The organism is Roseinatronobacter sp. (assembly GCF_051859525.1).
Lineage (GTDB): Bacteria > Pseudomonadota > Alphaproteobacteria > Rhodobacterales > Rhodobacteraceae > Roseinatronobacter.
The window spans coordinates 1-51,156 of the sequence record NZ_JBHYFM010000019.1 but is presented as its reverse complement, the minus strand read 5'-3'; the positions used below and the strand labels follow the sequence as shown (position 1 = coordinate 51,156).

General features: G+C 59.3%; 45 protein-coding genes and 1 pseudogene. 11 read left to right on the top strand and 35 right to left on the bottom strand.

Features of this window, described 5'->3' with window-relative positions; genetic code table 11:
- A partial coding sequence (locus ACTIE1_RS13000) for a hypothetical protein (protein WP_439563435.1) occupies positions 1–206 on the bottom strand: 206 nt, incomplete at its 3' end.
- 268 nt (positions 207–474) lie between these two features.
- Here ACTIE1_RS13000 and ACTIE1_RS12995 point away from each other — a divergent pair.
- The 3 genes from ACTIE1_RS12995 to ACTIE1_RS12985 are packed head-to-tail and all read left to right on the top strand — an operon-like array spanning position 475 to position 3,393.
- The gene (locus tag ACTIE1_RS12995; protein WP_439561930.1) at positions 475–1,485 is read left to right on the top strand and encodes a Gfo/Idh/MocA family protein; all 1,011 of its coding nucleotides are present in this window, start codon (positions 475–477) and stop codon (positions 1,483–1,485) included.
- A gap of 11 nt (positions 1,486–1,496) precedes the next feature.
- A complete protein-coding gene (locus ACTIE1_RS12990) occupies positions 1,497–2,561 on the top strand; it encodes a Gfo/Idh/MocA family protein (protein WP_439561929.1) in 1,065 nt (354 codons plus the stop codon).
- Positions 2,562–2,619: 58 nt separating this feature from the next.
- A complete protein-coding gene (locus tag ACTIE1_RS12985) occupies positions 2,620–3,393 on the top strand; it encodes a FadR/GntR family transcriptional regulator (protein ID WP_439561928.1) in 774 nt (257 codons plus the stop codon).
- A 418-nt stretch (positions 3,394–3,811) separates the two neighbouring features.
- On the opposite strand, the gene ACTIE1_RS12980 is transcribed toward ACTIE1_RS12985, so the two are convergent.
- The 4 genes from ACTIE1_RS12980 to ACTIE1_RS12965 form a co-directional block, all read right to left on the bottom strand.
- A complete protein-coding gene (locus ACTIE1_RS12980; protein ID WP_439561927.1) occupies positions 3,812–4,795 on the bottom strand; it encodes a threonine ammonia-lyase in 984 nt (327 codons plus the stop codon).
- Between the two features lie 3 nt (positions 4,796–4,798).
- On the bottom strand, positions 4,799–5,794 hold the full coding sequence (locus tag ACTIE1_RS12975; protein WP_439561926.1) for an ornithine cyclodeaminase family protein: 996 nt from the start codon (positions 5,792–5,794) through the stop codon (positions 4,799–4,801).
- Positions 5,795–6,036: 242 nt separating this feature from the next.
- On the bottom strand, positions 6,037–6,990 hold the full coding sequence (locus tag ACTIE1_RS12970; protein ID WP_439561925.1) for an ornithine cyclodeaminase family protein: 954 nt from the start codon (positions 6,988–6,990) through the stop codon (positions 6,037–6,039).
- Positions 6,991–7,000: 10 nt separating this feature from the next.
- On the bottom strand, positions 7,001–8,128 hold the full coding sequence (locus tag ACTIE1_RS12965; RefSeq protein ID WP_439561924.1) for an alanine racemase: 1,128 nt from the start codon (positions 8,126–8,128) through the stop codon (positions 7,001–7,003).
- Between the two features lie 91 nt (positions 8,129–8,219).
- On the opposite strand from ACTIE1_RS12965, the gene ACTIE1_RS12960 reads away from it, so the two are divergent.
- Positions 8,220–9,125 (top strand): LysR family transcriptional regulator, encoded by a 906-nt coding sequence (locus ACTIE1_RS12960; protein WP_439561923.1) that lies wholly within the window; start codon positions 8,220–8,222, stop codon positions 9,123–9,125.
- A gap of 178 nt (positions 9,126–9,303) precedes the next feature.
- On the opposite strand, the gene ACTIE1_RS12955 is transcribed toward ACTIE1_RS12960, so the two are convergent.
- Genes ACTIE1_RS12955 through ACTIE1_RS12945 form a run of 3 tightly spaced genes read right to left on the bottom strand, consistent with a single transcriptional unit; the run spans position 9,304 to position 13,133 of the window.
- Positions 9,304–10,740, bottom strand: a complete 1,437-nt coding sequence (locus tag ACTIE1_RS12955) for an NAD-dependent succinate-semialdehyde dehydrogenase (protein WP_439561922.1) — start codon at positions 10,738–10,740, stop codon at positions 9,304–9,306.
- Positions 10,737–11,789, bottom strand: coding sequence for a tartrate dehydrogenase (locus tag ACTIE1_RS12950; protein WP_439561921.1), 1,053 nt, complete (start codon positions 11,787–11,789; stop codon positions 10,737–10,739). Before ACTIE1_RS12950 ends, ACTIE1_RS12955 begins: the two co-directional genes overlap by 4 nt.
- A gap of 18 nt (positions 11,790–11,807) precedes the next feature.
- Entirely contained in the window at positions 11,808–13,133 is a 1,326-nt protein-coding gene (locus ACTIE1_RS12945) for an NAD(P)/FAD-dependent oxidoreductase (protein ID WP_439561920.1), read from the bottom strand.
- Between the two features lie 176 nt (positions 13,134–13,309).
- Here ACTIE1_RS12945 and ACTIE1_RS12940 point away from each other — a divergent pair, with 176 nt between their 5' ends.
- Positions 13,310–13,804 (top strand): Lrp/AsnC family transcriptional regulator, encoded by a 495-nt coding sequence (locus ACTIE1_RS12940; RefSeq protein WP_439561919.1) that lies wholly within the window; start codon positions 13,310–13,312, stop codon positions 13,802–13,804.
- Between the two features lie 28 nt (positions 13,805–13,832).
- Here the strand turns inward: ACTIE1_RS12940 and ACTIE1_RS12935 are convergent, their stop codons facing one another.
- The 4 genes from ACTIE1_RS12935 to argE form a co-directional block, all read right to left on the bottom strand.
- Positions 13,833–14,741 carry a 2-hydroxyacid dehydrogenase gene (locus ACTIE1_RS12935; protein WP_439561918.1) on the bottom strand — a complete coding sequence of 303 codons (909 nt, stop codon included), beginning with the start codon at positions 14,739–14,741 and terminating at the stop codon, positions 13,833–13,835.
- Positions 14,741–16,129, bottom strand: a complete 1,389-nt coding sequence (locus ACTIE1_RS12930) for an aminotransferase class III-fold pyridoxal phosphate-dependent enzyme (RefSeq protein WP_439561917.1) — start codon at positions 16,127–16,129, stop codon at positions 14,741–14,743. The genes ACTIE1_RS12935 and ACTIE1_RS12930 overlap by 1 nt, the downstream gene beginning before the upstream one ends.
- 15 nt (positions 16,130–16,144) lie before the next feature.
- Positions 16,145–16,966 carry a GNAT family N-acetyltransferase gene (locus ACTIE1_RS12925; RefSeq protein ID WP_439561916.1) on the bottom strand — a complete coding sequence of 274 codons (822 nt, stop codon included), beginning with the start codon at positions 16,964–16,966 and terminating at the stop codon, positions 16,145–16,147.
- A gap of 121 nt (positions 16,967–17,087) precedes the next feature.
- On the bottom strand, positions 17,088–18,212 hold the full coding sequence (argE, locus tag ACTIE1_RS12920) for an acetylornithine deacetylase (protein WP_439561915.1): 1,125 nt from the start codon (positions 18,210–18,212) through the stop codon (positions 17,088–17,090).
- A gap of 204 nt (positions 18,213–18,416) precedes the next feature.
- On the opposite strand from argE, the gene ACTIE1_RS12915 reads away from it, so the two are divergent.
- Together ACTIE1_RS12915 and ACTIE1_RS12910 are read left to right on the top strand one after the other, a co-directional pair.
- The gene (locus ACTIE1_RS12915) at positions 18,417–19,082 is read left to right on the top strand and encodes a haloacid dehalogenase type II (RefSeq protein ID WP_439561914.1); all 666 of its coding nucleotides are present in this window, start codon (positions 18,417–18,419) and stop codon (positions 19,080–19,082) included.
- A 3-nt stretch (positions 19,083–19,085) separates the two neighbouring features.
- Positions 19,086–20,375 (top strand): NAD(P)/FAD-dependent oxidoreductase, encoded by a 1,290-nt coding sequence (locus ACTIE1_RS12910; RefSeq protein WP_439561913.1) that lies wholly within the window; start codon positions 19,086–19,088, stop codon positions 20,373–20,375.
- A gap of 92 nt (positions 20,376–20,467) precedes the next feature.
- Here the strand turns inward: ACTIE1_RS12910 and ACTIE1_RS12905 are convergent, their stop codons facing one another.
- The 17 genes from ACTIE1_RS12905 to ACTIE1_RS12825 all read right to left on the bottom strand — a co-directional run bounded on the left by ACTIE1_RS12905 (position 20,468) and on the right by ACTIE1_RS12825 (position 40,383).
- On the bottom strand, positions 20,468–21,415 hold the full coding sequence (locus ACTIE1_RS12905; protein ID WP_439561912.1) for an N-acetyltransferase: 948 nt from the start codon (positions 21,413–21,415) through the stop codon (positions 20,468–20,470).
- 183 nt (positions 21,416–21,598) lie between these two features.
- Positions 21,599–22,912, bottom strand: coding sequence for an NAD(P)/FAD-dependent oxidoreductase (locus ACTIE1_RS12900; protein ID WP_439561911.1), 1,314 nt, complete (start codon positions 22,910–22,912; stop codon positions 21,599–21,601).
- 10 nt (positions 22,913–22,922) lie between these two features.
- Positions 22,923–23,804, bottom strand: a complete 882-nt coding sequence (locus ACTIE1_RS12895) for an ABC transporter permease (protein ID WP_439561910.1) — start codon at positions 23,802–23,804, stop codon at positions 22,923–22,925.
- A gap of 31 nt (positions 23,805–23,835) precedes the next feature.
- Complete coding sequence (locus ACTIE1_RS12890) at positions 23,836–24,786, bottom strand: ABC transporter permease (protein WP_439561909.1); 951 nt, start codon at positions 24,784–24,786, stop codon at positions 23,836–23,838.
- 79 nt (positions 24,787–24,865) lie between these two features.
- Positions 24,866–26,530 (bottom strand): peptide ABC transporter substrate-binding protein, encoded by a 1,665-nt coding sequence (locus tag ACTIE1_RS12885; RefSeq protein ID WP_439563434.1) that lies wholly within the window; start codon positions 26,528–26,530, stop codon positions 24,866–24,868.
- 38 nt (positions 26,531–26,568) lie between these two features.
- Entirely contained in the window at positions 26,569–28,251 is a 1,683-nt protein-coding gene (locus ACTIE1_RS12880; protein WP_439561907.1) for an ABC transporter ATP-binding protein, read from the bottom strand.
- 231 nt (positions 28,252–28,482) lie between these two features.
- Positions 28,483–28,839 carry a cupin domain-containing protein gene (locus ACTIE1_RS12875; RefSeq protein ID WP_439561906.1) on the bottom strand — a complete coding sequence of 119 codons (357 nt, stop codon included), beginning with the start codon at positions 28,837–28,839 and terminating at the stop codon, positions 28,483–28,485.
- A 173-nt stretch (positions 28,840–29,012) separates the two neighbouring features.
- Positions 29,013–30,476, bottom strand: a complete 1,464-nt coding sequence (locus ACTIE1_RS12870; RefSeq protein ID WP_439561905.1) for an aldehyde dehydrogenase family protein — start codon at positions 30,474–30,476, stop codon at positions 29,013–29,015.
- Positions 30,477–30,564: 88 nt separating this feature from the next.
- Positions 30,565–32,745, bottom strand: coding sequence for an FAD-dependent oxidoreductase (locus ACTIE1_RS12865; protein ID WP_439561904.1), 2,181 nt, complete (start codon positions 32,743–32,745; stop codon positions 30,565–30,567).
- A gap of 544 nt (positions 32,746–33,289) precedes the next feature.
- Positions 33,290–34,303, bottom strand: a complete 1,014-nt coding sequence (locus ACTIE1_RS12860) for a zinc-dependent alcohol dehydrogenase (RefSeq protein WP_439561903.1) — start codon at positions 34,301–34,303, stop codon at positions 33,290–33,292.
- Entirely contained in the window at positions 34,300–35,304 is a 1,005-nt protein-coding gene (locus ACTIE1_RS12855; RefSeq protein WP_439561902.1) for a branched-chain amino acid ABC transporter permease, read from the bottom strand. The genes ACTIE1_RS12860 and ACTIE1_RS12855 overlap by 4 nt, the downstream gene beginning before the upstream one ends.
- Before the next feature lie 8 nt (positions 35,305–35,312).
- Complete coding sequence (locus ACTIE1_RS12850) at positions 35,313–36,173, bottom strand: branched-chain amino acid ABC transporter permease (RefSeq protein WP_439561901.1); 861 nt, start codon at positions 36,171–36,173, stop codon at positions 35,313–35,315.
- On the bottom strand, positions 36,160–36,885 hold the full coding sequence (locus ACTIE1_RS12845; protein ID WP_439561900.1) for an ABC transporter ATP-binding protein: 726 nt from the start codon (positions 36,883–36,885) through the stop codon (positions 36,160–36,162). Before ACTIE1_RS12845 ends, ACTIE1_RS12850 begins: the two co-directional genes overlap by 14 nt.
- Positions 36,882–37,619, bottom strand: coding sequence for an ABC transporter ATP-binding protein (locus ACTIE1_RS12840; RefSeq protein WP_439561899.1), 738 nt, complete (start codon positions 37,617–37,619; stop codon positions 36,882–36,884). The genes ACTIE1_RS12845 and ACTIE1_RS12840 overlap by 4 nt, the downstream gene beginning before the upstream one ends.
- Positions 37,620–37,631: 12 nt before the next feature.
- Complete coding sequence (locus ACTIE1_RS12835; RefSeq protein WP_439561898.1) at positions 37,632–38,924, bottom strand: ABC transporter substrate-binding protein; 1,293 nt, start codon at positions 38,922–38,924, stop codon at positions 37,632–37,634.
- Between the two features lie 84 nt (positions 38,925–39,008).
- Complete coding sequence (locus tag ACTIE1_RS12830; protein ID WP_439561897.1) at positions 39,009–39,827, bottom strand: SDR family NAD(P)-dependent oxidoreductase; 819 nt, start codon at positions 39,825–39,827, stop codon at positions 39,009–39,011.
- Positions 39,828–39,867: 40 nt separating this feature from the next.
- Positions 39,868–40,383, bottom strand: a complete 516-nt coding sequence (locus ACTIE1_RS12825) for a 2,4'-dihydroxyacetophenone dioxygenase family protein (RefSeq protein ID WP_439561896.1) — start codon at positions 40,381–40,383, stop codon at positions 39,868–39,870.
- Between the two features lie 249 nt (positions 40,384–40,632).
- Between ACTIE1_RS12825 and ACTIE1_RS12820 the strand changes: the two genes are divergently transcribed.
- Positions 40,633–42,213, top strand: coding sequence for a XylR N-terminal domain-containing protein (locus ACTIE1_RS12820; RefSeq protein WP_439561895.1), 1,581 nt, complete (start codon positions 40,633–40,635; stop codon positions 42,211–42,213).
- A gap of 122 nt (positions 42,214–42,335) precedes the next feature.
- On the opposite strand, the gene ACTIE1_RS12815 is transcribed toward ACTIE1_RS12820, so the two are convergent.
- The 4 genes from ACTIE1_RS12815 to ACTIE1_RS12800 are packed head-to-tail and all read right to left on the bottom strand — an operon-like array spanning position 42,336 to position 46,895.
- Positions 42,336–42,665, bottom strand: a complete 330-nt coding sequence (locus ACTIE1_RS12815) for an AtuA-related protein (protein WP_439561894.1) — start codon at positions 42,663–42,665, stop codon at positions 42,336–42,338.
- Position 42,666: 1 nt separating this feature from the next.
- Complete coding sequence (locus tag ACTIE1_RS12810) at positions 42,667–44,007, bottom strand: acyclic terpene utilization AtuA family protein (RefSeq protein WP_439561893.1); 1,341 nt, start codon at positions 44,005–44,007, stop codon at positions 42,667–42,669.
- Positions 44,008–44,011: 4 nt separating this feature from the next.
- Entirely contained in the window at positions 44,012–45,889 is a 1,878-nt protein-coding gene (locus ACTIE1_RS12805; protein ID WP_439561892.1) for a TRAP transporter permease, read from the bottom strand.
- 34 nt (positions 45,890–45,923) lie between these two features.
- A complete protein-coding gene (locus ACTIE1_RS12800; protein ID WP_439561891.1) occupies positions 45,924–46,895 on the bottom strand; it encodes a TAXI family TRAP transporter solute-binding subunit in 972 nt (323 codons plus the stop codon).
- A 231-nt stretch (positions 46,896–47,126) separates the two neighbouring features.
- Between ACTIE1_RS12800 and ACTIE1_RS12795 the strand changes: the two genes are divergently transcribed.
- Positions 47,127–48,059, top strand: a complete 933-nt coding sequence (locus ACTIE1_RS12795) for a LysR family transcriptional regulator (protein WP_439561890.1) — start codon at positions 47,127–47,129, stop codon at positions 48,057–48,059.
- A gap of 55 nt (positions 48,060–48,114) precedes the next feature.
- Here the strand turns inward: ACTIE1_RS12795 and ACTIE1_RS12790 are convergent.
- Together ACTIE1_RS12790 and ACTIE1_RS12785 are read right to left on the bottom strand one after the other, a co-directional pair.
- Positions 48,115–48,370, bottom strand: a pseudogene (locus tag ACTIE1_RS12790) (transposase); the annotation flags it as partial.
- A 34-nt stretch (positions 48,371–48,404) separates the two neighbouring features.
- The gene (locus ACTIE1_RS12785) at positions 48,405–49,595 is read right to left on the bottom strand and encodes an FAD-dependent oxidoreductase (RefSeq protein ID WP_439563433.1); all 1,191 of its coding nucleotides are present in this window, start codon (positions 49,593–49,595) and stop codon (positions 48,405–48,407) included.
- Between the two features lie 328 nt (positions 49,596–49,923).
- Here ACTIE1_RS12785 and ACTIE1_RS12780 point away from each other — a divergent pair, with 328 nt between their 5' ends.
- Complete coding sequence (locus ACTIE1_RS12780; RefSeq protein WP_439563432.1) at positions 49,924–50,475, top strand: helix-turn-helix domain-containing protein; 552 nt, start codon at positions 49,924–49,926, stop codon at positions 50,473–50,475.
- Positions 50,472–51,005 carry a GNAT family N-acetyltransferase gene (locus ACTIE1_RS12775; RefSeq protein WP_439563431.1) on the top strand — a complete coding sequence of 178 codons (534 nt, stop codon included), beginning with the start codon at positions 50,472–50,474 and terminating at the stop codon, positions 51,003–51,005. The genes ACTIE1_RS12780 and ACTIE1_RS12775 overlap by 4 nt, the downstream gene beginning before the upstream one ends.
- Positions 51,006–51,156: the final 151 nt, after the last annotated feature.

The window sequence follows — 51,156 nt, the reverse complement described above, 5'->3', positions numbered from 1 at the left end:
AGCATTATCTGATAAGCAACCTGTTCCAGAACCACGGTCGTATCGGGGTTCGCGGCATTGTAGCGCTCGACGACCGGCGCCAGCGTCGGGCAGCTGTAACCGTTATCGAGGCACCAGATGACCACTTGCTGCGCACCGGCAGTCCCCGCAGTGACAGCGAATACCAGGCCTGCAGCACTGGACATCCACATTTTCGAAATACCCATGTCTTCCTCCCTTTTCTTCCCCCTAGACACCCGTCGATGGCAGCCTGATGATAGCGCTATCGATCGCGAACACACTGCATCTGGTCTTACCAGATTGTCAACGATAATTTTCTTCCTTAAAAATAGTTATTAATATGCAGTATGTTAGATGATATTTTTATTCCTCTGCAGGTCCACCACCGTTGACAGGGCTTAAATTATCAGTAACTGGTCTTACCAGACATTGCCTGCAAGATCACTTACACCGTCACCGGAGGAACCATATCAAATGCCAAAATTTGCAGTCATCGGCATCGATCACGGCCATATCTTCGATCATGTAAAAGGATTGCTCGCCGAGGGGTGGGAGCTGGCTGGACACTGCCCCGAAACCTCTGTGCCAGCGCTTCTGAAAACCTTCGAGAATGCCTATCCCGACTCCCCGCGCACAGCCCGCAGCGCATTGTTCGAAGACGAGTCGATTGCCGTGATTTGCACGGCCGCCATCCCTTGCGACCGCGCGGGAATCGCCATGACCGCCATGCGGCACGGCAAGGATGTCATTTCCGACAAGCCTGGTGTCACGACTTTCGCGCAGCTTGCAGAGATCGAGAAAACGATTTCCGAGACTGGCCGGATATTCTCGGTGTGCTTTACCGAACGCTTTTCCGTCAGATCAGCCGAGAAGGCGGGCAAGCTGGTGTCGGAAGGCGCAATCGGTCAGGTAATCCAGACGCTGGGAACCGGCCCACATCGTCTTGGAACCGGACGACCCGACTGGTTTTTCAAGCATGACGCGTTCGGCGGCATCCTCGTCGATATCGGCTCGCACCAGATCGACCAGTTCCTGTTCTATACCGGATCCGAGACCGCAGAGGTTGCAACCAGTTCAGTCGGCAACTTTGCCAACCGCGCCACACCCGAATTCGAGGATTTCGGTGATCTGGTTCTGCGCAGCGAAAAGGCCACAGGCTATATACGGGTTGATTGGTTCACGCCCGACGGCTTGCCGACATGGGGTGACGGCCGTCTCCTGATTTTGGGGACAGAAGGGTATATCGAGCTGCGCAAATATGTCGATATCGCAGGGCGTGACGGCAAGGATCATCTGTTCCTCGTGAACAAGACGGGCGTCGAGTACATTGATTGCTCGACCGAGCCCAAAAGCTATTTCCATAATTTCGCTAACGATGTGCGCGACCGCACCGAAACCGCGATGACCCAACGACATGTATTGGAAGTTTGCCGCCTTTCGCTGGAGGCCCAGAGTAAGGCTGCAACGCTGGCCAGGAAAGATTGAGGAGGAAGAGAATGACTGAAAGACTACGCGTCGCGGTGATCGGTGCCGGCATAGCTGAGCGCCACCTGAGCGGTTACCAGTGGAACAAGAACAAATTCGACGTAAAGGTGTTATGCGCACTGGACGACGACCGAGCACGGCCACTGGCCGAACGGTTCGGAATTGCGGAATACACCCGTGACTTCGACGCGGTTATTAAGCGCGACGACATCGATGTGGTGGATATCTGCACCCCTCCCGACCTGCATTTCGAAATGTGCAAAAAGGCCATCGAAGCAGGCAAGCATGTGATCTGCGAGAAGCCGCTTTTCGGCTCCCTCGCAGAGGTCGACGAGATGATCCGCATCGTGGGGCGCACGGATTGCAAGCTGATGCCTATCTTTCAGTATCGCTATGGCACTGGCCTGCAAAAACTCAAGCGTCTGGTCGAGGCGGGCCTGACCGGCAAACCCTTCATGACCACCATCGAGACACATTGGTGGCGCGGCCCTGATTACTACGACGTGCCCTGGCGCGGGAAATGGGCCACGGAACTGGGTGGCGGGCTGCTGGGACATGCCATTCATGCGCATGACATGCTCCATTATATCCACGGCGATTGCCAGAACGTCTTTGCCTTTGGCGACACACTGGTCAACGAAATCGAGGTCGAGGACACCATGGCCCTGGCGGTGCGGATGCAGAACGGCTCCCTCGCAACGCTTTCCATGACCCTCGGCTCTCGCAAGGAAATTTCCCGCTTGCGCTTCTGCTATCATGATCTTGTGGCGGAATCGATCACGGAGCCGTACACTATGGGGCGTGATCCATGGGTTTTCACTGCAGGTACAGCCGAACACCAGAAGCGGATTGACGACTTTCTCGCCGAACTTCCGCAGGCAGAGGACGGCTATACCCGCCAGTTCGACCTGTTCCATGATGCAATCATACACGGGGAAGAGTTGCCGGTAACATTGCACGATGCGCGCAATTCTCTTGAACTGGTGACCGCCGGCTATTATTCCCAGCGCACGGGTCGGTGCGTGGCGTTGCCGATCTCCGAAGAACATCCGCTCTACAGATCCTGGCTTCCCTAGGCTTCGGAATCGGTGGTCGGCTGCAGGCCCCGGCAACACTCGCTACGAAAGGTTCCAGATGCCAAAGTCGTCCCACCCGGTGACTCAAGGCGACAACCCTCGCCTGTATCAGACAATTGCACGGCAACTGGCCACAAAAATCGAGGAACACGCCGCCGATCCGAATTGGCGTGTTCCGTCCGAGCGCGAGCTGGCGGAGGAACTCGGCGTCAGCCGGCCCGTCGTGCGTGAAGCTGTCATCGCGCTGGAAATGAAGGGCATAGTCGAGGTGCGCGGTCGCGCGGGAATTACGATTCTGCGCCGCAAGTCTATTCGTTCGGCGCTTGAAACAGCACTGGATCTTTCCGAAATAGATGCTGGCCCCGGCCCGTTCGAGCTGCTTGAAGCACGCATGGCCATCGAGTCCAGCGCGGCGGGTCTGGCTGCCGAAAGGGCCACGCGCTATGACGAGCTAGAACTCGAGGACTGCATCGCCCAGATGGAGCAGGAGACTGACGTGCTCCTGCTCCACGAGCAGGGCGACCGGAATTTTCACATGACCATCGCCCGGATGACAGGCAATTCGGTGATCGTCTCGATGGTCGAGGCACTGTGGCAACAACGCGACCAATCACCGATGTGGCGCAAACTTCACGAGCACATCTATCCCGCCAGCGTCCGCCCACTCTGGGTGGGCGATCATCATGCGATCCTGGCGGCCATCCGCATGCGCAACCGCGAGGCCGCGTATAACGCAATGTCGCGCCACCTGCGAAATGTGATTAACGAACTGCTCGAAGCGGATGAGCGCGGCCGTCTCTATACTGGTGAAACAGACCGGAAGGTTCGATAGGCTGTCGCAGAGTTCTGTCGCAAATTCAGCTGGGTTGAGTGTAACCTTGCGCTGGCCGTAACTATGCTGCGCGTTAAGTAAACCGCTGCACTGCGGTCATGCCATTGGCGTAAAATAGGCCCTTGCGAATCACGTCGGCTGTCTCCATGCCCTCCATTATCATGGATCGCGCGTCGTCAACCACAGTCGTTGCAATTCCGGCCAGCGCTTCATGATCTGTTCTTGCTGGATAGCGTCCTGCAATCGCCTTAGCAATTGCTTTGCCTGATCGAGAAGCAAACGAAGGTTCGCGTGGCCCGACGTAAGCATTCGCCGAGGGCCGTCTGGCGGTTTGTTGTTGTGATTGTCTATCGAGTGTCCTTATGGACGTACACGAGCACACCCGCCGTCTGAAACCAATGCTGCGCGGCGACGGCATTCATAATGCGCCTGACAGGTTCCGGGCGTAAACCTCGGCCAGATCGGCCAGATCCCAGTTGCCGCCGGTGAGCAGCACACAGACCTTTTCATCGGGCCGGACATTGACCGCGCTGGCGATAAGCGCACCAATGCCGATGCTGGCCGCAGGTTCCGCGATCAGCTTCGCGTCGCGTGCAAGGATGTGCATGCCAGCTACGATGTGTTCATCCTCGACCAGCACGATTTCATCGACATGACGTTCGATGATCGGCCAGGGGTTCTGCGCTGGAACGCTGATGCGTAACCCGTCAGCGATGGTGTTGCCCAACGGCAGGGAGACGCGCCGCCCTTCGATCCGGCTTCTATAATATTTCGGCGTCAGCGCCGGTTCGGCCGCCACCACCCGCACATTCGGGTTCAAGCCTTTGATCGCTGTCGCAACGCCGGAAATCAACCCGCCGCCACCCAAAGGCACGATCACAGTGTCCACGTCGGGCAGATCGGCAAGGATTTCGCAGCCTATGGTGCCCTGCCCTGCCATCACACGCGGGTCCTCAAAACCGTGGATCGTTTCCAGCCCGCGTTCATCAGCGATGCGATAGGCCTGTTCCCAACGCGCGGCGGTGTCACCATCGTAGAGGATAACCTCGGCCCCCAGCGATTTGGTGTTGGCGATTTTGAGTGGCGGCGTATTTGTTGGCAAAACCAGCGTCACACTGGTGCCCAGCATCCGTGCGGCCCAAGATAAACCCTGTGCATGGTTCCCCGAGGATGAGGCGATGAACCCGCGCGCCACCCGCTCGGGTGGCAGTTGCAGCGTGGCATTCAGTGCACCACGGATCTTGAAGGCCCCGGTGACCTGCAGGACTTCAGGCTTCAGCCATATCTGACAGCCCGCCGCGAGGTCGATCTTCTCCGTGCGCAGAAGCGGGGTGTGGCGGATATGCTGCTTTATGCGCTCGTGCGCGTCAAGGATGTCCTGAAGGGACGGAGCTTGTGTCATCTGTCACGTCTCTGATGCGAGGAAATCAAATGTGGTGCCAATCCCGCTCTTTTGCGCAAGGCGCAGGATCAGGGCGGCGGTGGTGGTGTCCTGAATGGCCATGCCGGTGGAATCGAAGATGGTGATCTGATCGCGGGTTTCGCGGCCCGGTTCGCGGCCCAGAAGCACCTCGCCCATCTCGGCATGCACATCCGCGACCAGCCCCGCGCGGATCGCGTGCTGCACCTCGCCTTTGTCACGGCATTGAGCGCGGCTGTCGGCGATGATGCGCGCGGTGCGTAAGATATCGGGGGCAAGCTCCTGCTTGCCTTTCTGGTCTGTTCCAATGGCCACCACATGCGTGCCCGGCTGCAGCCATCCTGCCTGCAGGACAACAGCACTGGCGCGGGTCGTGGTCACGACGATATCGGCCACAGCCACGGCCTGCTGGGCGCTGGCGGCAGGAATGACCGGCAGGTCGAATTCGGCCTCGATGTCTGTCTTGAACGCGGCCAGCCCTGCGGGCGACCGGCCCCAGGCGTGGATGCAGTCGATTTCGATCACCTCGCGGATGGCGCGAACCTGCATGCGCGCCTGATTGCCCGTTCCGATCATCGCCAGCACGCGCGCATCCTCGCGCGCCATGGCCCGGACCGACACCGCCCCTGCCGCGCCGGTACGAAACCCTGTCAGCAGGCTACCATCCATCGCGCAGAGAAGCGCGCCGCTTGAGCCGTCGAATAACAGCACCGTGCCCATGCCATTGGGAAGACCATAGCGGCCCGAATTATCGCGGTACCCGCCCGAGGATGCCTTGAGCGAAACCCGCTCGGTTTCCGCATGGTAGCAGGCTTTGAAGTCAATCTCGGCCCCTGGTTCCGACATGTGCAGGCCCATATAGGGCGGCTGCACGACCTCTCCGCCGGAGAAGGCACGAAACGCGTCCTCGACTGCTGTGATGACGTCAGGCATGCGGATCAGACCACGAACCTGTTCTTTGGTCAGAAGGAGTGTTGCCATTTCTTCCTCCTATCGCCGGCCGAAATTTGGGACAGGGTCGAGGGCGACAAAATCAGGCATGAAACTTCCTGTTGTGGTGATGGCCTTGGTGAGGGTGCTTTCCACAAATAATCTAACCTTGTCTGACCGGAGTTGCGTGCCGATTCGACGCGGCAGGCAGCGAAAGATGACGTTGAAGGTCCGCGTCGCAATAGATTCTGCCGTTCAAGGCGCTAAAGGTCGCTTGTTCGTTTGCGGTGGGCCTAAGCAATATCCCCACGCCGCCTATCCGCTGGCGGGGCTGCAGTTTTCCGATCAAGGATGGCCTTCGCTATATACAGATCCTGAAGTGAGATGCCCGAGCTGTCGAATATCGTGACCTCCCTTTCATTGCGACGGCCCTCCGAATTGCCAGACAAAACCGCTCCGATGGCAGTCGGGGGTGCTTTGGGGTCCGCGTGCTGGAATTCACCGATGCGTAGTGACTGTTCCGGAAGATCACAGAACAGACGGGCGCGCGGGAAAAGATCGTCGGGAAGTTCCTGTTTACCCTTGGAGTCCGACCCCATGGAAGAAATATGCGTTCCCGGACGGACCCATTCGGCCTCAAAAAGCGGCTTGGTGGCTGTTGTTACAGTGACAATGATATCTGCGGCACGGACAGCCGCTTCCGCCGTCGCGGCCTCGGCCGGTAAGGCTGCGCTGCGCAACCGTTCGACAAAGGCATCGGTGCGAGAGGGATCTCTGCCGACCACCAGCAGACGGGACAGCTTTCGGATGCGCGCGACAGACCGCGCCTCGTAGGCGGCCTGATGGCCGGTTCCGAACAGGGTCAAAACTTCGGCATCCGGACGCGCCAGAGCATCGGTTGCCACCGCATCCGCTGCGGCGGTGCGGTAGCAATTGACGGCAGACCCCTCAATGACAGCGCCGATGCGTCCAGTGTTCTGGTCGATCAGCAGAACGGTCGAGGCATGGCGCGGTAGACCATGTGCATCATTTGTTGGAAAATAGGCCCCGACCTTCAGTCCGGCCAGTTCTGCACCCGACGCCGATTTGATGGTGAAACGGTTCTGCGGGTCGCTTGCATGAGCGATCACCACCGGAAAACTTGTAGCATCCGGCGCGATGGCGGCGATGAACGCATCGCGCACCGCCTTGAAGGCAAGTTCCAGCGTAACGATGGCAGAAGACTGCGCTTCGGTTATGATGATCATTACTTTCCCCTTACCAGCCGCCGAAACGTGGCCATATCTGCATTGGCCCGCCGTCCTGCGGCAACACATTGTAGCGGTCATGCTGCGCAGCGGTCGCGCAGGCGTGGTTGGGCAGGATCCTCAGGCGGGTACCGACGGGCATATATGGCATCGCACCATCCACACCGGAACGATGCGATATGATTCCGTGCTCCTGATTGGCGCTACTTACAATAAGGTCGGGCAAAACATTGCCGTTCACATCGCAGATCAGACCATAGCCCTGATCCACATCCTGCGCCGCCGTGCCGCGATCGCGCGACAGGGCCATCCAGCCCGCGTCAATCATCGTCCAGCCCTTTGCCGGCTGATGTCCGATGACGGTCGTGAGCACACTGATTGCAATGTCGTCCACGGCGCAGACGTCTATCCCCGCCATCACGAGGTCGAAGAACATGTAGACCCCAGCCCGCAGCTCCGTCACGCCAATCAGATCGCGCGCGGCGTGGGCGGTCGGGGTTGATCCGACACTTACGACCGGGCACGGCAGCCCCGCGTCATGCAGCGCCCCGACGGCCGAGACGGCGGCTTTGCGTTCCAGTTCTGCAAAGTCGGCATGGGCAGCCACGCCGCGAACAGTGTAGCTTTCGCCCGCATGGGTTATCACACCGCGCAGGCAGCCGGCGTCGTGCAGGGTGCGACCGATCCGGACAAGCGAGGGATCATCCGGTCGAAGCCCGCCGCGATGACCGTCACTATCAATTTCTATCAGGGCGGGAACATCCGACTGCACCACGGCCTGCGCCTGCGCGTCGCAGTCCAGGATCACCACGAGATCGCAGCCACGTGCACGCAGCGCCTGCACGCGTTCCAGCTTCTGCGGCGCGATTCCGACTGCGTAGAGAATATCATAGTGCCCTGCGTCGAAGAACACTTCTGCTTCGGCCAGGGTCGACACCGTAATCGGGCCGGACGCACCACCAGTCAATCGGCGTGCGACATCGACGGATTTCGCTGTTTTCACATGAGGGCGTAGCGAAACACCCAATCTTTCCGCGCGCCTGGCCAGCCGCGCGATATTCTGCATCATTCGCTTCTCGTCCAATAGCAGCGCTGGTGTGGGCATAGCAAAAGGGCTGGACAGGTCCGGTGTCATCATCGGCAAATCCTCTATCAGTTCCCGATGATTAGCATCCCAAGCATTAATGTCATATTCACCCTGACTTAATCTTATGTTAAGTTGTAACTTAATGCTTGATATGTCCGATCTCCGTTTTCTTACCGCACTCTCCGCCGAACCGAGCCTCGCGGCAGCGGCGCGTAGTCTGAACGTGACCCCACCCGCGGTTTCGCAGCGATTGGCGGCGCTAGAAGACCGGCTACGACTACGGCTCATCGAACGCGGGCGCGGGCCGCTCAGGCTGACTGCAGAAGGAGATTATCTCGTCGATCGGGCGAAGATAATTCTGGACGATGTCGAAAGACTGTCAGAGAAAATGTCTGCCCGGGCGGGCCGCATCGAGGGTCCGCTTCATGTCATCGCGCCCTTCGGTTTCGGGCGTTTGCGTGTGGCGCCGGTTCTTGCACGCTTCGGGAACGAAAACCCGGACCTGCGGTCGACGCTCAGCCTTCGCGAAGATCCTGTCGGCGCAATGGGTGAAGGGCTTTGGGATGTCCTGATCCATGTCGGGCGGTTGCCAAACCTAAGGATCACGCAGCGCAAACTTGCCTCGAACCGCCGCTTCCTTGTCACGTCGCCCGAGTATGCCAGACGCTTCGGCCTTCCGGAGCGCCCTGAGAACGTGTCCGCCCACAGAGTCGGCGTCGTTCGCGAGAACCGGGCCGACACCACGCTTTGGCCACTGACAGGTCCGGACGGCGTTGAGACAAGCCTGCGCGTGCAGCCAGTCTTTGGCTGCAACGATGGCGAGGTGCTGCGTGGCTGGGCTCTGGATGGCTACGGTATCGTCGAACGCTCTGAATGGAGCGTTTCCGACGATCTGAGTGCCGGCAAATTGGTGCGCGTGCTGCCGGACTGGTCGCTTCCGGACGCCGACATCCTCGCTTTGCTGAACCCACGCGCCGTACGCTCGCTTCGTATAGACAAGTTCGTTGACCGGCTAACGACGGAAATCGGCGCAGTGCAAACGATCTGACCGGCGCGCGCCTTCAGGCCAGAAAATCCTGGTCTACATAAACAAGGCGAGCCGTCGTGGCTGCAGAAAAACGATCCGCAGTCCTTTTTCGCAAACCCAGGGTTTGCCAGCGCCGCCCTTTTACAAAGCAGCAACTCCTACAGATTAGGATGTTTCCTTGTGTTGGGAATGATCAAAATCACAGCCCGCCGAAATGCAATGCTTTGGTTTCAAGGTACTCCTCAATCCCCTCTTGCGCGCCCTCGCGCCCTAGACCGGAGGCTTTGACCCCGCCAAACGGGGCAACCTCATTGCTAAGGGTACCGGTGTTCAGCCCGACCATGCCGAATTCCAGCGCCTCGCCAAAGCGAAAGGCGCGGGCCATGTCGCGCGTGTAGAAATACGCCGCAAGGCCAAACGGTGTGCCGTTTGCCAACGCCAGCGCCTCGGCTTCGGTGTCAAACCGAAAGACCGGCGCGACCGGGCCGAATGTCTCCTCGGACGCCAGACGCATTGCTGTGGTCGCACCCGACAATACCACGGGATCGGCATATTGCGGGGGCAGATTGCGCGCACGGGTCACCCGGGCTGCCCCATGCGACAGCGCGTCAGTGATATGGGCGGTGATCTTCTCGATTGCCGCGGTATTGATCATGGGGCCAATGTCCACATCCGCCCCGGTGCCCGCCCCAACCTGCAACGCATCCACTCGCGCGCCGAGTGCTGCGACAAACGCATCATGGATGCCTGATTGCACAATGATACGGTTGGCACAGACGCAGGTTTGCCCGCCGTTGCGGAATTTGGACTGCATCGCACCCTCGACCGCTGCATCCAGATCGGCGTCATCGAACACCACAAATGGCGCATTGCCGCCCAGTTCAAGGCTAAGGCGTTTCAATGTCGGCGCGCATTGTTCCGCCAGCATTGCACCCACGCGGGTTGATCCCGTAAAGGACAGTTTGCGCACCACAGGGCTTTCGGTCAGCGCTTTTCCGATTGCCTCGGGTTTGCCGGTCAGGATGTTCAGAACACCTGCCGGAATGCCAGCACGTTCCGCCAGAACTGCAAGCGCCAATGCCGAATAAGGCGTGAAATCTGATGGCTTCACGACCATCGTGCACCCCGCCGCCAGCCCCGGTGCGACCTTGCGGGTAATCATTGCAATGGGAAAGTTCCACGGAGTGATGATCGCGCAAACCCCGACGGGTTCTTTCATTGCAAAGATCTTCTTCCCTGCGACGGGTGAGGGGATGATCTTGCCGTTGATACGCCGCGCTTCTTCGGCGAACCAGCGCACAAAACTGGCGCCATAGGTCACTTCGGTCCGGGCCTCGGACAAGGGTTTGCCTTGTTCGGCGGTCAGGATCTGCGCCAGATCCTCGCTGTGTTCCAGCATCAATGCGTACCAGCGCATCAACAGATCGGCGCGCGCGGCATGGGTGCGGGCGCGCCAGTCGAGCATGGCGTGTTCTGCGGCGGCGATGGCGTCACGGGTCTCATCGGCGGTGCAGTCCGGCAACTGTCCCAGAACGCTGCCAGTGGCGGGGTCAGTGACGTCCATTTCCGGACGTGTCAACCAATGGCCGTCGATCAAGGCCGCGTTACGGAACAGGTCGGGGTCTTGCAGTTTCATGCGTTTGCCTCCAGCGCGGTCAGAATAGCCGCTGTGATTGTTTCGGTGGAATGGCTGCCCGGCGCAGTGCCGATACCCTGTGCGGTCGCTGCCTCTATTGCGGTCATGATCGCATCGGCGGCGCGGCCTTCGCCCAGATGGGACAGCATCATCGACGCTGACCAGATGGCTGCGATGGGGTTGGCGATGTTCTGGCCCGCGATATCTGGGGCCGACCCGTGGACGGGTTCAAACATCGACGGACCGGTGCCGTCGGGGCAAATATTGGCCGATGCAGCAAAGCCAAGACCGCCCTGAATCGCCGCCCCCAGATCGGTCAGGATGTCGCCAAAGAGGTTAGATGCCACCACAACATCAAGGCTTTCCGGGGCCATAACCATCCGTGCGGCCATTGCGTCAATATGCATATGGCTGACCGTTACATCCGGATAGTCAGCAGCAACTTCGCGCGTGACTTCATCCCAAAATACCATCGAGTATTTCTGTGCGTTCGATTTCGTGACCGAGGTGACGTGGCCGCGCCGCGCCTGCGCCTGCTCAAAGGCAAAGCGCAGAATACGCTCCACACCTGCGCGCGTGAAGATCGCGGTTTCCACCGCCACTTCGTTCCCCATGCCCTGATGCACGCGCCCGCCTGCGCCGGAGTATTCGCCTTCGGTGTTTTCACGGATGCACAAAATGTCGAAACCGTCCGAGCGCAGCGGGCCTTCGACACCCGGCAACAGGCGATGCGGGCGGATATTGGCATATTGGTTGAAAGCCTTGCGGATCGGCAATAGCAGTCCATGCAATGACACCGAATCCGGCACGGTTCTGGGCCAGCCCACCGCGCCAAGGAAAATCGCGTCAAACCTGCGCAATGTCTCAATGCCATCATCGGGCATCATCGCGCCGGTTTGCAGATAGTGGGCGCAGGACCAGTCAAAGGGTGTCGTCTGAATGGTGAAGCCATGGCGGCGCGCGGCGTCCTGCACCACGGCCAGCGCGGCGGCGGTCACATCTGCCCCTATTCCGTCGCCGGGGATCAACGCCACTTTGTAATTGTTCATCGTCGTTTCCGTTCTGTTTTAAAAGTCGCTTACTTTGCCCCATTGGCTGCGGGAAAAGCGCGAAAGCCGGTATTGCCGGGTTTCTGTGATGGGTTCACGGCCCAGAACCATATCGGCCACCAGATGGCCCACGCCCGGACCAATGCCGAAGCCGTGACCGGAAAGCCCAGCAGCCAGCACAAGTCCCGGAATGCCTATGTCAGCGTCAATCACCGGAACGCCGTCGGGTGTACTGTCGATATAGCCGGCCCATATGGCAGTAACCGGCACATCGCGCAACGCAGGCAACAGGGCACGCGCGCGTGTCAGGGTCAGGTTGATCTGCCGTCCAGAAGGGTGCGGATCCAGAATACGGACCCGTTCCATCGGCGTAGGCTGGTCCATCGCCCAGCGGCGGCGCGTTTCAAATCCCGCAGACCATGCCTGCAACCCACCGGGCCGCAGGACGCGCCAGCGGCGCGCGAACATCGGCAGGAAATGCCGCATCCCCAGTAACGCACCTGGGGTAGGGTCCACATGGGCCATGCCGGAAACTGCCAATCCGTAACCGCCGTCCGCGCGCCGAGTGACGCTAACGGGCGCGGTATGCAGGGCATCGGGCAGGCCCGCCGCACCGGGGCCAACAGACAACATGGAGCTGCGCGCTGCCGCCTGCGGAAAGGCGATATTGACCTGATGCAGGAAGCTTGCCGCCCATGCGCCGCCTGCCATGACTACGGATTTCGTGCGGACCACGCCCTTCTCGGTGATGACACCCGCAACTTTGCCTGCTGCCAGTTCCAGCCCCCGCGCCGCACAGTTCTGTACTACATGGCCGCCATGTTTCATAACTGCCTTGGCGATCAGGGGGGCGGCGCGGGCCGGGTCGGCAATCCCGTCAGTGGGCGACCAGACACCACCTTTCCAGCGCTGACCGGTTGCCGCGCCGCGCGCGGCGGCCTCGGTCGTGCCAAGCATACGGGTATCCACCCCAACGCCGCGTGCAAAACGGCCCCATTTTGCCCAGCCTTCAATTTCTGCCTCGTCATTCGAGAGATACAGGAGGCCGCAGCGCGAAAAACCCAGCGAGTCGCCTATATCCGCGCCCATTTCTTCCCACAGCTTAAGGCTGTGCGTCGACAGGGGCAGTTCACGGGCGTCGCGGTTTTGCTGACGGCACCAGCCCCAGTTCCGGCTGGACTGTTCCGCCCCCACCGCGCCCTTTTCCAACAAGACAACTTTTTGGCCTGCGCGCGCCAGCCAATAAGCCGCCGACACCCCGACAATCCCCGCACCGATGACCACACAATCAGCCGCTACGGGGGGGGATTCAGGCGTGGATATTGAAAGTCGGGGTGCTGTCATCGGAGGGCCCTTTTTATCGTTGCGCCGATCCTAAAGGCACCAATTCAGCGGGTTGTTCCGCAATCGAAGGCAAAACAGCATTTTCTGTTGAAAGAGGCTGGTAAATGAAGTGCTATAAGATCGTGGACCTCAGGGCCAAGAATGTGAAAAGCAGTGCTTCGGTGCAAGGATTGACGATGACAGCTGCCTATAAACTTGACCGGATCGACATAAAGATCCTTGCTGTCCTTCAACGCAATGGCCGCATTACGAATGTCGAACTGGCAGAAGAGGTCAATCTTTCCCCCTCGCCTTGCCTGATGCGCGTCAAGAAACTGCAAAACGCGGGATACATCACCGGGTATTCTGCGCAGATTGACCTTGCCCGCCTTGGTCCGACACTGACGGTATTCACCGAATTCACGCTGAAGAACCATCGCCAGATTGATTTTGCCCGTTTTCAGGAAGCGTTGGAAAAGATTGAAAGCTGCGTGGAATGTCACCTTGTTTCAGGCGGGTATGACTATCTGGCCAAATTTGTCACCGCCGGAATCGATAGCTATCAGTTGATTATGGAAGGCTTGATTGACCGTGATCTGGGCATCGACAAGTATTTCAGCTTTGTGGTCTTGAAATCGCCCTTTACGAAGCAGCACATCCCCCTGTCACGGCTTTTCGACGACGGGGACTAAGCGCGGGCACAGTGCTGAGGATGTCTGCTCAGTACCCTTTCGCCTGATCCACCAGCCCGGGCAGGGGCGTGTCGCGGTTTAAAGCACGCATGACAGCAAGCGCGTGGCGCGCGCCTTCGGTAGCGTCGGTCTGCGCGGCGATATGGGGCGTCAGGATCACGCGCGGATCGTCCCACAACCAGTGATCCTGCGGCAGGGGTTCGGGTTCCGTCACATCCAGCATTGCACTGCCAAGCTGCCCGCTGTCCAGCGCCGTGCGTAACGCCTGCAGGTCCAGATGCGCGCCACGCCCTGCATGGATCAACCGGGCGCCTCGCGGCAGCGCCGCAAAGGTGCGCGCGCCCAGGATACCGCGCGTTTCCGCAGTCAGTGGCAACAAGCAGACCAACAGGTCGCTTCGTTCAAGGAACGCATCCATCGAAGCCGCAGTAAAGGTCTGTATGTCGGTCCCCTGACCGGAACGCGACAGGCCCGCCACGTCAAAGCCAAGCGCCGACAGGCTTTGCGCGACAAGCGCACCGATCCGGCCCATCCCCATGATACCCACACGCCGCGCCGATGCCAGTTGAACCGGATGCGACTGCCACAACCGCGCACGCCCCTGTTCCAGGTATTGCGGCATATCGCGGTGCAGCATCAGCGTGGCCATGACTACCCAATCGCGCACCATTGCCTCGATCCCGGGTGCCAGCGTCCGCGCCAGCGCCACGCCGGGTGGCATGGGCGGCAGATGGTCCACCCCTGCCCCGACCGATAGGACAACGCGCAAATTCGGATAGCGTGATAAATCCGCCGGCGGGGTCCAGCATGCAATGGCCGTGACTTGCGCAGGGTCGGACACGGCATCCTCGCCCGCGATCAGCGTTTCACCTGCTGCGTCGAACATCGGTTTCCAGACAGGCAGGCGGGCGGGGGTGGACAGAAACAACATGGCCATCAGCGCAGCACCTCGCGGATTTCGGGATCTTCCAGCGTCAGATCCAGCACTTTGCGGGTGCGCGCGACAATCGCATCAATCTCATCGGCTGTGCAGCACAGCGGCGGCGCATAGCCCAACACGCCTTGCGCAAACGACCGCACCACCAGCCCTTGTTCCCACGCACGGTCAAAAAGCCGGGTCGCCGCGTTCAGTGCGGCGGGCAGTGGGGTTCTGGCTGTCTTGTCTGTGACCAGTTCCACAGCAGCCAGCATCCCCCGGCCGCGCACATCACCTACCAGCGGATGATCGGCCAGGGTGCGCAGTCCCGCCTGCAAGCGCTCGCCCATTTCGCGGCCATTCTCCAGAAGCCCCCCCTCATAAAGCGACAGCACTTCCAGCGCCACGGCGGCTGACACAGGGTGCGCGGAGTAGGTGAAGCCATGCCCGACAGCCTTTGCCCCAGCCCCTTCTGCAATGACGTTATAGACATGGTCGGATATCAGGACGGCGCCCATGGGCAGATACCCCGATGTCAGGCCCTTCGCCACGGTCATCAGGTCCGGCACAATACCCTCATCCTCGCAGGCAAACAGCGGGCCGGTTCGGCCAAAGCCGGTGATAACCTCATCCGCGACGAACAGGATGCCGAATTCGCGGCAGACTGCGTGCATGGCCTTGATCCACCCGTCCGGCGGCACCAGCACGCCGCCCGACCCCTGTATGGGTTCAACATAGAATGCTGCGACCCGTTCGGCACCGATTTCAGCGATTTTTGCACGCAACTCTGCCACAGACGCCGCGATCACCGCTTGCGGGTCCGCCGCCAGCGGGTTGCGGTACAGATCATGCGAGGCGATCTTGTGCTGCCAGCTATGCGGCACGCCAAATCCGTCATGGAACAGCGGCAGCGCCGTTAGCCCCGCGCCCATGCTGGTTGATCCGTGATAGCCCGATGCGACCGAGATAAACTGATCACGGTCCGGCTGGCCCAAAGCATGCCAGTAATAGCGGATAAAGCGGATTGTGCTGTCCACCGCATCCGACCCACCAAGCGTGAAATAAACGTGGTTCAGCTCGCCCGGCGCGCGCTCGGCCAGTGCGGCGGCAAGGCGGATCGGCGCTTCTGCCCCAAGGTCGAAATAGCCCGTGGCATAGGGCAACTCGCGCATTTGCTGCATGGCCGCCTGCACCACGCTTTCCTGCCCGTAGCCTGCGTTCACGCACCACAAGCCTGCAAAACCGTCGATCAGCTGGCGGCCCTCAGCATCCGTGACAGTCGCGCCTTTGGCCGATGTCAGGACACGCACGCCGCGCGCTTCATGGCCCTGGAAGGACGACACCGGATGGACAAGGTGCCGGCGGTCCAGTTCGACCAGTGAATTGGACAGGGGGGGGTGGGTCAACATGGGATACTCCGATGATCAGCCCAAAGCCTGCGAGACAAGGGCGTAGGTTTGATAGGCTGACGCATTGCGCGCGCGGGGAGAATGGACCATAGCAGTACCGCCCCCCACCGCGCTGAGGCCCAGCGTTTCGACAAAGGGAGCAAGGCCATGTGATGCGGACACGTCAATGCGCAAGAATTGACCCGCCATCTGCGTGGCGCCAGCGGCCATCAAGGACCGCGCTGCGGCTGCATTGCGCGCGACGACCGGTCCCAGAACATGACCACGTCCGAATTCGCGCAGCAGGGCGAAACCGCCCTCTGTCCGCAAGGTCACGCCATCAGCAGCGATGCGCGCCAGCAATGCTGCGCGTTCCAGCCCGCTGGCGGCGGTGTCCATCCGCGCCAGTACCGCCGGATCATAGGGACCGGTCTGAACCGGACACTCAAGCACGGCCGGCCGCGCGATTCCCTGCAGCTGCACGATCTGCCCGCAATCTTCAAAGCCCAGCTTGCGATATAGTGGTCGTCCTTCATCAGTTGCGACAAGGCGCATTTCGCGCGTTTCGGCCAAGGCGATGATACGCTGCATCAGTTGCTTGCCCAGACCGCGCCCGCGCATCGCTTCATCCACGATAATCATGTTCAGCGTCGCCACCGGCCCATGCATTGAACACAGCGCCGTACCGACAACCCGCCCGCCCGACACGGCCACCACGCCCTGTGACACCGAGAAAGTCAGCGCCCAATCTTCGGGCCGGTGGGGCCAGTTCTGCGCGCGCGACAGCGCCAGCGCACCGGGCAGATGCCGCGCTGTGAAGGGCAGGATTTCGGTGGTTATCAGATCAGGTCGGGTCATTGCAGGCATCTCATTGGCGTTTCCAGAAATCTAGCCTGCGCGATGCAGCATCTTCCGCTTGATCGCGCGTTTCGGCGGCAGCTTGCATCAGCGCCCAAGGCACGCGCCGCAGAAAATGTTGTCATGCGCACAGGCTTTGACCAAGCCGCCGCATCAGGGCGCAAGTGGCGTGCAACTCATCGCAGGTCAGATATTCCTCGGGTTTGTGGGCACGGTCGATGTCACCCGGCCCGCAGATGATCGCGGCTATTCCGGCAGACTGAAACAGTCCGGCCTCCGTCCCATAGCTGACCGCCCCTTGTGGGGTTTTCCCCGTCAGTTGCGCCATCAGATCTGCCAGCGGATGGCCACGATCAAGCGCAAGTGCCGGATATGTCGCCAGAAACGACGCCTCGATGCCGGCGCCTTCTGCGGCGGCCACCACCGGTGCAAGCAGGTCTGACGGATCAACGCCTGCAATAGCGCGCGCCTCAATCTCGGCGGTGGCGGCTTCGGGGATGATATTCAGTGCCTGACCGCCGGAAACCGTGCCGATTTGCAGGCTGGACCACGGCGGCAGAAACCGCGCGTCTTTCGGGCCGGACTGCAACGCCTTTGCCTGCGCCACCGCCGCGCTCAGCGCGGGGATCAGTGCGTGAATGGCATTCGCCCCCAGATCGGGGCGCGAGGAATGTCCGGCCACGCCTTTCGCCGTAAGCCGGATCGCGGATTTGCCTTTATGGGCCAGCACCGGCGTCAAGCCGGAAGGTTCGCCAATGATTGCGCCCGCAGGCGGCGCGCACAACCCCGGCAGGGCCGACAGAAGGTGCGGGACGCCACGACACCCGGCCTCCTCATCATAAGACAGCGCCAGATGGACCGGCACCTTCAGGTTCATTGCCAGCAGCTCCGGCACAATGGAAAGGGCGGCCGCGACAAAGCCCTTCATGTCGCAGGCCCCGCGACCGATCAGCCGTCCGGCATCTTCGCGCAGTACAAATGGATCGCCCAGCCAGCCCGGCTCTTTGGCAGGGACGACGTCCAGATGGCCGGACAGCACATATCCCGGTCTGTCTGCCGGACCGATGCTGGCAAAAAGGTTCGAGCGGTCGCCCTCGGGGCCGGGCAGGACATGGGCGTCCACACCGAATCCCGACAACCACGCGCGGACAAATTCCACGATCGGGGCATTCGGTCGTCCGACAACACTGTCAAAACCAACCAGCTTTTCTAGCATCCCCTCAGGGGTCGGGTTTTGTGGTGTCATGCGGCGCGTCCCCTTGGCGATTTTCATATGCACAAGACTGCCTGACGCAGGCGCATGGATATCACCGTGTTTTGGCATCTTCCGGCAGGCTGTGCCGCCACCTGCCGTAGAATCGCAATTTCCTGCGTTTCCTCTGCCGAACGCAGCAAGCACTGTCGCACCTAGGCGTCGATGATGGGACATAACCATGAACCGGAGACACCAATGACCTTCCGCCCCAAATTCATCAGCTTCGATTGCCACGGCACCATGATCCATTTCGACATGGCAGGTGCTGCGCGCGACCATTATGGCGCACAGCTTTCCCCGGAAAAGATGGAGCAGTTCATCCGCGACTTTTCCGCCTACCGTCTGGACGAAGTGCTGCACGACTGGAAGCCCTATGCCGAAATCGTGCACAACGCGCTGGAACGTACCTGTAAACGCAACGGCCTAACCTTCACGCCCGAAGTGGCGGAGGACATCTATAACCGTGTCCCGACATGGGGTCCGCACCCGGATGTGCCCGCCGGCCTTGCCAAAGTGGCGAAGGAATTTCCGTTAGTCGCGCTGACCAATTCGATGAACGCGCAGATCCCGCATAACATCGCCAAGCTTGGCGCCCCCATCACCCATGTGCTTACCGCCGAAAGCGCGGGTGCTTACAAGCCACATATGCGCGCGTTCGAGTATATGTTTGATACGCTGGGCTGCGGACCAGAGGATTTTTTGCATGTCTCATCCTCTTTCCGCTATGACCTGATGACCGCGCATGATCTGGGCATCACCAATAAGGTGTGGGTCAACCGCAGCCATGAACCCGCGAACCCATATTACGGCTATACCGAAGTTGCGGACGTTTCGGGCCTGCCTGCCGTGCTGGGCCTCTAGGAAATGAGATACCTTTCATACTGGCATGATACGGCCCCCGCTTTTAGCGGGGGGCAAACTTGTCCGGTTGATGGCCAGTTTGATGTGGCCGTGATCGGCGCAGGTTTTACCGGTCTGAATGCCGCGCGAAAACTGGCGCGGCAAGGTGTCAGGGTGGCCGTGCTTGACGCCGCGCATGTGGGCGCAGGGGGGTCAGGCCGCAACGGCGGGCATCTGAACAACGGTATTGCGCATAGCTACAGTGATGCAAAGGCGCATCTGGGCATGGAACGCGCGCGCGCGCTGTACCGCGCCTTCGACCGCTCCATCGACATGATTGAGGATGTGATCGCAGAAGAACAGATCGCCTGCGATTTCCGGCGTGCGGGCAAGCTGAAACTTGCGTCAAAGCCGTCGCATATCGCGGGACTAAGGGCCAATCAGGAACTTATCGCGCAGGAGGTTGACGCCGCCACCCGCTGGATCGACCGCGCGGATCTGAACAAGGAGATCGGATCAGAGGCGTTTCACGGTGCCGCTTTGTTTGAAAAGTCCGCTATGATGCATATGGGACGCTATGTGACCGGGCTTGCCGATGCGTCCTGTAATCATGGCGCAGTGATCTGGGAAAACGCCCCGGTTACAGGACGCACCAAGACGCGGGACGGCTGGATCATAGCCACCCCATGCGGACAGTTGCACGCGCAGACGGTGATTGCGGCAACGGGCGCCTATTCGGCGCAGGTGCCGCAAGCGCCGCTGGGATATTTCCGACAACGTATTATCCCGGTGGCATCATTTGTGATCGCCACGCGGCCCCTGACCGATACCGAAGTTGCCGCAACCATGCCCGGCAACCGGACCTGCGTGAATTCCCTCAACATCGGCAACTATTTCCGGCTGTCACCTGACAACCGGCTGATCTTTGGCGGACGGGCGCGGTTTTCGGCAGTGTCCGATCAAAATTCGGACGAAAAGTCGCGCCATATCCTGCGGGCTGCAATGATCGAAATCTTCCCTCATCTTGCCAGTGTAGAGATTGACTATTGCTGGGGTGGGCTGGTCGGTATGACACGCGATCGCTTCCCCCGTGCAGGTCAGGCGGATGGCATGATCTACGGTATGGGATATTCAGGCCATGGCGCACAGTTATCCACGCTTCTGGGACAGGTGCTGGCCGATCTGGCGATGGGGCGCAAGGACACCAACCCGCTTGATGGCCTTGACTGGCCTGCAGTTCCGGCGCTGAATGGCAAGCCGTGGTTTTTACCGCTGGCCGGCATGTGGTTCAGGTTAAAGGACCGGTTGTCATGAACGCAGCCCCTCGCCGACTGGCGGGGGCAGATATGGCGAGTTGGATTCATCGGCCCGCCATCGGAATTTGCGGGCGCTTCGTGCCGGACGCCTTAACCCACAGAATGCGCGGCCAGCCCGAAGGTTACCAAGCCTTCGCTGGCGCGGCGATGCGGGCCAATCCGCATTTCGGTTACCGTATCAAACAACGTCATGCCCGCGGCATTAAGGAATCCGGGCAACGCCTGCCCCTGGCACGGGGTATCAATACGCAGGAACTTTCCCTGACATTTCGTGATGAGCGGGGCGGCGATCTGTACTGCCATTTCCTCGGACTCCGCCACCAGCGGGCCGAGCACATGGCCCTTGCCGAAGGGACGCAGCAACGCATAACCGCAGGGCCTGCCGTTCCGGCTGGCGATCACCCCTTCTGAAATGCCCGTCAGCGCGCTGAGCAGCAGGCTACGGTCCGCCCCGAATGCTTCGGCGTCCATCTGTGCGATGGCTGTGCCGTCCTGTGGGGTGGTCGGGGTCAGTTCCAGGCCGGGCATCGGGTCAAGCTGCGGAACGGTGCCGACAATGCCCTGATGCTGGTAAACCGTGCCCACATGTATGAAACCCGCACTGAGATACAGCCGGTAGCCGGATCGCGTGGCGTTCAGCCGCAAGTCGCGCCCGTCACAATCGCGCATGATCTGTTGAAGCAACCACCGCCCGCCGCCCTGTGCCTGCAGGCGCGGCGGTGTTACCATCATGCCCAAAGTGGCAAAATCGCTCCCCATCGGGAAACGCATTGCCGACCCGACGGGGCGGCCAATTTCGTCCACAGCGATGTAACCCTGCCCCTGCGCAATCAGTAACTCCAGATCGCTTTCGCGATGTGGCCAGAATACACTTACCGTCAGCTCATGCAAAAGTGCGCGAACCTGCTGGTTGACAGGCAAGGTCTGCGCATCGAAGGCTTTGATCCGCATCGTCTTCTGGATATCCTTGGGTGTCGCTGTTGCGGGGTCATGGTTCCGGGTCAGTCCCCCTGCCTGATTTTCAGCGCGATTACCCATCTGCTATCCTCCTGTTCATTCGGATCAGGACCGATCCAACCTCTCCCGTCAGTTCGTGCTACGACTTTAACCCAACTGATGCAGTATGTTCACCCGAATATAGGGTGGGATTCAAAAAAGCCTTTTGCAGGTGCATTCTAGAACATCGCCCGGCGGTCCCCAATCCGTCCTCGCCCCCCCGCATCAGCGCCGCGCCCGCCACAGGGCAACACGGTCCTGCAGGCCATATGCTTTGATGAATGCGGGCATGAACCATGGCGTGCCGTTGTAAAACGGCACGGCGGCAGGCGGGCGGAAGTCGAATGCGGTTCGGCTTTCGGCCGTGTTGCCCAGCAATCGATGCGCGGCGCGGCTACCGACCCACGGGGCCCATACCACGCCAGAGCCACAAAATCCGCTGGCATAGACCACACCATCGCGTTCAAAGACACGCGGCAGCATATCGCGGTTCATCGCCACATTGCCAAACCAGCTGTGGGACAATCGGACATCGGCAAGCTCGGGGAACAGTTCGCCCAGCCCCGCGCGCAGGCGCAACGTCGGGGCCGCCGGATCACCGACCCAACTGCTATCGCGCCCGCCCAGCAAGATGCGTTTGCCGTCTGGCGTGGGGCGATAGTAGAATCCCAGTTGGCGGTTCTCGCCCATCATCATGCCGCGCGGCATCAATTTTGCCATCAGATCAGGCGATAATTCTTCCGTCACGATGATGCGGCTGCGCACCGGCACCAGACGGCGGCGCAGATAGGGCGCCGCCGCATCGGTGTAGCCATTGGTGCACACCAGCACCTGCCGCGCCGCTGTCTTGGCTGCGCCTGTCGTCACATCAAAGCCCGCGCCATTGCGGGAAATGGCGGTCACAGGTGTTTGGCAATGCACCGTTACACCAGCCGCCAATGCCACGCGCAGCAACCCGGCGTGGAATTTTCCGGGATGCAGCCCGCCGATATCCATGCGCACGACTCCGCCGCGATAGAAATCGGTGCCGATATAGTTGCGCTGTTCTGAATGGGGTACGGAATAGGCGTCGATTCCCAGCCGTTTGGCCAGACCTTCGGTACTGCGGGCCATTTCGTCATACTGCTCATAGCCCAGAGCGGCACGAAACAGCCCGGTAAGTTGAAAATCGCAAGAAATTCCTTCGGTCGCCAGAAAGTCATACAAAAACTCACGCGCATGTTTGCCTTCTGTTTCGATCTCAAACGCCTTTTTCTCGCCGAACCTGCGCGTCAGGGTCGCTATTGAGGGCCGGATACTGCCCGAAGTTATACCGCCATTGCGCGACGATGCCCCCTCTCCCGGGTTCATGGCATCGAATACCGCAACCGAGCGCCCCGCCCGTACCAGCGTCAGTGCAGCCGAAAGCCCGGCATAGCCTGCACCCACGATCGCCACATCGACACGCGGCGCTATAGATTGCTCAGGGACCGGCCCGACGGGTGCTGCCTCCCACCAGTAGGGGGTAGTTTTACCCGCCAGACGCTGTTGAATGGTCATGAAACTACCCTCAGAAGTTGTCATTCCGCACGTCGAGCGCATCGCGCAGCCCGTCGCCAATGAAATTGAAGCTGGTCACGGCAATAGTGATCGCCGCCCCGGGAATAATCGCAAGCCATGGCGCAGTGCTCAGGTATTGCTGCGCGCCGTTCAGCATATTGCCCCAGCTTGGCAGTGGTGGCTGGATACCATAGCCGAGGAAGCTGATATACGCCTCCAGAAGAATAGCACGCGCCACGGTAAGGGTTGCTGCGACAATGATCGGCCCCATGGCATTTGGCAAAATCTCGCGAAACATGATATGCGCCTGACCAAGACCCAGCATCCGGCCTGCCAGCACGAATTCCCGCTCTTTCAACGACCGGACCTCGGCCTCGACGATACGCGCGACTTCCATCCAGCCGGTCAGCGCGATGATGACCGTAATCATGATCGGACTCGGTTTCAGGGCAACGGCCAGGGCCAGCAGCAGAAAGATTGTGGGAAACGACAGAAAGCCGTCCACCGTGCGCATCAGCAGCGCGTTCAGCCAGCCACCGCTGTATCCCGCGATCACGCCGATCAATGTGCCCAGCAATGTGGCCAGCAGCATCGCAAACAGCCCGACCAGCAGGGATATCCGCCCCGCCATCAGCAATCGCGCCGCAATGTCGCGGCCCAGCGGATCAGTGCCCAGATAATGATCACCCGTCAGCGGCGGCGAGAACCGCGCCCGCAGATCCACGAAAAGCGAGTCATAGGGCAACAGGTAAGGTCCGAACACACAGGCCAGCGTCAGCAGCGTGATCATTGCCAGCCCCAGTATGGCCAGCTTGTTGCTGAAGAAGCGGCGCACCACCCGGCTTCTAAACCAGCGTATATGGGGCGTGGGGGCCGTAGAGATCATACTCATGAGATGCCTCTTGTTGTTCCGTTGAAGGCCATCAGGCCAGACGAATGCGGGGATCGACCAATGCAACGACGACATCGGCGATGAAATTGGCGGCAATGGTCAGAATGGCCGAGAACATCAGCAGGCCCATAACCACGGGATAATCGCTGTAGCCCAGACTATCTAGAAACAGCCGTCCCATCCCGGGCCAGCTGAAGACCGTCTCTGTCACCAGTGCGCCGGTCAGCAGCGATGGCAGTTGTACACCCGCCAGCGTGATCATTGGCAGCAGCGCGTTACCCACCACATGCTTCATGATGACGCGCCGTTCCGGCACCCCCTTGGCGCGGGCAGTCTTGACGAATTCCTGATTGATTGCGTCCAGCGTGGCACCGCGCATGAAGCGGCTCCAGATTGCGATATGCACCAGCGCCAGCACGATGGAAGGCATAATCAGATGGTGCAGATAGTTCAGTACCGATGCATCGCCGATGGTGTACATATTGCCAGCGGGAAACCATCCCAGGCGCAGGGAAAAGACATAGATGCCGATCAGGCCAAACCAGAAAGTCGGGATCGACAGGGCGATCATGGCGCCGACAGTCGCGGTATAGTCAAAAACGGAATAGCGGTGCGTGGCCCCGCGGATACCGATCCATGTCCCGATGGCCACCGAGATAACAGTGGCCGATCCCATCAACAGCAGCGTCGCCGACACATGGCGCCCGATCACGGTCAAAACCGGATTGCCGTCACGGAACGAAGTGCCCCAATCACCCTGAAGCATGCGCGACGCCCATTCCAGATACTGAACCCAGAGCGGCCGATCGAGGCCCAGCTGCGCAGCAATGCGCATTCTGTCATCCTGTGTCATGCCGGGGTCAAGCGCATATTGCGCCAATGGCCCACCCGGGATCAGGTTGAGCACGACGAAACCGATGATTGAGACAATCACCAGCAATACAAGACTCTGCATCAGGCGTTTGAGCAGGAACGCTACCATGTTTCCCTCCTTGCAGGATTGACCGGGGGTGCCGAGAGGCTTCGCCCGCGCGCATCACGCACGGGCGAAGGTGGTCTGCTTAGCCCCAGTACCAGCCTGCGGCGTGCCATGTTTCACTGCGGGTATTGGTGTTGGGAACAAACCCCTCGATACCGGCCTTACGTCCGTAAACCTGTGTATATGCAAACAGCGGCAGGAACGGCAGGTCCTCGCGGATGAGTTCCTGCACGCGCAGGTAGATCTCGCGCCGCTTTTCGGCATCGAACGTCTGCGCCCCCTCTTCCAGCAAGGCGTCAACCTCGGGGTTGGCGTATTGACCGGTGTTTGATCCCCGTCCACCTTGTGCCGCGATTGCGCCACTATGAAACCGATTGGTCACGTCAGGATCGGCAGCGATCAGATATGTGATACCCACCATCGCTGTATCAAACTGCGACTGCCCCCAGAAATCGCCCCACATTACAGCTGCAGGCAGGTTTTCGATGTTCATTTCCACACCAATATCCCGGAAGGTCTGCTGGACGAACTGCTGCGCCTGTTCACGCAGATGCGCGCCGGTGGTGGTGGAGTTGTTGAACGACAGCCGCACCCCGTCCTTGGCGCGGATACCGTCGTTGCCGGGCACCCAGCCAGCCTCGTCCAGAATCTGACGCGCCTTTTCCAGATTGAACTCATGTGTGGGCAGGCTGTCGTGGTAGTAATAGGACTGACGTGGCATGAAGGTTTCGGTCTGATTGGGCAGGCCATAGTACAGAACATCAACAATCGAGTCGCGGTCCAGCGCCAGATACAGCGCTTCGCGTACGGCACGTTCTTTGAATTGCGGGCGTTCCAAATTCAGGTAAATCGACTCGATCGACGTGGCGGGTACCAGATCCACGACGCGGTCGGGAAGGTTGCGGGCGGCCTCGTAATTGTCTTGCGTGATATAGGAGCGACCGACCAGATCAATATCGCCGCTCTGGAACTGGGTGAACAGCACCGTCATATCGGGGATGTAGCGAAAGATCAGTTCTTCGATATACGGCCCTTCGCCAAAATACTCGGGGTTGGCCACCAGCGTCAGGTTATCGCCAGCCGTGCGTTGCCCCCAGCGGAAGGCACCAGTGCCAATCGGTGCGCGGTTGAAGGCAGATTCGTTGGGGTTGTCATCGGCACCCAGGATATGGGCAGGTACGATGAAGGTTTCGGTCAGGAAGGACATGTAAGGTGCGAATGGCTCTTCCATCCGCCAGGTGATTTCGGTGGGTGAAACGACCTCGATGTCGCGCACAAGGTTGTGGCCTGTGGTGCGCCATGAGCGGAAGTCAGGGTTGACGATCAGTTCAAGGGTGAACTTGACATCGTCTGCCGTGAACTGCGCGCCATCGTGCCAGCGCACATCATCGCGCAACTGAATACGCCATTGCAAACCATCTTCCGAGATGCCGCCGTTTTCCTGCGTGGGAACTTCGGTTGCCAGATTGGGCACGATAACCCCGTCTTCATTGATGCGGAACAGCGCGTCGAAGATCGAGAAATGGATGTTATCATCCACTTCGATCTTTGGCATCAGAGGGTTGAACACAGTGGGTTCCTGCGACACGCCTACGATAACCCGACCTGTGGGCGAATCGGGCGGGGTCTGCCCAAGGGCAGGCTTCCCCAGCAGATTTGGCGCAAGAAGCGCTGCGGCGCTGGCCCCCATAAGGCCAAGGGCATGGCGGCGTGAAAGGCCAGATCCGGACTTTGCATTATTGGTCATCTGATAGTCTCCCTTGTTGAATGTTGTTTTTCTTGCAGTCATGGTTGGGCCAATTCCGGGTCTGGCGCAGTTACGCCTTCCCCCGGAATGGCGGCCACCAACTCGCGCGTGTAGGCCGAGCGGGGATTGGAAAAAATCTGCGAAGGCGGGCCCTGTTCGACGATCTTGCCCTTGTGCATCACCGCGATGTCATCGCAGATCTGGCTGGCGACGCGCAGATCATGGGTAATGAAGATCATCGAAACGCCGGTTTCGCGCTGGATCCGGTCCAGAAGTTCAAGAATCTGGGCCTGAATCGATACATCCAGCGCCGAAACCGCCTCATCCGCGACCAGCAGTTTCGGCTTGAACATCAGCGCGCGTGCAATCCCGATGCGCTGGCGCTGGCCGCCTGAAAATTCGTGCGGGTAGCGCCCGAAGGCACCAGCATCCAGACCCACGAGATTTAGCATCGCCCGCGCTTCCTCGCAGGCCTGACTGGCGGGCATACCATGGGCAATGGGGCCAACTGTCAGGATTGCACCGATGGTCATGCGCGGGTTGAGTGACGCGAAAGGATCCTGAAAGATCATCTGTATCTTAGGTCGGAAATCGCGGAATTCGGAGTCTGACAGGGCGGCAATATCATTGCCTTCAAACAGGATTTCGCCAGAATCCACTGCCATCAGCTTAACCAGCAAACGGCCCAGCGACGATTTGCCCGAACCGCTTTCGCCCACCACACCCAATGTGCTGCCACGCGCCACGTCAAACGACACATCCTGCACCGCAGGCACCACCCGGCGCGTCCTGAAAAACGCGCTGCCACTGGTATAGGTCTTTACCAGATTGCGAACCTGTAACAGGGGTGTGCCTGTTGTCGCTTTCATCTGCGCGCGGTTCCCGCTGCGCAGATGCGGGACCGATGCGATCAGCCGTTTGGTATAGGCATGCGTTGGCGCCTTGAGCACCTGTTCGGCACTGCCCCGTTCGACGACATGGCCCTTTTCCATCACGACCACGCTGTCTGCAATTTCGGCCACAACACCGAAATCATGCGTAATGAACATCACGCTCATGCCTTTGCGGCGCTGAATGTCGCGGATCAACTTCAGAATTTGGGCCTGTGTCGTCACATCCAGCGCAGTGGTGGGCTCGTCCGCGATCAGGATCGTCGGTTCCAGTGCCAGTGCCATGGCGATCATGACGCGCTGCCGCTGCCCCCCCGAAAGGCGAAAGGGATACTGATGATACATCAGTTCGGGCTCCGGCAGGCCCACCTCGATCAGCAGTTCCAGTGCGCGCTTTTTGTGGGAGTCCCGCGTGCCCACACCATGGGATGCCATAACCTCGTCAATTTGTGCACCCACCGTCATCAGCGGGTTCAGCGCTGACAGCGGGTCCTGAAAAATCATCGACACCACCCGACCGCGCAGACTGCGCAGGGCTTCGGCCCCCATTCCGACGATTTCGCGCCCCTCCAGTGTGATCGAACCGGCGGTGGTTTTCATCGCCTTTGGCAACAGGCCGAGCATGGTGTTTGCCGTCACAGACTTGCCCGATCCGGATTCGCCCACCACGCACAGGATCTGGCCGCGATTCAGGTCAAAGGATACATCATTGACCGCGTGGCGGCGCTCCATGCCAGTTGGCAGCTCGATCGTCAGCCCGCGCACCGACAGCACTTTTTCAGGTGTGGTAGCTTTTTCAGGTCCGACAATAGGTGTTGGCTGTGCTGTCATCGGTCTGATCCCGACATAACGCCGATACGGCAGGGCAAAGGGCGTGTCATCTCGTTCATTGAGGTGCGACTCCTGTTGAGAGGGACGACTCGTAGGTTTTAACAAGCACTGGGTCAGCATGGCCCAATACGCGCAGAGAACCTGTCGAACCCACATGCCTCCACGGCAGAATTGACTGTTGTTTTGTCAGCGACAGGCATTTCCTTCTGTGTTGCCGGTCATGCAAGGCAATCATTCATAGACACAGACATAGATCTTGCGCACCGTCTCGATTGTACGCCAGATGCCTTTGAAACCGGGTTTCATCACAAAACTGTCGCCGGCGCGGAAAGTTTGGGTTGCGCCACCGGTTTCTTCAATCTCGACCAGCCCCGACAGGATATGGCAGAATTCAAACGTCGTGCCTTTGATCGAATGCGTCTCGCCGGGGGTGGCCTGCCAGATGCCCGTCATAACCTTGTCCGAGTTCGAGGAATCCTGTGCCCATGTCTTGAACTCCGGCGCGCCGGAAATCAGCCTGTCAGGTTGCGGCAGGGCCTCTTTCGGGGCGAAAGCGGGATTGGTATCGATGGCGATCAGGTTGGACATGGAAACTCCTGTTGTCTTGCGGGCGACTATCAATTCGAGTGCCGTCAGCTTTGTTCTTATGGGTTCAGTCTGAACCGGACATCACAGCGTTGAATGCCGAATTCATCGGTGCCGCAGTGAATGATGGCGGTTAAACTGCCGTCTACGGTGGAATCTTCCGCCTGCGCGCTGCCTCATGCGGGTGCGTAAAAACCCAGCACCGACTTTACCTCCAGATACTCCAGCATCCCCTCACGCCCGTATTCACGACCGTTGCCGGATTGTTTGTAGCCGCCGAACGGCGCGTGCGGGTCCCATGCCGGATAGTTCAGATGCACCTGCCCCGCGCGGATCTGCGATGCGACCGAACGGGCAAGCTGCAGGTCACTGCCTTGCACATGCGCGCCAAGGCCATAGACCGTGTCATTGGCAATACGGATGGCCTCCTCGGTGGTGTCATAGGGCAGGATGCACAGCACGGGGCCAAAGATTTCTTCTTGCGCGATCTGCATGTCTGGGCGCACATGGGAAAAGACACTCGGGCGTACGAAAAAGCCGCACTTCATTCCCTTGGGTCGTCCCGGTCCGCCCGCGATCAGGCGCGCGCCTTCGGCGATGCCAACCTCGATCATGGCCTGAATCCGCGTAAACTGGGCACGGTTGGCGATGGCACCATGGGTCGTGTCGGGGTTCTGCGGGTCACCGACGATGATCTGCGCCGCCGCCCGTATCGCGATTTCCTCGACCTCTCTCAACCGCGCGCGCGGCACGATCATCCGCGTCGGTGCGCTGCATGACTGCCCAAGATTGCGCATCGCTGCCGCCACACCCAACGATACAGCACGCTCCATATCGGCGTCAGGCAAGATGACATTGGGTGACTTGCCCCCCAGTTCCTGCGCCACACGTTTGACGGTATCGGCGGCAGACTTGGCAACAGCGATGCCCGCGCGGGTAGAACCCGTGATCGAGATCATATCGACATCGTCATGCGCGGCCAGTGCCGTCCCCACCCCCGGCCCGTCACCCTGTATCAGGTTGAACACACCGGCGGGGAACCCTGCCTTGTCGACCAGATCGGCAAATAGCAAGGCGCTTAACGGCGCCAGCTCGCTGGGTTTCAGCACCACACAGCATCCGGCGGCCAAGGCCGGAGCCACCTTTGCGGTGATCTGATATAGCGGCCAGTTCCACGGCGTAATCAGCGCGCACACGCCAATCGGTTCCCGACAAATCGCGGTGGTCCCGCGGCGGGTGACAAAGTCGAACCCGGACAGAACCTCGCGCGCGGTTCTGACATGGGCTACGGCCAACGGCACCTGCGCGGCAGTCGCGTAACTCAGGGCGGCACCCATCTCTTGGCTCATGCACTGTGCCAGAAGTGCGGCGTTTTCTTCCATCAAAGCCTCTAGCCGCCCGAGCATAGCGATGCGTGCATCGGGCGTGGTCCGGCTCCAGGACGGGAAGGCCTGTGTCGCGGCGGCAACGGCTGCATCCGCGTCCCGACCGTCACCCAGCGGTATGCGGCACAGCACGGCTTCGGTGGCGGGGTTGATGACGTCGCACTTGCCGGTACCATACGGCGCAACCCATCGGCCGTTAATAAAAAACCGGCCCAGATTGGTATTATGCGTGAGATGATCAACAGGTGATAACATGATGTCGGACCTTTTGTCGGAATATTCAGAAATGCGGTTTCCGGCGACACAAACAGCCAGAAGCCAGGGGTAGTCCCCATGCGTCTGGTCACGGATGGGGCAGGCTGACAAATACCTGCCCGTCACGCTCGGATGCGGGGTGCACCATCAGTGGCCCGCAGCCTTCGGGGGCGTGGTGCGGTCTGCCGTCTTGCAGGTCGAATTCTGCAAAATGCAGCGGGCAGATTAACCGCCCCCCTTCAACAAACCCCTCCGACAGTGACGCGACGGCATGCGGGCAGCGGTCATCGGTGACATAGATCCGACCGTCCTGACGCGTTGCACATAGTGGCCCCCGTGCCGGATGGACGATGCGCAACAACGCGCCTTCGATCAGATCAGTGGCGGGGCACAGCAAGTACTCTTGTCTTGCAACGGGCGCCACAGCAGCGGAAGGCCGGGGCGCGGCGGTTGTGCAAACTGACAGCTTGCGCGCGGCGCGGTGGATCGCTTCGGGTGTGTCGATCCCTACGGCGAAACTGCCAAAGTCCCAAAACTGCCCGTCCTGTGCGATCAGGCTGGCCTGCGGATCAGGTTGCCCGACGATTTGAAGGCGGTGGCCAAACTGTTCGGACCAGAAGTGATGCGGTTCCGTCGGTGGAGCAGGTTGGCCCAGAATGCGACACGCGGCGCGTTCGGCCTGCAGATTGGCATTTTGCCATGTTTCAATCCGCCCGCCCGGAGGGCGCGCGACGTCCCCTATGGCAAAGACCCCTGGATATGCCGTTGCGCCGGTATCATCAGTTACGATGCCGCCGTCGCAGGCCAGCCCGGCACGGCGGGCAAGGCCGTCACTGGGCACCATCCCGATCGCCACCAACAGATGGTCGCCAGTCAATTGCATGCCCCTGATTGTGCAGTTGATTCCTGTTTCGGTTTCCTCAAACTCGGGCTCTACGCCGAAATGCAGCGCAACCCCGTGCGCATGGTGCAGTGCGGCCAGCGCATCCGAGACAACAGGCGGCAGTATATGCGGTGCCAGTGTGGTGCCGCGCACAAATAACGAAACTTCGGACCCCGCCATCCGCGCCGCTGCCGCAATTTCCATACCGATCCAGCCACCGCCCAGAATGAACAGGCGCGTGCCCGGCGCCAGTGCACTGGACAGGCGTTCGGCATCGTCGCGCGACCGGAGTTCATGCACCCTGCCATGCCCGCGACGCAACCCCGGCACCCGCCGCGCCCGCCCGCCGGTCGCAAGTAGCAGCGTGCCAAAGGGCACAATGCTGCCATCAGCTGTTTCAATCTGCCGCGCATTCAGGTCTATCGCCTCAACGGGGGTGGCAAGGTCCAGTGCGATCCTGGCGGCTGCGGCATCATGTGCGTCAAGTAACGGCGGAACAATTGCGCCGGGGTCGCATATGTGCTTCGACAGGGGCGGGCGTTCATAGGGCAAGTGACGTTCGGCCGCAAAAATGCGGATTGCGCCCGCATAGCCGTGTTTGCGCAGCGCGCGCGCAGCCATCACCCCCGCCTGCCCGCCACCAACAATCAAAACAGGCCCGGGCTCTGGTGCAGATACCCTGGCATGCAGCAAGGCGTCGACATGCAGGCTGCCTGCATCGATGACGTCGCAATAAATCCCGAAGTTCCGCCCGAACCGGCGGACAAGCGTGCGCAGAACGGCGGGATCTTCCGGCAATCCGGCGCCGACCTGCAGGCTGGTGAAGCCGCAACGCCCACACGGGACTGTCCCGCGCAGACGCAATCCGCCAAGGCTGAATTCTTGCCCTAACAGGGCATATTCGGGGACATCACCGGACAAATCAGGCAGGTCAACCAACAGATTGGGGCGGAAGCGTTGCGCATCAATCGCGCTGTCGGGGATCATGCGGCGCAGCGCTTCCATTGCCTGAACGCTCAGCAAATGCAGCGGTGCAACATTATAGCGCGGCCTGTTTCCGGCGTCATATGCGCGCAGACTGGCAGGCCGGCCAAACATCTGCGCCACCTGCGCCTGCATCTCCGGCGCGTCTGCGAGAGTCCAATCGGTCCCATTAACCGAAAGTTCTGGCCCATCCTCGGCCATCCGCGCCGAAATCAGCGGGGCCGCATTCCATCGTGCATCGCGGGCGGGATAGATATGCGCGCCGGATTCGCTATCAAAAAAACCGAAGATACGGTCTCCCAGCAGGCCACGGGGTCCAATTTCCGCGCGATCAAGCCGTTCACCGCCGAGCGAGCTGACAGGATAGCGCCATATTTCGGCCAACTGCCCCCGGATCACCATATCAACCGCGCCCTGAAGCAATGACCCGGCGGCGTGTGCAACGCGGATATGATGGTGGGCAGGGTTGCCCCGGGGGCGGCTGTTTGGCACACGGCGTTGGCTCCATCCATTGAACTCCGGCGGTACTGCGCCGCAACCTACCAGTGGGCGTGCGGCGGCATGGCGTTGAAGATCAGGGTCAGCCTAAAGGCATAGCGCCACCAGAACCTGCCGATTATCCGTGAATCGTAGAAAGATGCTGCTTGGAAGTGATAGACTTACGGCACAATATGGCACATTGCACGGTAGTCTTGGTAAAACCTTGTCTGTGTTCTTGGTCATACTGTCATCGCGTATGGGGCCCTGTCACATGAATTTCGGAATGAACTCTTCCAGTCGGCCGTTCAATGGTACCGACGAATTTTGTTTTCCTATATAGACATGGTAGAGTAGCCTACCGAGCGCGGGATCACGGTCGATCCCACGAATACATCTGCAAGGCTTGGACTTCAGAGCCAGATAGATTCATTGTCAACCCGACCCACCAGATGTCGGGATCGAACACCTAGTCCGAAAACGGATCTATCAACACCTTGCATTGTGTCGTTCGGCTGCGCAGTGCCTCGAAGGCTGCGGGCGCTTCTGACAATCCCACCACATCTGATACCAGCGCCTGCGGCGCGTAGCCCCCTGCGTCCAGTGCATCTATGGCGGTTGTGAACTCATGCATGTTGAAGAATACCGACATGATCACCGTCACTTCCTTTGAAATTGCCCGAAAGCTGTCCAGCGTGTCGGTTCCGGTGCAAAGCCCCAACACGCAAACGGTGCCCTGCGGGCGCACCAGATCAATACAATGATCGATCAGCCCGACCTTGCCTACGCATTCAAAGACAATATCAGGTGCCCCGCCACAGGCGCTGGCCACACGTTGCTTCATATCTGGCCCTGATGTGATAAAACCTGTCGCCCCCAGATCTTCCGCGCGATCCCGCTGAAAATCATTCAGGTCCGCCGCAACAATCGCGCGCGCGCCCATCCGCCGTGCCCAGTAAACGACTGCCAGCCCGATAGCCCCGGCCCCGACAACAAGCACCCGCGCCCCCGGTTTCAGGCCGGAACGCAGCACCCCGTGCAGGGCAACCGCCAGGGGTTCTGCCAGCGCGCCATCCGCCAGTGAAATGCCATCAGGCAATTTCCGCAACTGATGATCGGCAAGGGCCGTGTATTGCCCAAATCCCCCCCCGATCAGTGTCATACCGTTTTCGCACCATGCCGGCGTTCCCGCACGACAGGCAGCGCAACGTCCGCACCCGCGCAGCGGGGCGGCAGCGACAAGGTCACCTACGCGCAGAGTCCGGACATCAGCGCCGGTTTCGACCACTTCGCCAGAGAATTCATGGCCTATCACCGCGCCTTGTTCCAAGGCGAAAACAGGATCTTCGGTCATATGCAGATCACTGCCACAGATGCCACAGCGGCAGATTTTCAGAACAACCTCGTCGCGGGCGGGCACGGGATCAGGGCATACAGCCGGTCGCAGCGGTTTTCCAAACCCGTCAAAGATAAGCGCCTTCATTTCGTCACTCCGTTGCTGCGAACAAGATGGCGTCTGGTCGGAAACCATGGCGCGTTGAAGTGACGACTGTAAAACCCCCACAGCCCGCCCCGGAAGTAAAGCGCGCAGGCCAGCGTCATAAGGCCCAGAACAATAAGATAACTTGCCCCATACTCACCAAACCAGCGTTCGGCAAAGAAGAAGATAACCGCGCCGATCAACACCCCCTCAAGGCTGCCAATGCCCCCGACCATCACAATGAAAATCGCCAGATTGGCCCAGTTCATTCCAAAAGCCGAAGGTGGGGTGATACGCAGTTGTGCCATGAAATAGACCGCACCCGCGAATCCCGAGCCTACCGCCGCCGCAACGAACAGATAGAACCGAAGCCGGTGGACATTCACACCCTGACTGGCGGCCGCCGCAGGATTGTCGCGCATCGCGGTCATGGCGATCCCGTAGCGGCTGCGCAGCACCAGATAGCTACCGCCCAAGGTCACAAGCAACAAAAGCGCCGCCAGAAGGGACGAAGCGATAGCACGCTCGTGAACCGAGAATTGCGTCATGACCCGCAGACTCATGCCCGCACCGCCGTTCAACATGGGCATGTTCGTGGCCAGAAGCCGCAAGGCTTCTGCTACGACCCAGGTTCCGATAGCGAAATATGGTCCTTCCAGCCGGTGCAGCAGATAGTATATCGGCACAGCCAACGCGGCCGGGGCAAGCAGGCTTATGAACACCGCACTATAGGGATTGACCCCGTATGTCTGGGCAAGCACAAACATCGCATATGCCGCGACCCCCACAAAAGCCTGCTGTCCCACTGACACCAACCCGCCATAACCGGCAAGCATGTTCCACATTTGCGCAACGGCAATATAACAGGCCAGCGTCACAACATCCCGGATCAATCCTTGCGATGCCCACCACGGCATCGAGACAATCCCGATCAGCGCTACGGCAAAGATAACCCACGCAATGCGCCCCGACAGGGTCATGCGGATGACTTGATATTTTGACATGCTGAACCTCAGGATTTGCGTTTGAAAATGCCCTGCGGACGCACCGCAAGCACAGCCAGGAAAACAAGATGCCCTGCCAGAATGCCAAAGCCCGGATTGATGCGGAAACCGATGGACTGGCTGATGCCCAGAATCATCGCCCCAGTGAAAGCGCCCCAGATTGAGCCAAGCCCGCCAATGATCACGGCCTCGAACGCATAGATCAGCTGGAACGGCCCGTCAGATGGTGCAACCGTCGACCGCATCGCCTGAAACGCGGCAGCAAAACCCAGAATGCCGACTGCGATGGCCGTTGCCAGTGCGTAGACACGGCGCGGATTTACGCCCATCATCGCTGCTGCCTCCACATCGGCAGAGGCCGCGCGCAAAGCCCGGCCAAACCGTGTATAGTGCATGAGGAATGCCATCCCGGCCGTCAGAACCGTTGCGCAGATCAGCACGATCAGCGGCAACACCCCGATATAGAGTGACCCGACAGGAATGGAGGCCTGCTGGATAGCACCCCCCGAAAGTGACCGTGTGTCGGCAGACCATATCTGCAGCATTGCATTTTGCAGGGCGATTGACAGGCCGAATGTGGCAATAAGTGATGGCAAGGGGTCATCCCCCACCACCCGGTTCAGAAGCGCACGCTGCAATATCCAGCCAATTGCCGCGCCTATCGGGACCAGCGTTGCCAGAATGCTCCAGGGGCCAAGGCCTGTCAGATCCGCAAGTGAAATGCCAATCAACGCAAGCAGGATCACAAGATCGCCATGGGTGACGTTGACAATTTTCATCACGCCGAACATCAATGCCATTCCAAGGGCGTATTGCGCATATAGCCCGCCAAGAAGAATGCCTTGAACGATACCGTCAATCCAGTACATGATTTGCTCCGAAATAAGCCGCCGAGATCTGCTCGCGGGTAATGTCACTGGACGCCCCCTGAAGGGTAACGCGCCCTTCAAGCATGCAGTAGAGGCGCTGAGAGGCGCGTTGTGCCAGACTTACATCCTGCTCGACCAGAACCAGCGCCACCCCGCCTGCAGTTATCGCGGGAAGGGCAGCGTAGATTTCGCGCACCACCTTGGGGGCCAGACCCAGACTGATTTCATCACATAGCAGCACCCGCGGCTGCACCAGCAGCGAGCGCCCGATAGACACCATCTGCTGTTGTCCCCCCGACAGGTTTTCAACCAATGTTCGGGCCTTCTCGCGGAGGATGGGAAACAACGCAAAGACGCGCTCCAGTGTCCATGGCTCCCCGATGGGTTCAGCGGCGTGCTCAATGGCGATCTGCAGGTTTTCTTCCACGCTCATGCCAAGGAAAAGCCGCCGCCCCTCGGGCACAATTGCGACGCCCGCCTTGACCATAAGATGCGGGCTTTTGCCCCCGACTGCCTTGCCATCCAGCATGATCATTTCCGGCGCGACGGGCAGAACCCCCATTATCGCCTTAAGGAGCGTAGATTTCCCCGCGCCATTCGCCCCGATCAAGGCAACTGTCTCTCCTGCCGCGATGGAAATCTCGATCCCGTGAAGCGCGCGCATATCGCCATATCCGGCCTTCAGGCCATGCGTTGACAGAAGTGCGTTCATGCCTCCACCCCCATATAGACGCGTTTCACCTCTGGGTTTTCGATCACCTGCGCGGGCAGCCCTTCGGCAATCTTTTCCCCGAAATTCAGCACCAGAAGCCTGTCAGCCACAGCGAAAAGCGCGTGCAGAACATGCTCGATCCAGATGATTGTAATCCCGCTGTCACGGATGCGACCAATCAGGGCGACCAGGTCCTTACCCTCTTCTTCGGTCAACCCGCCGGCAATTTCATCCAGCAGCAGCAACCGGGGCTTCGATGCCAGCGCCCGCGCCAGCTCAAGGCGTTTCCGGTCCAGCAAAGTCAGCATGCCCGCATTCGTATTAGCGCGCCGGATCAGATCACAATCCTCCAGGATCATGGCGCAATGGTCATAGCTTTCGGCCTCTGACATGTTGCCGCCAAAACTTGCGGCAACAAGCAAATTCTCAAATGTGGTCATTGCACCATAGGGAAGCGGAATCTGATACGTCCTGCCAATACCCTGACGGCAGCGTTCGAACGGGGGGCCAGCCAATGGCTGGCCCCTGAAACGAATATCGCCCCCATGATCACGGATATCGCCACTAATCAGGTTGAACAGCGTGGTTTTGCCCGCACCATTTGGCCCGAGTATGCCCAGCACTTCGCCGGCACGGACTTCGAAATCCACATTGTGCAGCACTCTGACTGCGCCGAAGGACTTGCTCAGCCCATGCGCCGACAACAAGGGCGCTTCGTTTTGTTCATGTTGCATAAAATGCAGCGCTCAAGACGACCAGGGCAATGGTTGCATTGCCTGTTCGGGTTCAAACAGGGGATTTACGGAGTTATCCACGATCTTCAACTCGAACGGCCATTGTTCACCCCTCACCCACTGTCCACCGAAAATCGGTGTTGCCGACACATTGGGGTGTGGTCCCGAACCAAAATCGACCGGCCCGATCAGCGTTTGCATAGATGTTTCGCGCAACGCATCGCGGTTGGCCGTACGGTCCAGCGGGTTGGACGACCGGCGCAAGGCGTCAAGTGCCACCTCCCAGATGGCATGGCTATAGCCCAAAGGCTGCGTCCATTGCCGCCCGGTCGAGGCTTCCCACGCATCAGCCACGTCGCGGCTGGTCTGGCCGGTCAGCGATGACTGGAACGGGAAGGCGGGTGTCCACCAAACCTCGGACGACATACCAACGCCCAAATCGCCCAAAGCTTCAATCCCTGAAGGAAACAGCAAGGCTGCTGCAACAGTAATCGCTTTCGGACGATACCCTTGCTGCGCACATTGGTTCACGAAGGTGGTAAGATCGTCGACATATGTGATGCCGCCAACGATTTCTGCCTCGAACTGTCGGAAGTTGGAAATCATCGACGAGAAGTCATTCGTCCGCGGCTGGAAGAAACCCGGCATCCGGGTTTCAAAACCCGCCTCCTGTGTAGGAACAGGAAGCCCGTATTCAGTGCTACCCCATGTTTCCCCGTCGGCATTTTGTGGAAACAACATGCCAACCTTGCGGTTGGTTTCCAGACTGTTCCAAAGGCCAACAAACGTGGCAAGGGCCTCATCCAGTCCCCAGAAGAAATGATAGGTCCAGTCAAACGGCTGATCGGCCCCCCCACGCGGAAAGACAATGGCCTGCCATGGGGCCGCTGTAGACAAGCATGGCACACCGAACAGTTCAGCCTGATCTGCCGCCGGATTAATGATATCCGTTGTCGAGGCAGGCAACAACATGTGCACCTCGTCATTCAGGATCAGGTCTGCTGCAACCTGCGCTGACCTGTTCGGATCGGACTGCCCGTCGCGCACAAGGATTTGCAGATCATACGTTCCCGCTGCTGTCTCCAGCTTTCCGCCCAGAGCCTCGCGGATGCGTTCGACGGTGAAGCCGTCGGTTTCCCCGAAAAGTGCAAGTGGCCCTGTTGCCGGTGTGATAAAGCCGATCTTGATGGTGCCCGCGCTTTGGGCGCGCAAGATTGAGGGTGCGGCAAGTGCCGCAACACCTGCGCCCATCCCTTGCAGGACCCTGCGCCGTGTAGAAGTTCCAAGTCCAGATTGAATGCTCATTTCATATCCTCCCAGAGAAAAAAGCAACTGCCGGATAGTGCGCGCGGGTCCGGCAGCAATCCCGCTTCTGTTCAGCCGGTCGGGTCAACCACGCAAGGAGGACCCGCCGTCAATCGTCATTTGTGCGCCTGTCACATAGCTTGATGCAGGCGATGCCAGAAAAAGTGCCAGTCCCTTGATTTCGTCAGGGTCAGCAATGCGCCCAAGAAGGGACTGCGCCTCAAAAGCCGCGCGATCAGCAGCATTCTTCAGCCGCCCCCCGGCAATGTTTGTAATGAAGGGCCCCGGAGAGATGCAGTTGACAAGAATCCCGAATGCCGCCAGCTCCATAGCGACATTTCGGACCAAATGGTCCACACCCGCTTTTGCCGGCATATAGGCGGTTCCGACAAAGGATTCATTCACACGCGCCGCAACCGAGGATGTCACAATAATACGCCCCCCGCCGGTTGCCTTCATGTGGCGCGCGGCATTGCGGATCGTGCTGAAAACAGCGGTAAGATTGACCTCCAGAACCCGGTCCCACTGGTCCTCGGGCATAGTGTCTATTTGTCCCAGCGGGTAGCGTTCACCCTCTGGCGTCTTGAAACCGGGGCCCGCATCCAGCCCCGCATTCGCAAAAACCACATCAATACACCCATGTGTGCGGGCAACGGTGTCGAACGCTTCAGCCAATGCAGGACGGTCACTGACATCCACTGGTATGGACCATACCCGACCCGACCAGCCTTCTGCCTCGATTTGGGCAACTGTCTGGCCCACACCGTCCTGATCGCAATCCAGAATACAGACCTGTGCGCCGCATTCGACCATGATTTCGGCATAGGCCCTGCCGATTCCGGACGCCCCCCCCGTTACAATTACGGATTTTCCTGCGACATTGAACATTGTTTCCAACGACATGTTTACCCTTCTCTTCGCCTGCGCGTTGCGACAAGGGCGCTCATATGAACATGTCGTTGTTGATGGCGATTCCGTTTGCCTCGCAGTAGCTCACATAATGGTCGATGAACCAGAACACATCAGCGGTGAAGTCGTATTGCGCCTCGTCATCAAAAAACTCGATCGCCCCGTTCAACCAGAACAACGCCTTCATGCCATTGGGGTCATCCGAATACAGCGTGTGGGCCGTGCCCGGCAGTTCATAGACGAAATCGCCAGGGCGGGCGACCCAATCATATTCATAGTAGCCCCAGGACCCTTCCAGCGTGACCGCCGAAACAACCCCGCGATGCCTGTGCGTTCCAATCCGTCCCCCGCCCTTGACCCAAAGAATATTGGCCGCCGAATTGTTCCGGACATCGAATGCAAGATGCTTGATCGCGGCAGCTTCGCCAAATGGCACCCAAGGGTTTCTGGCATCATCACCCGGAATGAAGGCCCCTTCTTTGCCGAAGCGGTGAATCATCGCTTCATGAGGTTCTGGCGGCAGTTTTGTAATCAGCTTTTTCGTGGTCATCTGGTCCTCCCTTGACCTGTCGGGTTGGCTTATCCATCCAACAGGCGGGCCAGAAGTTCCGTCAACCGGAAAAAATTAAGCTGCACTGCGGCAATGCGTTCGCAGCGGGTAATTGTCATTCATATTCGGGTGTTTGTATGGGATTCGCAGGAATAGTCTGCACAATCATGGCGTTTTCAGCACTGGTTCTGCTGCATTGCCGCGTTATTAAATGATGAAATAAGATTCACCATTTGATAAACCGGTATCATGTATACAGACAAAAGCCAGAATGAGCTCCTTACTCGCGGCGGTCGTCCGACCCTGCGCGATTTGCTGGACCTACTGGAATTCAACCCGGCTCAAGGCACCATCTCCCTGAAGGGGGAACGCATGCTGCTTACCCGCGCGAGCTTTTTCGATGATCTGCGCGATCAGCTGATGCGACGCTATAATGAACATGATGCCATGGTCCTGATGCTGCGTCTTGGGTTCCGCAGCGGGCGCGAGGATGCGGAATTCATCCGGCAGTCCTGGCCAACGCTTGACCCGGGGGATGCGTTCACGGCAGGCACACGGCTGCACATGGTTACCGGGACTGTCAAGGTCGAGACGATCTCGAATGATTTCGACTTCGACTCCGACCGCTTTACGGGCGATTTCCTATGGCATGAATCCGTCGAGGCAAGCAACTATCAACGCCGCCACGGGCGCGCGACAAAACCTGTATGCTGGTTGCAAACGGGGTATGCATCAGGCTACGCAAGCGTGTTCTTCCGCAGGCTCGTTATCTACAAGGAATTAAGCTGCTCGGCCACAGGGCACAAAAGTTGCCGTGTCGTTGGCAAAACGGTGGATGGCTGGGGCCCTGATGATCCTTTTGTCCAGTTTTTTCTTAGGGAGGTCATTGGCCCGCAGGGCACGCCTTGGGGTATCGGTTCATCCGCAAAACGGAAAACCCAGCCACAACCGCATGATGACCTGACATCTCTTGTTCTGTCTCCGGTCCATGAGCGACTGAAGAAAGTTGCGGCCAACAAGTTACCTGCACTGATATGCGGCCCTGTGGGGGCCGGTTGCAGGCTTGCGGCACGCTGGCTTTATCACCAACGCTATCCGGAAAGCACGTTTCAGATAATCCATGCGGAAGCGCCCGACCTGACCGCGCGACTTGCTGCGCTGCGCCAGACACCCGAACAAAGTCAGGCGCAATCTCAGGGGGTCGTCATCGCAGATATCGAAAAGCTGCCCATTGACCGGCAATACGCGTTGCTTGATCTGCTGATGCAGGACCGAGGGCACACGCCGTTGGTTGTGACGCTGTCAACCAGACCGCCGGATGCACTGCTTTCAGACATGCGGTTTCTTCCAGAGCTCGCCTATGAATTGTCGGTGTTTCCAGTCTGCTTGCCTGACCTGAATACCCGCAAGGAAGATGTGCCCCGACTGGCAGAAAAATTGCTGGCAATTCAGGGGCCAACCCGCCTGAGCGACGATGCCGCAACGCTATTGGCCTCGATCCATTTCCGCGCGGGATTGACCGAGTTGCGCTGCCTGCTGTCGCGCGCGGCTTTGCTGGCGGAACAGCCTGAATTGCTTAGTGCTTCGGATCTACGCCTCGCGTTGAGCGATGCGCCACTTGATGCACCAACACCTGAAAGCGACATGTTCTGGTCAATGTTGCAACCGGCCTTCACGAAAGGTGACGTGACCTTCGACAGCCTGAGTGCAAGCATCCTGCACGGCGCCCTTCATGCGTCAGGCGGTAATGTCGCCGCCGCAGCCCGCTTGCTTGGGTTATCGCGCGCACAAATGGCCTACCGGATTCAGGCGTCCAAAGGCACGCAGTAGCTGTTCTTCGTGACCTGACAATAGGCGCCCAGATCAAGCGTGCCATGCGCTGCGCAGCCAATAGCGTTTGCCGGATTTGGGGGCCAAGTCATGCCGAGGGGGGCTTCACATACCTTTGGGATCTATCCGGCCAGATGTTCTGCGGTTGTGTCATACACTTCCAGGTCCAGGATTGCGGAGCCTAGGCATTTGCCGTGGGCATCCAAGGCCAGGGATCGGGTCACCCCCCCGCGCAAGGCGCCGCGCATAACGAAATTCAATGCCCCTAATTGGGGCAACTCGTAGCGCAGCACCTCGCCAGTCACCAAACCTTTGAAATGCTCGTTGACACGATCTGCGGTCACTTCGCGGGCAATCAGCGCAAAATCGTTCTGATCAAATGCGATGACAGAAATATTGGACGTATCGCCTTTATCACCGGTGCGGGAATGGGCAATTTCACGCAAGCGCATGTCAAGTCTCCTGAATGTGAATGCTTGGGCTTACCCGGTTTTCCGGCACAAGTGTCGACACAATGCCGACAATTTCCCGCGTGGATTTCGCAGCACCCCCGCCGCCAGCCGGTCCGTTAAGATAAAGCGATTCCACTTCATTTCCGACACGCGCGGCATCTTCGCGGCGATCTGTCCGGCCGACAAAGCGCACACGCACCTCTCTGGGGGCAGAGCAATTCCCCGAAAGTCGTGCACCAAGGATGGAATCCACACCGATCAGTTCGCCACGGGTTTCAGCGCAGGGGACACCCGTGATTTTCAGACGCTCTGCCACGATTTCGATGGCCAGACGCCCCCGCTCCATCGCGCCCGGTCCCGCATAGGAAATCTGCCCTTCGCCGATATAGGAGTCGATATATCCCACCGACACCTTCAGAAGCCCGGTTTTTGCACAGCCATCCCCCCCCGTGACACGGACCTTATCCGGACCTGTTTCTTCAATCCTGACGCCGGAAAAATCCGCGATCACATCGGGCTGGATGTATCGGCGCGGATCATGGATTTCATACAAAAGCTGTTCTTTTACAGTGGCCGGGGTAACCGCCCCCCCTGTCCCGGGCAGTTTGGTCACTGTCACATTTCCGTCCTCGTCAACCTCTCCTATCGGGAAACCAAGGCGCGCCAGATCTGGAATGTCCTTATAGCCGGGGTCTGCGAAATAGCCGCCTGTGATCTGGCCAGCGCATTCCAAAAGATGGCCAACAACCGTTCCACGCCCAAGGCGGCCCCAGTCGTCCATGGCCCACCCGAACGCGTGCACAAGCGGACCGAGGAAAAGCGCAGGATCTGCGGCACGGCCGGTAATTACGATATGGGCGCCACGATCGAGGGCCAGCGCAATCGGGCCAGCACCAAGATAGGCATTTGCCGAAATCAGCTTGCTTCCAAGCGCGGACACTGGTTGTCCCGTCTCATCAATCCGGTAATTCCCTGATTTGACTTCTGCCAGCACATCATCCCCGCTTACGGCCGCGACACGCATACCGTGAAGGCCAAGTTCACGCAGCACTGCGCGCACGGCGTCGGCCGCGGCAAAAGGGTTGGCCGCGCCCATATTGGTTACAATCCGCACCCCCCGTGCATGGCAGGCGGGCAAAACCGCGCGCATCCGTGCAACCAGCATGGGGTCGTAACCGGCATTTGGATCACGCAGTAGCGCCTGTTGGGCAAGTGCAATTGTGCGTTCGGCAAGACATTCGAAAACAAGAAAGTCCAGATCGCCTTTTTCTGCCAGGTCAACAGCCGGTTCAATCCGGTCCCCGGAAAAGCCAGCGCCCGTGCCAATTCGGACAGTTTTCATAATATTAACCTTCCTGCGCACTGGTGATCTGACGTTTTCTAAGGTGAACATGGCGCTGCCAGAAGCCCAAGGCGAGCACCCCAAGCGCAAGGGGCGGGCCAATCCAATGCGGCACAATCGCAAGCGTCACCGCCATTAGATAGACCAGCGCATCAGCGAACCGGTTTCCGAAAAGCGGCTGGCCACTCAGCAAACCGGGGATCGCAAGCACCAGCACAAGGCCGGACATGGCGGCTTCTGCAATGGCCAAGGCTCCGCCCTGGCCGACCATGCCCGGATATAGCAAGATCATAAAGGGCACGATATACACGACCGCCGCAAGGCGCACCGCCTCGATGGCGGCTGGCAGCCAGTTTGTCCCGGCAATGCCTGCACCCACAAAAACAGCTACGCAAACAGGTGGCGTAATGACGGACAGTGTTGCGAAATAGAACACGAACATATGCGCCGCCAACGGGTCCACACCCACCGCGGTCATGGCAGGCGCAAGAACTGCTGCGACCAGAACATAGGCCGCGGTTGTCGGCAGACCCATCCCCATAATCAGGCACACACCCGCCACAATCAGCGCCACAAAGAAGGTGCGATCCCCCGCAAGGCTGACGATCATGGAGCTTAGTGTAACACCAATGCCCGTCAGGTTGATCATGGATACAAGGATCTGGGCACCCGCCAGAAGCACACCGATGATAACCAGCCCGCGCCCCGCATCCCCGAACCCGTCAAGAACACGCGCTGCCATGTCACGCCATGGAATTTGCCCCGCCCGCGTTAAAACAAAGGCAATCAACAGCCCCATGATGCCCCAGAACGCCGCTGTGGCGATGGATCTTCCAAGGAAAATGCCGGTGAACAGAAGGCCAAGCGCGGCAATGATCGGCAGCACGCGTCTGGGCGCAACGATCTCGCGCCAGGAAGGTAGTTCATTTTCGGGCACGATCTGCAGACCGCGGCGAATAGCAGTAATATGAACGGTTACAAAAACAGATACATAGAACAGTGCCGCTGGCAGAATTGCAGCAACCATCACCGTAACATAGCTTACGCCAAGAATTTCGGCCATCACGAACGCAGCGGCCCCCATGATGGGCGGCGCGATCTGCCCCCCGGTAGAGGCCACGGCCTCTACTGCGGCGGAAAAGGGCCGAGGGTAGCCCAGTCGTTTCATCATCGGAATCGTGAAGTTCCCGGTCGTGGCGACATTCGCAACGGCACTGCCACTAACCATACCGAACAACCCCGATGAGATTGTGGCGATCTTTGCCGCGCCACCGGGGCTTTTGCCCCCAAGGCGCATGGCAAGATCCATGAAAGCCTGTCCTCCGCCGGTGTGCAAAAGCAGCGTCCCGAACAGAACAAACGCGGCGATGACAGTTGACGCGATACCAACCAACATGCCCCAAACCCCGAGATCGCCTAGAAAGATGGTTTCGGTTACGAAATCCGCGTCAAAACCCCGATGCCCCAGCGCGCCGGGCAAGTGATGACCCAGCAACGCATAAGCAAGTCGAGTCAGCACAAGGATTGGAAAGATAAGCCCGACAGCGCGCCGGCCAATTTCCAGCAAGGTCACCACCAGACCCAGGGTAAGGACTTTGTCGGCCATGGTGGCCCATGGCAAGGATGTCATTATTGCATCATAGTTCACGACAATATAGCCGCAGGCAGCAATGGTGACGCAGGCAAGCGTCAGGTCGACAACAAGCCCGATTGGCCGCCAGGATTTGCCCGCGCCCAGCGGGTAAATCGTCAAACCAAGCGCGACAACAAGCCCGATAAACAAAGCGCGCTGGATCAGGCTTTCGAATGGTCCGGTGGCGGCAGTATAAAAAACGAAAAAGCCAATGATCAGGGCAAGGCCCTTGGAGAGCGCTTCACGCATGACTATCCCTTCCATGGTCCTTGCCCGGCATTGCTTAATTCGCTGACGCTGGCATCAAATGCGCGGGAACATCTATGCCCTGCTCGCTAAACCAGCGATATGCACCCGGGTGCAACGGGATTGTCCCATATGTCATTGTCAGATCAGCAAGGTTCACGCCGCGCAATTCTGCCATTGCATTGGCTTGTGCGGTTTCATCTTCCATGATCGTGCTGACAATCTGATACGCTGTTTCCTCGCTCAGGTCGGGGCTGGCCGCGACGCCCACCCCGAAACTCCATGTTGTATAGGCAGGCATGCCATCATCCGGGCTTGCCGGGATATCGACAACAGAAATGTCCGGCATTTCGGCGCGCAGGATCTGCTGTTGTTCTTCGGTCAGGCTAAGCACTGTGATCGGGGTGAATGTCGCGATATCAAGTGTTGAGGCGTCAAGCCGTGTGCCCGCGCCGGATTTCACATAGCCAATCACGCGATTGTCCTTGATCATATCCACCACATCCGTGGTGGACCCACGCACATGCGCTGGCGCAATTCCAAGCGCTTCAAAAACCGCCTCGGATGTCTGCTCGGTTGCCGAACCGCGTATTCCGGGATTGAATCGCGTTCCTTTCAGGTCTGCCATGCTGGAAACCCCCGCATCCTGCCGCACAACCACATTTTGCGGCGCAGCAGTGTAGACCCACAGCAGCTGGGTTTCGACAGGTTGCCCGTCAAACTCGTTCGTACCTGCAAGCGCGTGATGCGCAACATTGGTGGTGACAAGGCCCAGATCAACCTGACCGCGCTGAATGCGGCGCAAGTTGTCGAGGGTTGCGCCAGTTTCAACAACCGATGTTTCCACATCTGTGACGCGCTCGTTCACAAGCTGGGCGACGGCAACAAAATAGCCATAATGGCTGGATGATGCCGAAGTGGACCCTATCAAAAGCCTTTCGGACGCCTGTGTCGGCAAGGTCAAAGCGAAGACGGCGGCACCGCCAAGAAGAATATTGCGAATGGACATGAAGCACTCCTGGGTTGCTGTCATAGAAATATATTCATGCTGCGCGACTGCGCTGCACCACGGGAATTTCGGCGTTGGGAATTCAGGGTCCGTTTGCAATCAGGTTCAAGGGAAATGCGACTACGGGGCCTCCCTCCCCGGTTTATCGCCTGCCTCCTCCCAAAGGCCGTGGCACAGATCATGCAGATTTTGAACTGGTGATAGAAGTGAAAGTATATCATTATTCAGTGCATGAAACGCATCAATCTAGATCTGTTTGAACTTCAGGCTTTTGTCCGGCTGGCAGAGTTTAAGAACTTCCGTGGTGCCGCCGAGGCCGTTGGCCTGTCCAGTTCGGCCCTAAGCCGGTTGATCGCCCGGATAGAAGATAAACTGGATGTGCGGTTGTTTGACCGCGACACACGCAATGTGGAATTGACACCGCAAGGCCACAGACTGCTGGAACTGGGCGGGCGAATTCTTGCGGAAACCGAAACCGCGCTGGACGAATTCGACGTTTTTCTGGCAGCGCGCCGCGGGCAACTGACGCTTGCAGGGTTGCCATCCGTGACCGCCGGATTATTGCCGCCAATCATCGCGCGCTTTGCTGCAGACCGGCCCGATGTTGACGTCCGCATTTTCGATGCACTCTCGGATGGTGTTGTTGCGGCACTACTCGAACGGCGCGCCGATCTTGGCTTTACGGCGGGCGCTGTCGCGGCCTCTGACCGGCTTGCTTTCAAACCATTATTCGAGGAGCCGTTCATGGCGGTCGCCTGGGCCGGTGGACCGCTTGACGAACCCAGAAGCTACACATGGGAAGAGCTGGTCTCTATGCCGTTCATCGCAATGTCGCCCGGCACAAGTGTCCGCGCGCTTATAGACTCTGCGATGGCCCATGAGGGTCTGACCCTACGACCACGCTTTGAGGTATCCCATCTTGCGACAGCGGGCGCGCTCGTCGCTGAAGCCCTTGGTGTGACCGCGCTTCCGTCGCTAACTTTACCTGTTCTTGGCGCGAAGGGGTTGGTCGTGCGCCCACTTGAACGCCCGACGATGTTCCGGCGCATTGGGCTTGCATATCTGGCCGGACGTACGCTTTCCCCATCGGCACGCACATTTCGCGACCTACTGCTGGGCACAGATTTCCGGCGCCTGCTACCAAAGTCCGGGCTAGGAAGCTAGTACTACAGTTGCATATGGGATCGTATTTTCCGATGGGCGATAGCGGCTGAGTTCTGGTGGTGTCGATCATGATCGTTTTGGTTTCCGTGCCTTCAGCGGCCAGACCCGCCATGATTTGGGCGAACACGCCCAAATCACTTAACCGTTTCCAACGGTTGTATAAGGCCTTGTGTGCCCCTTATTCCTTGGAAGCTGCGCATCGCACCGCCACAACCCATTGCGATTGATGAAGATTATGCCACTGAGAACGCGCCAGCCATCAACGCGAGGCTTGCCACGGCACTTGGGGAAAAGGGTTTCAAACGCTCCATCTGGGCTGCGCGTTTGTGAACTGGCTTTGCTGTGTCAATCGCGCCCCTGCCTTAAGCCGCAGGGGGGCAGAAGATCGCCGCAGACCAGACGGCTCAGGATGGCGGGGATTGGGGGCACCAGTGACATCGGGAAGAAAAGCCGGTCACGCAGCAGCGGAAGCATTTGACTGTCCGATTGGTATTGTGGCGTGAACGCCCAGCTCATGGCCTGATAGACGCGCACATGCCAGCGTCTGGCGCTGGCGTATAGCTTCATTGCGCGATCATCATTGCCGCCCGCCTCTTGCAATGCGGTGGCCAATGCCCAAGCGTCCAGTAGCGCCATATTGGCCCCCTGTCCCAGTTGCGGGCTGGCACGGTGGGCGCTGTCCCCGATATGGACCACACCATCCCCCCAGGGCTTGCGCAGCGTGCCATGGCTGTAGCGCGCCATGGTCATGTGGTCCGGCGTTGTAACCTGTTGTGCGAATGCTGCGTAGTCCGGCCAAAGTGCCGTTGCCTCGGTTTGCCATTGCGCGATACCGCGATGGCACCAGTCCTGATACGAGGAGGCCGGCAATGACCAGAAAATCGCTGCCTTTTGCGTAATGCTGCCTGGCAAGGTGCCGACCGGCAATACACCCAGCATATGTGACGCCTTGCGATAGATCTGGCGCAGCTCGTCGCCGGGCAGACCGGTTTCCGGCCAGTCAACCGTTGCCCAAAGCGCGCCATAACCCAAGGGTCTGGCGCGCATCTGCGACAGGGGCGAGGACGCACCACTGGCGTCAATAATCATCCGGAATGGCCCTGCATCCTGTCGCCCGCTGAATGACAGTTTTCGATTCTGCTGCCCTGTCACCCTGTGCCCGGTGACAAGTTCCGCACCCGCGTTAATCGCAGCATCGAGCAGAACCTGAAAAAGGGCAGCGCGATGAATACCCAGACCGAAGCGCGCGCCGCCGGGTCTGTCGTACTGCACATCCAGAACACGGTGACCGCCACGCGCTTCATGGCCCAGCATACGATGAATGCGCGTCCCCAAAGCAAGGGCCGCATCCCCCGCCCCGATGTGTCGCAATACCGTCAGGCCTACCGGCTGGATAACCAGACCTGACCCCACCGGACGGGCCTGATCGAACTGATCATAAATCACGATCCGATACCCCGCCTGCGCCAATGCAGCGGCAGCGGCCAGCCCTCCTATTCCCGCGCCGACAATGGCGATATGGTCGTTTTGCGTCATGATTGTGCGATTATCCGCTCGGTGGAATGCTTGTGCCAGCATATTGACGGGCAGTCCAAGAAACAACCGGCCCCCAATACCACGATAGGATATCGTCCGCGTGGTTGCCGCGTCCGCCAGTTCGGACGGCGCTGTATCCGAAGGGTATCGACAGGGTTTGTCCCCGCGATCCTTGATCCCCTTACAGAATAGCGCGCGGTGGATAACTCGGTTGCAGTTACGCAGGCCATCAAATGGACAAAAAGGATATCGGCAGCGCCAAGGAACAACCCGTATTGTCAGTTGACGAAACTCCCACATTCGGGATAACACATCATATATGGGAATCATGCACGCTTCCGACAGTTCAAGACTGGCCAGTCACCTGCGCGGCCTGCGCGAGGCGCAGAACATGACACTGGCCGTTCTCGCACAGCGCAGCGGGCTGAGCAGGGCGACGCTTTCAAGAATTGAGAACGCCGAAGTAAGCCCTACGGCTGAAACGCTGGGGCGGCTTGCTACGGTCTATGCGCTTCCGATCTCTCAACTTCTGTCACCGCTTGAGCAGAGTTTTCAACCCGTGTCGAGGCGCGGGGAGCAAAGCGTCTGGCGCGATGCCGGTCATGATTTCCTGCGCCGCAGCGTGTCGCCCCCGAACGGCCAACTGTCCATCGAGTTGATCGAAGGGGAGTTGGGCGCGGGACAACTGATCTCCTATGCGGCGCCCGCGATCCCGGGTCAGGAACACCACGTTTACGTCCTCTCGGGGCAGATGGAAATCACGGTCGAAGGCAATGCCCACGACCTAGGGGCGGGAGACTGCCTCAGATACATCCTGTTCGGCGAGACGATTTTCAGAACATCAACCTCCCCCTGCAGATATGTGATTGCACTCTCATGACCCAGCTTCCCCACCGGATCACGGATATCACTGCCGCCGAAATCGAGCACCACATCGACGATCTCTGTCGCGTGTTGATGGACAGTGTTGCAGACGGCGCCGCAATAAGCTTCATGGCACAGGTTACCAAAACCGAAGCAGAGCGTTTCTGGCTGCATGATGTCAGATCCGCTGTCGAGACTGGCAGCAGGCGGCTGTTCGCTGCGTTTGTCGGCGGGCGATTGATTGGCACGGTTCAACTGGTCATTGGTATGCCGCCCAATCAACTGCATCGTGCCGAAATCTCCAAAATGATTGTTCACCCGGATGGCCGGCGCCGCGGTCTGGGCACAGCGCTTATGAACACGGCCTTGGGCGCGGCAAAACAGACTGGCAAGACCCTTGTTACGCTGGACACGCGCACAGGGGATGTCTCCGAGGCGCTTTATCGCGGTATCGGTTTCCAGGCAGCGGGCCAGATACCGGACTTTGCCTATAATCCGGACGGCACGAGACGGCATGCGACGACCTACATGTATCGGTATCTGTGATCTGTGCAGCAGCGCTTTTGGCAGAATGCTTGTTGCCGCCCAACGGCCTGTTTGAAGCGGGCATAGGTCTTCGTGGCCTGCGCAGTTCCGGCCATGGGGCGGCAAGCCCACCAACGCCGATCTTCAAGCCCGCTACATTGGTCGCGCCGCT

Bases quoted from the DNA above. Each gene is read 5' to 3' on its own strand.
- ACTIE1_RS12995 (WP_439561930.1), top strand. From the start codon at position 475: ATGCCAAAATTTGCAGTCATCGGCATCGATCACGGCCATATCTTCGAT.
- ACTIE1_RS12990 (WP_439561929.1), top strand. From the start codon at position 1,497: ATGACTGAAAGACTACGCGTCGCGGTGATCGGTGCCGGCATAGCTGAG.
- ACTIE1_RS12985 (WP_439561928.1), top strand. From the start codon at position 2,620: ATGCCAAAGTCGTCCCACCCGGTGACTCAAGGCGACAACCCTCGCCTG.
- ACTIE1_RS12980 (WP_439561927.1), bottom strand. From the start codon at position 4,795: ATGACACAAGCTCCGTCCCTTCAGGACATCCTTGACGCGCACGAGCGC.
- ACTIE1_RS12975 (WP_439561926.1), bottom strand. From the start codon at position 5,794: ATGGCAACACTCCTTCTGACCAAAGAACAGGTTCGTGGTCTGATCCGC.
- ACTIE1_RS12970 (WP_439561925.1), bottom strand. From the start codon at position 6,990: ATGATCATCATAACCGAAGCGCAGTCTTCTGCCATCGTTACGCTGGAA.
- ACTIE1_RS12965 (WP_439561924.1), bottom strand. From the start codon at position 8,128: ATGATGACACCGGACCTGTCCAGCCCTTTTGCTATGCCCACACCAGCG.
- ACTIE1_RS12960 (WP_439561923.1), top strand. From the start codon at position 8,220: ATGCTTGATATGTCCGATCTCCGTTTTCTTACCGCACTCTCCGCCGAA.
- ACTIE1_RS12955 (WP_439561922.1), bottom strand. From the start codon at position 10,740: ATGAAACTGCAAGACCCCGACCTGTTCCGTAACGCGGCCTTGATCGAC.
- ACTIE1_RS12950 (WP_439561921.1), bottom strand. From the start codon at position 11,789: ATGAACAATTACAAAGTGGCGTTGATCCCCGGCGACGGAATAGGGGCA.
- ACTIE1_RS12945 (WP_439561920.1), bottom strand. From the start codon at position 13,133: ATGACAGCACCCCGACTTTCAATATCCACGCCTGAATCCCCCCCCGTA.
- ACTIE1_RS12940 (WP_439561919.1), top strand. From the start codon at position 13,310: ATGACAGCTGCCTATAAACTTGACCGGATCGACATAAAGATCCTTGCT.
- ACTIE1_RS12935 (WP_439561918.1), bottom strand. From the start codon at position 14,741: ATGGCCATGTTGTTTCTGTCCACCCCCGCCCGCCTGCCTGTCTGGAAA.
- ACTIE1_RS12930 (WP_439561917.1), bottom strand. From the start codon at position 16,129: ATGTTGACCCACCCCCCCCTGTCCAATTCACTGGTCGAACTGGACCGC.
- ACTIE1_RS12925 (WP_439561916.1), bottom strand. From the start codon at position 16,966: ATGACCCGACCTGATCTGATAACCACCGAAATCCTGCCCTTCACAGCG.
- argE (WP_439561915.1), bottom strand. From the start codon at position 18,212: ATGACACCACAAAACCCGACCCCTGAGGGGATGCTAGAAAAGCTGGTT.
- ACTIE1_RS12915 (WP_439561914.1), top strand. From the start codon at position 18,417: ATGACCTTCCGCCCCAAATTCATCAGCTTCGATTGCCACGGCACCATG.
- ACTIE1_RS12910 (WP_439561913.1), top strand. From the start codon at position 19,086: ATGAGATACCTTTCATACTGGCATGATACGGCCCCCGCTTTTAGCGGG.
- ACTIE1_RS12905 (WP_439561912.1), bottom strand. From the start codon at position 21,415: ATGGGTAATCGCGCTGAAAATCAGGCAGGGGGACTGACCCGGAACCAT.
- ACTIE1_RS12900 (WP_439561911.1), bottom strand. From the start codon at position 22,912: ATGACCATTCAACAGCGTCTGGCGGGTAAAACTACCCCCTACTGGTGG.
- ACTIE1_RS12895 (WP_439561910.1), bottom strand. From the start codon at position 23,804: ATGAGTATGATCTCTACGGCCCCCACGCCCCATATACGCTGGTTTAGA.
- ACTIE1_RS12890 (WP_439561909.1), bottom strand. From the start codon at position 24,786: ATGGTAGCGTTCCTGCTCAAACGCCTGATGCAGAGTCTTGTATTGCTG.
- ACTIE1_RS12885 (WP_439563434.1), bottom strand. From the start codon at position 26,530: ATGACCAATAATGCAAAGTCCGGATCTGGCCTTTCACGCCGCCATGCC.
- ACTIE1_RS12880 (WP_439561907.1), bottom strand. From the start codon at position 28,251: ATGACAGCACAGCCAACACCTATTGTCGGACCTGAAAAAGCTACCACA.
- ACTIE1_RS12875 (WP_439561906.1), bottom strand. From the start codon at position 28,839: ATGTCCAACCTGATCGCCATCGATACCAATCCCGCTTTCGCCCCGAAA.
- ACTIE1_RS12870 (WP_439561905.1), bottom strand. From the start codon at position 30,476: ATGTTATCACCTGTTGATCATCTCACGCATAATACCAATCTGGGCCGG.
- ACTIE1_RS12865 (WP_439561904.1), bottom strand. From the start codon at position 32,745: ATGGTGATCCGGGGGCAGTTGGCCGAAATATGGCGCTATCCTGTCAGC.
- ACTIE1_RS12860 (WP_439561903.1), bottom strand. From the start codon at position 34,303: ATGAAGGCGCTTATCTTTGACGGGTTTGGAAAACCGCTGCGACCGGCT.
- ACTIE1_RS12855 (WP_439561902.1), bottom strand. From the start codon at position 35,304: ATGTCAAAATATCAAGTCATCCGCATGACCCTGTCGGGGCGCATTGCG.
- ACTIE1_RS12850 (WP_439561901.1), bottom strand. From the start codon at position 36,173: ATGTACTGGATTGACGGTATCGTTCAAGGCATTCTTCTTGGCGGGCTA.
- ACTIE1_RS12845 (WP_439561900.1), bottom strand. From the start codon at position 36,885: ATGAACGCACTTCTGTCAACGCATGGCCTGAAGGCCGGATATGGCGAT.
- ACTIE1_RS12840 (WP_439561899.1), bottom strand. From the start codon at position 37,619: ATGCAACATGAACAAAACGAAGCGCCCTTGTTGTCGGCGCATGGGCTG.
- ACTIE1_RS12835 (WP_439561898.1), bottom strand. From the start codon at position 38,924: ATGAGCATTCAATCTGGACTTGGAACTTCTACACGGCGCAGGGTCCTG.
- ACTIE1_RS12830 (WP_439561897.1), bottom strand. From the start codon at position 39,827: ATGTCGTTGGAAACAATGTTCAATGTCGCAGGAAAATCCGTAATTGTA.
- ACTIE1_RS12825 (WP_439561896.1), bottom strand. From the start codon at position 40,383: ATGACCACGAAAAAGCTGATTACAAAACTGCCGCCAGAACCTCATGAA.
- ACTIE1_RS12820 (WP_439561895.1), top strand. From the start codon at position 40,633: ATGTATACAGACAAAAGCCAGAATGAGCTCCTTACTCGCGGCGGTCGT.
- ACTIE1_RS12815 (WP_439561894.1), bottom strand. From the start codon at position 42,665: ATGCGCTTGCGTGAAATTGCCCATTCCCGCACCGGTGATAAAGGCGAT.
- ACTIE1_RS12810 (WP_439561893.1), bottom strand. From the start codon at position 44,007: ATGAAAACTGTCCGAATTGGCACGGGCGCTGGCTTTTCCGGGGACCGG.
- ACTIE1_RS12805 (WP_439561892.1), bottom strand. From the start codon at position 45,889: ATGCGTGAAGCGCTCTCCAAGGGCCTTGCCCTGATCATTGGCTTTTTC.
- ACTIE1_RS12800 (WP_439561891.1), bottom strand. From the start codon at position 46,895: ATGTCCATTCGCAATATTCTTCTTGGCGGTGCCGCCGTCTTCGCTTTG.
- ACTIE1_RS12795 (WP_439561890.1), top strand. From the start codon at position 47,127: ATGAAACGCATCAATCTAGATCTGTTTGAACTTCAGGCTTTTGTCCGG.
- ACTIE1_RS12785 (WP_439563433.1), bottom strand. From the start codon at position 49,595: ATGACGCAAAACGACCATATCGCCATTGTCGGCGCGGGAATAGGAGGG.
- ACTIE1_RS12780 (WP_439563432.1), top strand. From the start codon at position 49,924: ATGCACGCTTCCGACAGTTCAAGACTGGCCAGTCACCTGCGCGGCCTG.
- ACTIE1_RS12775 (WP_439563431.1), top strand. From the start codon at position 50,472: ATGACCCAGCTTCCCCACCGGATCACGGATATCACTGCCGCCGAAATC.